We start from the raw sequence: 56,521 nt of genomic DNA on the forward strand, positions 1-56,521 counted from the left end.
GCGATCATCCCCGCGATGTTCGCCGGGGTCTACCCGGGCCTGAGCCACCTCAACATCATGGGCCTGCACAGCCCCCAGTCCGCGATCACCTCGGCCATCGTCTTCAACGCCCTGATCATCGTCGCGCTCATCCCCCTGGCCCTGCGCGGCGTGCGCTACCGGCCCTCCTCAGCCTCCGCCCTGCTGCGCCGCAACCTCGCCCTCTACGGCGCGGGCGGTCTGGTCCTGCCGTTCGTCGGCATCAAACTCATCGACCTGGTCACCCAGTTCCTCTACTAGCCGTGTCCGTCGGACACGGTCCGACGGGCGGCCGTGAAGGAGAGTACCCATGAGGACGTGGATCCGGCTCCACGCGACGGCCCTGCGCCTGCTGCTGGTCTTCACCGTGCTCTGCGGCCTGGCGTACCCGCTGCTGCTGACGGGGTTCGCGCAGCTCGCCCTCTCCCACCAGGCCAACGGCTCGAAGGTCCGGCTGAACGGGCAGGCGGTCGGCTCTGCCCTGCTCGGCCAGGCCTTCGACCTGCCGAAGCGGAACCCGAACGACCCGAAGGAGCAGCCGCAACCGGACCCCAGGTGGTTCCAGCCCCGCCCGTCGGCGGCGGGCACCGGCTACGACCCGACCGCCTCGGGCGCCTCCAACCTCGGCCCGAACAGCGGCGTCCTGCTGAAGGCCGTCGAGGACCGCCGCGCCGCCGTCGCCGCGTTCGACGGCGTCGACCCGAAGCTGGTCCCGCCGGACGCGGTCACGGCCAGTGGGTCGGGCCTCGACCCCCACATCTCCCCGGCCTACGCCGAGGAGCAGGTCAACCGTGTCGCCCGGGCCCGCGGCCTGGCGCCGGAGCTGGTCCGCCGGCTGGTGGACGAGCACCGGCAGGACCGCACCTTGGTCTTCCTGGGGCAGCAGCGGGTGAACGTCGTCACCCTCAACCTCGCCCTCGCCCGGATCGATTGACCGGCGGACCCCGGAGCGAGGCCGTGCGGTGGACCAGCGGACCACACCCGGCCCGCCGACCGGGTTCGGCCCCGGCCGCGGCCGGTTCAAGCTCCACCTGGGCGACGCGCCAGGCGCCGGCAAGACCTTCCGCATGCTGGAGGAGGGACGGCGGCGCTGACGGCGCTGTCCCGGCATGTTCAGGGCATCGGGACGGCGTGCAGGCAGGGGTGGTGGCCGACGTATTCCGCGGGCGAGGACAGCACGGTCGCCACCTCGTCTTCGATCCGCAGCCGCCACTGACCCGCGGCGTCCGTCCAGACGTGGCCCCCTCCCGGAGCGACATCGTTGCTCAGGTGTACCAGGAGCACCAGGGGGCGGCCATGCGCGCCGACCGGTCCGGGCAGGGTCACCGCGTAGCGCTGGTGAACGGGCATGGCCACCGCCTCCTCGCCTGCGCGGGCGCCCGAACACCGCCCGCGGCCCTCGGAGAGGTGCCCGGCCGTCCAGGCGCGGGCCGCGCGCCCGTTGATCACGCTCACCTCACCGGGCAGCCAGACCTGTTCGCGCCCGCACACCTCGCACGGGGAAGGCGGGGCTACGGACGCACACCGGCGCTTCTGGCCGCCCATACCCCCACCGTACGCCGCGACCGGATCCGGTCCTGGAGGAGAAGGTCCCGTGCCGACCCTCGGGGGGAGTTCAGGAGCGGCACGGGACGGTCCGGGTGCTGTCGATCAGGTCTGGATCTGCTTGCGTTCCCGGCTGTGGCCGATGGCGATCTTGCGGGGCTTGGCCTTCTGGGCGACCGGGATCTTGAGCGTCAGCACGCCGGCGTCGTAGTCGGCGGTGATCCCTTCGGGGTCGAGGGTGTCGGAGAGCATGACCTGCCGAGAGAACACGCCGAGGGGGCGCTCCGTGAGCTCCCACTTCACGCTCTCGCCCTCGTGGCGGGGGCGGCGTTCGGCCTTGACGGTCAGCATGTTCCGCTCGACGTCGATGTCGATCGCCTCCGGGTCCACCCCGGGCAGGTCGAAGCAGATCACGTACTCGTCGCCGGCGCGGTAGGCGTCCAGCGGCATCGGGGTCGGCCGCGACCAGGTGCCGGTCGTGTTGAGGAACTGCTGGGTCAGCCGGTCCAGTTCGCGGAACGGGTCAGTGCGCATCAGCATCGCGGAACACCTCCACTGGTCGATGGGTGCCAGTGCGCTTCACCTGACATTCGTTGTAGCACGTCATCCATCCAATGACAAGTGGCGAGTGTCATCCATAGAACGACGTCGTGGATGGGAAGCCCCTGGCCCGCATGCGGCCCCACCTCGAAGCCACCCGCCCCGACCTCGCCGAGCGGCTGGACGACCTCACCCGCCAGACCGGCCAACTCTGCGATGACGGCGACCAACGACGCGCCTGGCCACCACCCGCCCGGCCCTGAACCAACCCAGAAGCGGATCCCGCCCTCCAGCGGTCGCGGCGGGCCGAAGGCGGGTCCGAACGGCCGACCCGGGGTGCGGCGCCCGGCTGGCCGCCGCACCCTCGGGGCATGGCCTCGATCGTCGTCCTGGTTGTTCTCCACGAGCCGGACCCCGCGCACGGGTCCGTGGCCCTGGACCCCGCGCACGGGTCCGCGGCCCCGGACCCCGCGCACGGGTCCGTGGCCCCGGGCCCCGCGCACGGGTCCGCGGCCGACGGCGGCGACCCGGCGATCGCGGCCCTGCACGCCGCCGCGCACTGAACGGCGAACCACCCGGATGAACTCGCGACCTCACGAGCCTGCGGCCGACCGGGACCACCGGTCCTCCGCCGTCCCGGTCCGCACGCCCGCCGACGGGCGCGTACGGCGGGTCCTGCTCACCGGCTGGTTCAGCTTCCTGCACGGCGAGGCCACGGCCGGTGACATCCTGGCGCTCGACTCGGTCGCCCGGGTCCTGGACGGTGCGGGCGTGCCCCACGACACCGTCTGGTCGCCCCGGTTCCGGCCCGGCGCTCCCACGCTCGCCTCGGTCACTCCCGAGAGCTACAGCCACCTCGTGTTCGTCTGCGGTCCGGTGCACTCGCACCCGCCGGGCCCCGGCTTGGCGGCGCCGATCGCCGAACTCCACCGGCGGTTCCGGCACTGCCGGCGAATCGCCGTCGGGGTGTCCGTGCCGGACGGCGGTGACCCGGCGGTCACCGGTTTCCACCGGGTCCTGGCCCGGGACGGTGCCGGGCCACCGGTCCCCGACCTGTCATGGTTCGCCGGCCCGCAGCCACCGGTGCCCGTCGTCGGCGTGCTGCTCAGCTCCGGGCAACTGGAGTACGGCGCGGCGCGCCGGCACGAGGAACTGGCCGACTCGCTCGGCGCCTGGCTGCGCGGGCTGGACGCGGCCCGGGTCGAGCTCGACACCCGGCTGTCGAGCCAGGACTGGCGCCTGCCCGCGACCCCGGCCCAGCTCCGCGCGCAACTGAGCCGGCTCGATGTCGTCCTCACCACCCGGCTGCACGGCCTCGTCCTGGCTCTGGACGCGGGGGTTCCGGCTCTGGCGGTCGACCCGGTCCTCGGCGGTGCGAAGGTCACCGCGCAGGGGCGGGTCCTCGACTGGCCGGCGGTGCTGCCCGCTTCCGCCGCCCCGGAAGAGCTGGACCGCTGGTGGCGGTGGTGTTTGAGCCCGCAGGCCCGCGTCCTGGCCGACCGTACGGCGGCCCGGGCGCGGGCCGGCAGCACGCTGCTCGACCGGCTACTGGTCGAAGTGCTGCCGCCGACGTGACCCGGGCCGCGGGCCGCCGGATCAGGACCGGCCGCGGCCGGTGACGACGACGCGCACCCGGTCCACCGGTCCCGCCCCGAGGAAGAGCAGCTTGGTCGCGGGCGGGGTGTCGGAGCTCGACGGGTGCGGCCGGATCGGTGCGGCCTTCTTCGCCATCCGGATCCTGTCGCCCGGGTCGTCCGGCTTCTCGGCCGAGCCGGCGCCCACGAGCGTGGGGGAGCAGGCTCTGCTCCGGTCACAGGACCCGGCTGTGCTCCGCGGGCGGAGGCGGGTGCCGTGCGTGATCGACGCCCGGGGCACGCTGGACGGCGCAGCCGGGGACACCGCCGGCTGGAGCCACCGCGCCGCCTCGGGGCGCCGCGGACCTGACCGGCGGACGCTCCGCGGCCCGGCGCCGGTCTGCCGGCCGGTCTCAGCCGACGTAGCGCCGTGCCCGCGAGGCGCGCTGCGGGCCCTCCAGCAGTCGCAGCCCGTGCTCGACCCGGTCCGGCAGCAGACGGCGCTCGCGCAGCACCCAGGGCAGTCCGGCGGCGGCGTCGGCGAAGGCGCGGACCGAGACGGCGTCCCGCGGCACGGTGCACGCCAGTCGCGCGGTGCGCAGCAGCGCTCGCCCGGCCGGTCGCCGTAACCAGCTGAACCACAGCGTGTTGCGGATGCCGTGGCGCCGCCGCAGGGTTGCGTCCCGGGCCGCGGAGGGGCGGTGGTGGACGGTCAGTTCGTCCGCGTACACCAGCCACCAGCCGGCCGCGGCGAGATCGGCGGCCAGCAGCTCCTCCTCGCCGCCGAGCCACAGGCGCGGCGAGAAGCCGCCCGCCGCCCGGAAGGCGGTGGCCCGGACCACCGTCGCGCCGGCCAGGAACGAGGCGAGCACCGGCCGGTGCAGGCCGGGCGGCCCGGGAACCGGCGAGTCGCGCAGTTCCGCCACGATCGGGTCCTCGACCAGGGGCCGGCCCGGGAGGTCCACGACGATCCGCGCGGTCACCGTGGCGACCGACGGACGGCCGTCGAGCAGGTCCGCGGCCCGACCCAGCGCCCCCGGTTCCCACCAGGTGTCGTCGTCGCAGAACGCCAGGTACCGCCAGTCGGCCGTGCGGGCGGCGAGGTTGCGGCCGCAGGCCCCGAGGTTGCGGCCCGGCTGGAGCAGCCGCACCCCGGGGAACCGGTCGCGCACGGCCTCGGCGGTGCCGTCCGTCGAGCCGTTGTCGACCACGACCACCGGCGGCCGCTCCGGGAGCGCGGACAGCCGGGCCAGCGTGTGCAGCACCTCGTCGCGGCGGTTGTGGGTGATCACCACGACGCCGATCCGGGCGGCGGGCGCCGTCACCGGTCCGGCTCCGTTCGGGCCGCCCCGCCGCCCAGGAGCAGGAGGGCCTCCTCCACCTCCGGCGGCAGCGCGCGGCGCTGCAGCGCGGCCGCCGGCAGCCGGGGCAGGGCCGACAGCAGCGCGCTGGCCGCTTGGCGGTCACCCCCGGCTGCCCTGACCAGCGCATGGGTCTCCCTGACCACCTGCGGCCAGGGCCGGCGCAGCCAGCAGGTCAGCAGGTCGTTGCGGCGCATCCGGGCGTTTCGGCCCGGACGGGGGTCGCCGCCGGGCTCGTGGTGCGCCACCACCTGCGGGCAGTGTGCGACGCCCCAGCCGGCCGCGGTCAGGTCCAAGGCCAGCAGCGTCTCCTCACCGCCGAAGTGGAGTAGCCGGTGGAACCCGCCGACGCCCAGGAACGCACGGCGGCGAACCACGCTGGCGCAGGCGAGGAACCCGAGGACCGAAGGGCCCGGCAGGTCGGCCCCGGTGCCGAGCGGGGAGGCGGCCAGCAGCCGGTCGATCGGGTCGCGCTGCGCGGACGGGCCCACCTCGGTGGCCGCCGCGAGCAGGCCCAGCCGCGGATGGCGGTCGAAGAGGGACTCCGCGGCGGCCAGCGCCCCGGGGCGCCACCAGGAGTCGTCGTCGCTGAACGCGACGTAGGGGGTGTCGAGCCGGGCCACGCCGAGGTTGCGCGCCACCGCGCCCAGATTGCGGCGCAGCCGCCCGACGGTGATCCCGGGGTGCCGCCGGCGCACGGCCGCGGCCGTGCCGTCCCGGGAGGCGTTGTCCAGGACGACGATCCTCGGCCGCTCGGGCAGGGCGGTGAGCCGGTCGAGGGTGTGGAGCAGGCGGTCGCGGCGGTCACGGGTGATGACGACCAGGCCGACCCGACTTCCCGCCGCCGTCACGGCTCGCCCCGCCCGGCCGCGGTGGGCATCCGCTCCGGCAGGTGCCGCAGCGCCTCCGGCACCGAGCGGTGGCCCGGGTCCGCGATCCCGTGTTCGATCACGGTGGTCGGGGTCCGTCCGCGGTCCCGGAAGAGCCGGTCGGACCCGGTGACGCGGACGAGCGTCAGGCCGTCCCGGTCGGCCACCGGGTGCCGGGTGTCCGGCGCGTCCCCGTGCGGGCAGCTGTGTTCGAGGTACACCGCAGGCATGTCGCGGCCCGGACGGCGCCCGGTCCAGCGTGCGGCCGGCTCCTCCTCGTGCGGACGCTGCGGCACCACCGGGTCGATCGGTGCCTCGCGGAGCCGTTCGGCTGGCAGCTCCACGACGGACGCCGGCCAGTCGACGGTTCGGGCGCGGCCGAGGCCGTCCGGCCCGCGGTCGGCGGTGGCGGGTACCAGGTACGTGTGCGGCCCCTGCACGAATGCGGTGGTCCACGAGCCGTGCACGTGCCAGAGCAGGATGTTCACGGTGTCACCTTCTCCTCGGTGCCGCGGGACCGGTCCTGCACGCTGCCGGAACGGGCCCGCGGCCGGGCCGACGGTGCGCCGGCGGATTGCGGGGGCCGGCCGCCAAGGCCGACCGTAAGGTCATCCGCTGCTATCGGGGGCGGTGGAGCGGGGGGCGAACGGTACGGGCGGCGGGTCCGGCAGCGGCCCGCAGGGCGTCGCGCGGGCGCCGCCGGCGGCACTGGTCCAGGCCGGCACGTGTCGGTGGCGCAGTGAGCCGCGGGCCCAGTGCCAGACGGCGGCGGGCGGGATCAGCGCGCTGGTGGCGAGCATCGCGCGGACCTCGGCACCGGTGCGCGGGCCCGGCGCGATGCGGGCGGTGGCGAACTCCGCGGTGCCCAGCAGCCAGGCGGCGGCGAGCAGGCCGGCGGCCTTGGGACGCCGGGCGAGTCCGGCGGTGACCGCGGCGGCCGCCGCCGCGGTCACCGCCAGGTGCCGGGGCAGCCGGCCGCGGGCGGCCTCGGCCCGCTGCCACCAGTCGCGGCCGTGTAGACGGGTCATCAGCACGTCGTCGGCGTTGCCGACCTGGAGGCGCAGGGAGACCCACGGGTCGGCGGGTCGCACCGGATGGGTGGTGGTCCGCTGCCCGGTGGTGAGCCGCCAGCCCCGGTCGAGCAGCCGGAGCGCGAGGTCCGCGTCCTCCCGGAACGCCCGGCGGAACCGTTCGTCGAACCCACCGACCTCGACCAGCGCCGCCCGGCGGAGGGCCATGTCGGCGGTGATCCAGCGGGCGGTGGCCAGGCCCGCGGTGGTGCGCTCCCAGTCCGTCGGTCGTCGGCCGACCGGGGTGGGGACCACGATCCGCCCCTGCACGCCGGCCGTCCGCGGATCCGCCGCGCAGAGGTCGGCGACCAGGTCGGAGGCCCAGGTCGGGCCGGGCACGGTGTCGTCGTCCAGGAACGCGATCCACTGCTCCGGGGCGTTGCGCCACCCCGCGTTGCGCGCGGCGGCCGGGCCGTTGCCGCAGCCCGGCACGACGGCCACCCGGTCCCGGAGGGCGGCGGGCACCTCGACCGGCAGCGGCCGGCAGTCGCTGAGCGGGCGGTCGTCCACGAGCACGACGCGGGCCGGCAGCGGTCCCGTGCCGGCGGCCAGCGCGGCCAGGCAGGTGGTCAGGGACGGGCGCCCCAGGGTCGGGACGACCACCGCGTAGTCGATCCGGTTCACCGCCGCGCCCCCTTGCCGCCCGCCGCGAACAACGCCTCGCGCCGCACCGCGGAGGGCCCCGGAGCCAGGAGGTCCACGGGTGAGGACCCGAAGCCCTCCGGCGCGTCCCGGATGTCGTCGGCCATCGGGCGGCCCGCCGTGTCGGGGCTGGTGTCGACCACCACCGGCAGGCCGGTCAGCGGCTCGGACTCCTCCAGCCCCCGGGCGGAGAACGGCAGCGGCCGCTTGCCGTGATTGCGGCGGCTGAACCGCTCCTCCTCGGCCGCCGCGCCGGTGGTGCCGTCGACGATACGGGCGGCGGGGTCGTGGAAGACGGCGTTGATGCCGAGGACGCGCATGGTTCTACGCCTTTGCTCGGGAGACCGCGGTCTCTGTGCGCTGCCGGTCGGATGACAGCTGCGGCCTCTGCCACAGCTTCACGGCTCCCCCGGGGAACCGCGACCCGGGCGGGCGCCGCAGCTGTCACCGACCGTTCCGGCCGGGGGCCCCCGGCCGGCGCGACGGCACCCGTCGCTGCCGCGGGCGGCGGGCCGATGGCTCACGCCGGCGGTGTCCCGGCGCCGCTCGGAACGGCGGCGCCGACGGAAGCGACCGTTCGAGTGTGGCCGAGGCGGAGGGAGCCGGAATGGTCAGGGGCGCCCGGGGCGCGCTGGCCTCCGCCGCGCTGGGCACGGCCGCGGTGGTGGCCGCCGCGGTGCTGGTCCTGCTCCTGCGCCGGCCCGCCCGGGCCCCGTAGCTCGCCCGCTTCCCGGCATAGTGCATGGAATGCCGCTTTTCGGGCACACGGATGCGTCGGAAGGAAGGCACCGACCGCCCTGGAGGCTCCCATGGCCGAGATCAGCCCCGTCGAACTGCAGAAGGCGCTCAAGGGCGCCCACTACCCTTCCAGCCGTGACGAGCTGGTGCGCTGCGCCCAGGACAACGGCGCGGAGCAGATGATCATGGATGAGCTGGAGCACCTGCCGTCCGGCGAGTTCGACAATCCCAGCGACGTCCAGAAGGCCGTGTTCCCGACCGGCTGACCCGGCGGGACCCGAGACGACGAAGCCGTGCCGCCACCCCACCGGGTGGCGGCACGGGCGGTTCCCCCGCAGCCTCGATGCGAACCCGCACGGCCCCGGCGCCGAAGCCGCCCTCACCCGCCCGGCCACCTCCGTGCCCCGGCCACCGCGATGGCGTGGCCGTGGGGATCGGCGGACTCCGGGTGGAGGCTCAGTCGTGGCGCGTCAGGCGGGCGGCGGTCTCGAGCATGAGGGCGTGGACGAATGACTGGGGGAGGTTGCCGCGCAGCTGGCGTTGGGCGACGTCGAACTCCTCCGCGTACAGGCCCGGCGGTCCGCAGGCGGCGCGGTTGCGTTCGAACCAGCGCAGCGCCTCCTTCTCGTTGCCCTGCTGGTGGTGGGCGAGGGCGACGAGGAACCCGCACAGCAGGAACGCTCCCTCCGCGTCCCGAAGGGGCCGGCTGTCGTGCCGGAAGCGGTAGCAGTAGTGGTCCTCGCACAAGTCGGCCAGGACGGCGTCCAGAGTGGCGCGGGTGCGGGGGTCGTCGGCCGGGATCGCGCCGCGGAGCGCGGGCAGCAGCAGGGCGGCGTCCACGCCCGTCCTGGACGGCGAGCGCTGCCAGCGGCCGGTGGGGTGCAGGCAGTCGCGGTCGGCCTCGGCGACGATCCGGTCGGCCAGCGCCTCCCAGTTCGCAGCCCGGCCGCTGCCGGACGCGGGCTCGACGCCGGCGAGGGCGCGCAGTCCGGCCGCGCAGGTCAGCCGACTGTGGGTCCAGCGGTCGGAGTCCAGTTCCCAGATCCCGGCGTCCTGCTCCCGGTGGCGGTTGGTGATGGCGTCGGCGGCCACCTGGGCGGCGCGCCGGCCGTCGGTGTCGAGCCGGTCCCGGCGGGCGGCAGCCGCGAGCAACAGCAGGCTCTCGCCGAAGCCGTCGAGCTGGAACTGGCGGTTGACCCGATTGCCGACGACGTCGAACCCGCCGGGGTAGCCGGGCAGGTCCAGGGTGCGCGGGTCCGGGACGGGACCGCCGGTGACGGTGTAGGCGGGCGCGAGGCGAGGGCCGTGTTCGAGGAGGCGGGCGGTGACGAAGCGCACCGAGTCGTCCAGCAGATCGTCGGCGCCGGCGGCGGCCGCGGCCTGGCCGACGTAGGCCTGGTCGCGGATCCACACGTACCGGTAGTCGTAGTTGCGGCCCTGCTCCGCCCGCTCCGGCAGGCTCGTGGTCGCCGCGGCCACGGTCCCGCCGGCCGGCCCGGTCAGGCCGCGCAGCACCGCGTACGCGTGCCGTGTGTCCCGCCCGCCCAGCGTCCCGGTCAGGTCGGGGACGTCCTTCGTCCAGGCACCCTTGGTCGCCCGCCACAGCCGCGCGGGCTCCGGCGGTTCCTCCAGCGGCCGTTCGCAGATCTCCAGGACGAGGTCGTGCCGCTCGCCGGGCTCCAGGCGCAGCCGGGCCGTGAGGCGGGGGCACGGCCGGGAGTCCACGCTCTTCGCGTCCGGCAGCCCGGTCAGCCGCAGGTGCAGGCCTGCGGCGCGTGCTGTCCAGTACCCGTCCTCGTCGCGTCGGACCTTCCGCAGCCGGTGCTCGCCGAAGCCGGCCGCCACCTGGAGGCTCACCGTCACCTCGGCCGGGCCGTCCACGGCGGTGATCTGGCGCAGGAGGACGGCGCGGTCCGTGTGGCCGGGGTAGGCGAGGGCCTCGCGGCACTCCACGATCCCGCCGGTGGTGACCCAGCGGCTGCGCCAGATCAGGGTGCCGGCCTCGTAGTAGCCACCCCACACGAAGCTGCCGGTGGGGGTGACGCTGAACCAGCCGGGGCCGCCGATGAGGGCGGCGAGGACGGCGTCGCTGTCCCACCGGGGCGCGCACATCCACACGATGTCACCGCGCGGGCCCACCAGGGCGCCGCGGTGGCCGTCGGCGAGCAGGGCGTAGTCGCGTAGCGCGTGCGGGTCCGGTGCGCTGTTCTTGGGCACTCGGGTCTTTCCCTCCGGTTCGGGGTGAGGGGCGGTGGCGGGCGGGCCTAGGGTCGCGCCACCGCACTCGCGGTGGCGCGACCCTGGAGCATGCGCGTCGGTGGGGAGGTCGAGGACCACACGTGCAGGCCCTCGGTCGGGGTCGTCGAGGTGCTCACGACTCGCCGGCCGCGCGCTGGAGGGCCGTGCGGGCGAACTGCAGGAAGTCGGCTGCGGCCAGCGCGGACAGGGTGGCGGTGGTCAGGCGCGTGGCCTTGGGCGCGAAGAGGGTTCCGGCGGTGATGCCGGTGGCGATCCACAGGCCGGTGCAGAAGGGGCAGCTGAGCAGTTCGCCGATCGCCTTGCGGGCGCCGGTGCCGCGTACCTCCTCTTCCAGTTCAGCCGGCCCCGAGGTGCCCTCGAAGTGGGTGAACGGTACCCGAAGGGGGCTGGTGACCGGGTCTTTGGCGATCAGGCGGCCCAGCTGATGGGTCGCCAGGGCGTTCAACGCGACGTCCCACGGGCGCGGAGCGGGCAGGTCGCGGCCGGTGGCCCGAGCCGTGAGGGACAGACCCGCGACGGTGGCGGCGTAGGCGCCCATCAGGCCGGCGTAGGCGGCCAGCGGCCGGTCGGCATCCCCGGCGTAGGCGCCGGCTTCGCGGTGCATTCGATCGTGCAGCGAGGCCCAGGGGGCATGGGGTGGCTTCGGCGGCTTCACGGCGTCCTCCTCAGACGGTGGCGAGCGGTCAGCAGGCCCTTGCGGCAACGCCTGTCAGGGCGCCAGTGATGGTGGCTGTCAGGAGCCGTCCGGCCGCAGGGCGGGTCTGCGGGCGGGCGACGGCCTTCTCGGGGTGGTCGGCGGGCACCGGGCCGTGGCGGCAGTATCGCGAAGGCCCGCGCGTGGGGCGGGCAGGCATGCCCGAAGGCGCATGATCAAATTACCTGCCCGGGGCACGCGGTGGCCCGGGCCCGGCCGGGAGTGAGTTCCGCGGGAACGCCGAACCTCATGCGACAGAGCCGGTCGGCACGTCCACCACCGCGATCGGTGACCAGGCGGTCGGTGCCGTCCGCCACTCAGGGAGACCGCTTCGGCCCGGGGAGTTTCACCCGAACGACAGAACCCGGCGTGTCAGGTTGTTGACGCTCCCCGACATGCAACCACCCGCTGGCGACGCGCCCTGCGGCTGCCTCCGTCGTGTGCCGAAACAACGGGTGTCACAAGGTCAACGCGGAATGCCTCGAGGAGCCTGCCAAGAGTCGGTCGCCTTCCCGGGTTCGTCGTGGTGGATGAAGGGCGGACAGGCCGTGCATGTGCGATCCGGTGCCATGGAGCCCGACGCGGGGCGGGACGAACCGGTGGCGGTCATCGGAGCCGCCTGCCGGTTCCCCGGTGGGGCCCGTTCCCTCGACTCGCTGTGGCGGTTGTTGATGGCGCGTCGGGACACGGTGCGCGAGGTGCCCCGTGAGCGATGGGAACAGAGGGAACTCGCGGGCCTCCCCGCCCAGGTGGCGGCCCGGCTGCGCTACGGCTGCTTCCTCGACGACGACGTCTACGCCTACGAGCCGGAGTTCTTCGGCATCAACGCGCAGGAAGCGCCCTGGGTGGATCCGGAGCACCGCTTGCTGGCCGAAGTCGCCTGGGAGGCCATCGAGCACGCCGGAGTTCCGGCCCACCGGCTCTCGGGCACGCGGACGGGCCTGTTCTTCGGCGTCTACCAGAAGGACTACATGCTTCGTGTGCAGCGACCCTTGGAAGAGATCGACGCCTACGCGATGTACACCGGCTTCGACAGCATCGGACCCGGCCGCCTGGGTTTCATGCTGGACCTGAGGGGCCCCCAGGTCGTCGTCGAGAGCGCCTGTGCGTCCGGTCTGGTCGCCGTGCACTCCGCCTGCCAGAGTCTTCGCAGCGGTGAGTCGGACGTCGCCCTGGCCGGGGCCGCGATGCTCGCCCTGGGGCCCGAGGGGGCCGTCGCTCCCGCGCTGTGGGGCGTCTTCTCTCCCACCGGCCACTGCCACGCCTTCGACGCCGCCGCCGACGGCTACGTCCGTGGGGAGGGCTGCGGTGTGGTCGTGCTCAAGCGTCTGGCGAACGCGGTACGGGACGGGGACCGGGTGCTGGCGGTGCTGCGCGGTACGGCGGTCAACCAGAACGGCCGGGGAACGCGTCTGAGCGCGCCCTCGCAGCCCGCCCAGATCGATCTGTACCGCATGGCGCTGGCGCGTGCCGGTGTCGATGCCGGTGACGTCGGCATGGTGGAGGCGCACGGCCCGGGCACGGCGGTGGGCGACCCCATCGAGTTCGCGGCGGTGGCCGCGGTCTACGGCAAGGGCCGGGGCCGGTGCGCGCTGGGTTCGGTGAAGACGAACATCGGACACACCGAGCCGGTGTCGGGTGTGGCCGGCCTGCTCAAGGCGATCGCCTCGCTGCGGCACGCAGTGGTGCCCGCCAGCCTCAACTTCCGCGGCTGGAACCCGCAGATCGATCCCCGCGGCACGCGGCTGTTCGTGCCCACCGAGAGCACCGAGTGGCCGGTTCGGGGCCGGACGCCGCTGGCCGTCGTCTCCTCGTTCGGCATCAGCGGCACCAACGTCCACGTCGTGCTGGAGCGAGCACCCGAGTCCCCGCCCTCCCGGCGCGTGATCACCGCCGTTCCGGTGCGCGGGTCCCGACCGGTCCCGGGCGGCCAGGAGTTCCGCGTGTTTCCGATCTCGGCGGGCACCTCCGTGGCTCTTCGGGCCGCGGCCGGGCGCCTGGCCCAGTGGTTGAGGGGCGCAGGGGCGCGGGTACCGCTGGGGGACGTGGCGCACACGCTGGCCGTGCGCCGTTCACCGGCCCGGGAACGCGCCGCCGTCGTCGCCACCGGCAGGCCGGAACTGGTGGCGCGCCTCGAGGAACTCGCCGCCGGCACGGAGGCTCCCGTCGGGGTGGTGACGGGCAGGGCCGTGCCGGACACCGGACCGGGCGTGGTGTGGGTCTTCTCCGGGCACGGCTCGCAGTGGGCCGGAATGTGCCGGCGACTGCTGGACCACGACCCGGAGTTCACCCGCGTCATCGACGAACTCGAACCCCTGGTCGCCGAGGAGTCCGGCTTCTCCCTGCGTCGGACCCTGTGCCATCCCGAGGTGGTGACCGGGTTCGACCGGGTGCAGCCGGTGATCTTCGCCGTCCAGTTGGGGCTGGCGGCGATGTGGCGCTCCCACGGCGTCGAGCCGGCGGCCGTGATCGGCCACTCCATGGGGGAGGTCGCCGCCGCGGTGGTCGGGGGAGCGTTGACCGTCGACGACGGCGTCAGGGTCATCTGCCGGCGCTCCCGGCTGATCCTGCGGGCCGCCGGGCGGGGCTTGATGGCATCGATCGGCCTGGGCCGGGCCGAGGTGGAACGGCTGCTGGAGGAACAGGACGTGCGAGGGGTCGGCGTCGCGGTCGTCGCGTCCCCGGAGAACACCGTCGTCGGCGGGGACACCGACCGCATCCGCCGGCTCGCCGAGGACTGGGACGCCCGGGGGATCGGCATCCGGGTGGTCGAGGTCGACGTCGCCTCGCACACCGCTCACATGGATCCCGTCCTGAGCGACCTCGCCGACGCGCTCGCCGAGGTCACCGGCAGGACGCCGGACACGGCGTTCTACAGCACCGTCACCGACGACCCGCGCCAGGCCCCGGCCTTCGACGCGTCCTACTGGTCGGACAACCTCCGCCGGACGGTGCGGTTCTCCGACGCCGTGCGCGCCGCGGCCGAGGACGGCCACCGGCTGTTCGTCGAGATCGGTCCGCACCCCGTGCTGGCCCACCCGGTGCAGGCCACGCTCACCGCGTACGGCCACGGCGACGGCGTCGTGGTGCCCTCCCTGCTGCGCGACACCGACGACGCGCAGGCCTTCCACACCCACGTGGCGGCGCTGCACTGCGCCGGCCACCCGCTGGACTGGGCCGAACGCTACGGCAGCGGCACGCTGGCCGACGTCCCGCCGACCACCTGGGAACGCGTCCGGTACGTCGTCGGCCCCTCCCCGCTCCGGCAGCCGGACGGCCGCCGCCCCCACCCGCTCACCGGACCGCACACCGACGACCCCGACGGCGAGGGCCGCCACCTGTGGCAGACCCGGATCACGCCCACGACGCTGCCCTGGATGGACGCCCACCGGGTCGACGACGTCGTCGTGGTGCCCGGCGCCGCCCTGTGCGAGATGGCCGTCGCCGCCGCCACCGACCTGTACACGGCCGGTCCGGAACGCCTGCGCCTCACCGGCATCGACCTCCAGCGGCTGCTGCTGCCGACGCCCGACGGCACACCCGTCACCGCCACCGCCGAGGCGGCCGCCCAGGACACCGCCCGCTGGCGACTGGTCAGCACCGCCCCCGACGGCACCCGTGTCCAGCACGCCCAGGCGTCCCTGCACCTCGTGCCGGAGCCGGGACCCGCCCCGCACGGCTGCGATCCGCGGAACCTGGCGACGGAATTCCCGCACACCCTCGACACGGCCGACGTCTACCGGCAGATGCGCGAGGAACGCGGCGTCCACCACGGTCGGCCGTTCCTCGGCCTCCACGCCCTGTCCACGGACGGGGCGCCCGCGGACCGGCCCGGGGCCCGCCTCCTGGCCCGCCTCCGGGTACCCGACGAGGGCCGGGCCGGAGCCCCGGCCTTCCACTGCCACCCCGTCGTGCTCGACACCTGCCTCCAGGCCGTCGCGGCAGCCGTGCTGCGCACCGGGGCAGTGCCGGCCGGAGGCATCCTGCCCCGACGCATCGGAGAGCTGCGGCTGTACGGCACCCTGCCGCTCAGCGGGTACTGCCTGGTCACGCTCACCGGCACGGACGGCGACCGGTACACGGCGGACTTCCGGCTGTGGGCCGACGACGGCTCCGTGGCCGCCGACGCCACCGCGGTGGAGTTCCGTCACATACCCGCCGAGAGCCCGGAACAGCGCTTCTCCGCCCGCCTGTTCCGGGCGTCCTGGGAGCCCTGCGAGCACCCGGTTCCGCGCGCCGCGACCGGCACCTTGATCCTCCTGGCGGAAACCGGGCGCGAGTCGTACGCGGGCGCCCTTCGGGCGGCCCTGGAGGCCCGTGACGCCACCGTGCTCGTTCACACGATCTCCGCTGACGGCGAGGTTCCGCCACTGCTCGCCGACGACGGCCGGACACCACGGGCGGTGGTGTACCTCCCGGCATCCGGCACCGGACCCGATGGCGCCTCTCCCGACCGCCGGGCACGGGAGCAGGTCGCCCACCTCGCGGAAACGGCGCGCGCACTCGCCCGAAGCAGCGAGGGCGGAGCCGCGCCCCGGCTGTGGACCGTCACCTCGACCGCTCAGCAGGTCGTCCCCGAAGACCGGCCGGACCTGGCGCAGGCGGGCCTGCGCGGCCTCGTCAGGGTCCTGAGCTACGAACACCCCGAGCTGCGCCCCACCATCCTGGACGTCGACCGGCGGACGTCGGCCACGGAGGTGGCGGCAGAGCTGCTGTCCTGCCCCGACGACCAGGACGAGATCGCCCATCGGAGCGGGACACGCCACCTGGCCCGGCTGCGCAACTCCCCGCTGGACGAGCACGAGCGCCGTCACACCACCGTCCACCGCGGGCGCGACCGGGTGGCACTGCGGGTCACGCGCCCCGGCGACCTGGACTCCTTCGAGCTCGTCGGCCGACCCGGCCGTCGGCCCGGGCCGGGCGAGGTCGAGGTCCGCCTCGAAGCCACCAGCGTCAACTTCATCAACGTGCTCCAGGCCATGGGCGTCTACCAGCGCTTCGACGCGGGAGACGAACGCCCGGACGTCTGCGCGTTCGACGGCGCGGGCACCGTCACCGCCCTCGGGGACGGGGTGCGGAACGTTCGGGTCGGGGACCGCGTCGCCGCGATGTTCGTGGACGAGGCGCAGCCTGCCCTCATGGCCTCCTCCGCGACCGTCCGCTCCGACTGCCTGCTGCCGGTCCCCGACGAGGTGCGGCCGCAGGACGCCGCCGGCCTTCCGTGCGCCTACCTGACCGCCTGGTACGCCCTGTGCCACCTCGCCCGGCTCCGGCCGGGGGAGAAGGTGCTCATCCATTCCGCGAGCGGCGGCACCGGTCTGGCCGCGCTGAACCTGGCGCGAGCGCTCGGCGCGGAGGTCCTGGCCACCGCGGGCAGCGAGGCCAAGCGGGCCTACCTGCGCGGACTGGGCGTCGCACACGTCATGGACTCCCGCACCCTGGACTTCGCCGGCCAGGTGCGCGACCTCACCGACGGCCGCGGCGTCGACGTCGTCCTCAACTCGCTCACCGGCGCGGCGCAGTCCGCCGGTCTCGACCTGCTGGCGCACCGGGGCCGCTTCCTCGAACTCGGCAAACGGGACATCTACGCCAACACCCGGCTCGGGCTGCTGCCGTTCCGTCGCAACGTCACCTTCGCCGGTGTCGATGTCCTGATGATGATGCGGCAGGGAACGGACCTGCTCGCCGAGGGCTACCGCCGACTCACGGACATGCTCGCGGACGGCACCCTGCCGCTGCTGCCGGTCACCGAGCACCCCGTGGCCGAAGCGTCGTCGGTCTTCCACACCATGGCCTCCGCCCGGCACACCGGTAAGCTCGTCCTCACCTGGCCCACCGAGGGCACCGACACCCTGCCCGTGCGTCCCGAGGACGTTTCCGTGGTCCGGCCCGACGCGAGTTACCTCGTCACCGGCGGGCTCGGAGGCCTGGGGCTCCTGGTCGCCCGATGGCTCGCAGAGCGGGGCGCGGCGGCCGTGGTGCTCACCTCACGCACCGTCCCGACCTCGGCCACCCGCACGGCTCTGAACGCCGTCACCGCGGACTTCGGCACCCGCGTCGAGGTCGTCACCGGGGACCTTGCCGAGCCGGGCGTCGCCGAGACCCTGGTGCGGGCCGCCCTGGCCACCGGACACCCGCTGCGCGGCGTCGTCCATGCCGCGGCCGTCGTCGAGGACGCCACCGTCGCGAACCTCACGCCCGACCTCCTGGCGCGGGTCTGGCGCCCCAAGGCGACCGGGGCGTGGCTGCTCCACGAGGCCACCGTCGCCCAGGAGCTGGACTGGTGGGTCAACTTCTCCTCCGCCGCGTCCCTGCTGGGCAACCCCGGACAGGGCGCCTACGCGGCCGCCAACGCCTGGCTGGACGAGTTCACCTCCTGGCGCCGGGCCCAGGGCTTGCCGGCCCACTGCGTCAACTGGGGGCCCTGGGCGGAAGTCGGCCGCGGCGCGGGGATGGAGGAACGCGGCTTCGCCATGATCGCGCCGGACGAGGGCGTCGCCGCGCTCGAACGCATCCTCTCCCATGACCGCCACCGCACCGCCTACACCCCCGCCGATCTGCCGCGGTGGTTGGAGTCCTACCCCGCCACCGGCCGTACCGCCTTCTTCGCCGAGTCGGCCTCCGCGGCGATGGGCACGGATTCCGCCGACACCCGCAACGCCCTGCTGGAGTCCCTGCGGGAGACGGACAGCCCCCGGCAGCGGCAGCAGCTGCTCCGGGCCCGCGTGGTCGAACACATCGCCGCCGTCCTGCACCTGGGAACCGACCGCTTCGACGCCGACACGTCCCTGGTCACGATCGGCCTGGACTCGCTGATGGCCATCGCCCTGCGCAACCGCCTGCAACGCGAACTGGCCCTTGACATCCCCACCACGGTGATGTGGACCCACCCGACGGCCTCCGCCCTCACCCGCTACCTCCTGGCCCGCCTCCACCCCGACCAGGGGCGGAGCGACGCCACGTCAGCCGTCCACGACTGACGGCCCCACCCGCCCGACCGGCGACCGTTAGGCGGCCACCGCATGCCCCCTCCCTCCCACCCCACTGGCCCGGCCGGTACCTGGGACGTGATCGTCGTCGGAGCCGGCCCGGCCGGTGCCACCGCCGCGCGCGTCGCCGCCGAGAACGGCTGCCGCACGCTGCTCCTGGAACGGGCCGCCATCCCCCGCTACAAGACCTGCGGCGGCGGACTCATCGGAGCATCCCTGGCGGCCCTGCCTCCCGGCCTCGCCCTCAACGTCCACGACACGGCGGCGCGGTTCACCTTCAGCCTCAACGGCCGCAGGGAACGCACCCTCGTCTCCGCGTCCCCGACCATCGCCATGGTCTTCCGCAGTGAGTTCGACGCGGCCCTGACCGAGGCTGCCGCCGCGGCCGGTGCGCAGGTCCGGGACAACACCGCGCTGACGGCTCTGGAGCAGGAAGGCGGCATCATCACCGTGAAGACCGGTCGCGGCGAGACCCTCCGCGCCCGGGCCCTCGTCGGCGCCGACGGCAATGCCAGCCGGGTCGCCCGGTACGTGGGGGTGAGCTGCACCCAGGTCGACCTCGCACTGGAGGCCGAAGTGCCGGTCGACGAACGGACGGCCGACCGCTGGCGGGGCCGCCTCCTCATGGAGTGGGGTCCGCTGCCCGGCTCCTTCGGCTGGGTCTTCCCCAAAGGGGACGTCTGCACCGCCGGAGTGGTGGCCGCCCGGGGCAACCCCGCCGACCTGCGCACCTACAAGAACGACTTCCTCGGCCGCCACGGATTTCTCGGCCCCCGCCCCCTCCACGACACCGGCCACCTGACCCGGTGCCGCCGCCCCGGCTCGCCCCTGGCCCGGGGGCGCGTGCTGGTCGCCGGCGACGCCGCGGCCCTCCTCGACCACTGGTCACGCGAGGGCATCTCCTACGCCCTGCGCTCGGGGAGCCTGGCCGGCCACGCCGCCGCCCGGATCGTCGCAGCCTCCGACGAGGCGCAGACGCGCACCGCGACCGACCACTACGGACGACAGATCGATGACGTCCTCGGAGTCGAGATGCGGGCCAGCAGCACGCTGATGGACCTCTTCGCCCGCGGCCCCGGTCTCGTCCACACCGCCCTGACCAGGCTGCCTCCGGCGTGGCACCGCCTCGACGCCTACATCGCCGGCCGCACCAGCGTCGCCGGGATCATGACCACGCCGGTCGTGCGCACCGCCGTCGCCCTGGCCATCCGGCTCCCGCTCGGGGCCGGGAGGGTGCCGCACTCCGCGCCCTGACAGTGACCGGACGGGCGCTCCACCGAGGGGTGGGTCAGCGGGAGAGGTCCTGCCACCACCAGGAGAGGGTGGGCAGGCGGCGCGGGTCGACGGTGCCGGTCAACGGTGCGTCGGCCCACGGGAGGTGGTCGGGGGCCGCGATGGCGCCGGGGTGGGACGCGGCGTCGCGCAGGCTGAGATAGCGCGGGACGCGCAGGCCCCATTCGATGTTGCCGCGGATGCCGTGGCCGAGGCCGTCGAGGTAGCGCCGCAGGTCGGAGCCGGCGTGACGGGTCACCTCGGTGCGCAGGGCGAGGAACCGGTCCAGGACGGCGTCACGCAGGGCGACGGCCTCGTGGACGGCCTGCCGGGGGGAGAGGGCGTGCTGTGCCATGAGGACGGTGACGATGTTCTGATCGGTCTGGCCTCGGCCGGCCTCCTTCGCGTGGGAGTGCCGGTCGTTGTCCAGGGCGGCGACCAGCGCCGCCATCTCGCTCAGGGCGCACACGGCGGGGGAATCCATCTCGGCGGCCGGGACGTCGATGCCGTCGGCGATCTCCAGCATGGCGTAGGTGGGCTCGCCACCCGCCGAGTGCAGACGCATGCTCAGGTACGTGTCCAGGTCCGGCATGCGGCCGGTGGCGCGGTTGCCGATCTGCCACTGCACACCGGAGAGCCAGGCGCGGTGGGCACGGTGGAAGCGCCGGTTCTGCACCGGCCCGGCGCAGGCCCGGAAACGCTCGCCGATGTCGTGCAGCGCCGCCGCGTACAAGTCGTCGGTGTGCAGCGGGCCGGGCAGCTCCAGCGCTCGCTGGACGGGTCCGGCCATCGCGGCGAAACCCGCCGGGTCCGCGGCGAGGGGGCCCTCGTCGCAGCGCGCGTCGTCGAAGGCGAAGCCCCAGTAGACCCAGCAGGCGGCGACCCACAGGCGGTCGGGGTCCGAGTCGGGGGCGAAGCGGGCGAAGAACTCGGCACTGTTGGTGCCGACGGTCCAGGCGCGGGACACCTCGGTCGGGCACAGCCCCGTACGGTCGAGCCAGGCGTGGGCCCGGCGCTCGACGGCGTCGACGTCCGGGTGGATGGCGGAGGCGATGGGGCAGTAGAACGGCAGCGTGTCGAGGGCGGGGGTGTGCACTGTTCCTCCTGCGCGGCGGGGTCGGCGGCGGTGTCGCGTCACGCGGTGCGGTGGACGGCGGTCATGGCGAGGCGGCGCAGGACGGAGGAGACCTCGGCGGGGAACCCGGCCCGGTCGAGGGCGGCGAGGGCGTCGTCGTGGCGGTCGGCGATCATCCGCTCCACGGCTTCGCGGGCCCCGGTGCCGTCGAGGATCCGGCGCACCCGCGTCACGCCCGCCTCGTCGAGACCGGGGTCGCCGACCAGTCGGGCGAGCTGCGCCCTCTCGCCGTGGTCGGCCCGGCGCACGGCCAGGGCCATCAGGACGGTGGCCTTGCCGGACCGCAGGTCCTCGCAGGCGGACTTGCCGGTGAGTCGCGGATCGCCGAAGGCTCCCAGGAGGTCGTCGCGCAGCTGGAACGCCTCGCCCAGTGGTATCGCGTAGGCGGAGCAGGCGCGCAGCACGGCGTCGTCGGCCCCAGCGAGGGAGGCGCCCAGCTGGAGGGGCCGTTCGACGGTGTACTTCGCGGTCTTGTAGAGGTTGACGGCCATGGCGCACTCGATGTCGGGGGTGATGGCTCCGGTGGTCAGCAGGTCCAGGTACTGGCCGTGGACCAGTTCGGCGCGCATCGCGTCCATCAGCGGCAGGACGGCCCGGTACTCGCTCCCGGTGAGCTGTGCGGTGTGCAGCAGTTCGTCCGCGCGGACCAGGGCGAGGTCGCCGAGGAGGATGGCGGCGCCGGTGCCGAAAGCGTCCGCGTCGCGTCGGTCGGCGTGGCGGGCGGCGAAGGACCGGTGGGCGGTGGGAAGTCCGCGGCGGGTCTCGCCGGCGTCCATGATGTCGTCGTGGATCAGGGCGAAGGCGTGGAAGAGCTCCAGGCTGGCGGCCAGTCGCAGGACCCGCTCCTCCTCCCCGCCGCCGCCCGCGGCGTACCAGCCCAGCACGCACAGCACGGGCCGGATGCGTTTGGCCGGGGCGAGGACGAAGTCCCCCAGCGCCGTGGCGAGTTCGCGGGCCGAGCCGCGTTGGGTGGGCACCGTGGTGGTCGGGGCCTGCCGGAGGAACCGGGTGAGGACGGCGTCGATGCGGGCGCGCAGGCGGGGCGGGTCGAGGACGTCGGCGGTGGGGGCGTCGGGGTTCACCGGGGCTCCTTGCGGTCTCGGTGGGGGCGTGCGGGGGAGCCGCTCAGCGGGACTTCGACTGGTGGCGCCAGAGCAGGGCGGCGCCGAGCGTCAGCGCGACCTCGGCGGCACCCAGGCTCAACGCCGGGTCACGGCGCTTCGCGCGCTGCCCGTTCAGGGTCATCCGCATCGTCAGGTCGCGGTTGGACAGGTCCCGGGTGACACCACGCAGCTGCTGGGGCGCGGCGGCGCCGGCGGTGATGATCTCCAATGCGGTGCGCACGGCCTGCTGGGGGGCCAGGGACTCCTTGACGAGGTCGATCACGATGCCGGTGAGCTCCTCGGAGAACACGTCGATGATCGAGGTCTCGGGCGACAGGTGCCGGATGGAGCCCTCGATGTTGGCGAAGGACTTGCCGAGGACGGAGACCATCGGGCTGGTGCGGATGCCGCGCCTGGTGGAGTGCTGGAGGACGGCCGTGAGCGTCACGCCGAAGTTGAGGTCCTCCAGGGAGGCGGTGGCGATCTGGGGTACCAGTGCGGCCATGTCCCCGGCGAACGCGGAGGCGTTGGTCCAGGAGGTGGTACTGCCCATGTCGATCCACGCCCGCGCGGTGCCGGCGCCGTCGTTCATCGCCAGGTTGAGCAGCAGAAGCAGGACGCTGGTGCTCATCGGCCGGTCGATGCGGCCCACCATGCCCCAGTCGATCAGGGTGGCCGGCTGCCCGGGGTGCACGAAGACGTTCCCGGGGTGCGGGTCGGCGTGGAAGACCCGGTCGACGAAGAAGCCCCGGTACATGAACGCCAGGAGGTCCCGCCCGATTGCCGCGCGCTCCTGGGCGCTGAACGCGTCGCGGTCCGCCTCACGGATCGGCTTGCCCGGAGCGAGGCTCTGCACCAGGACCCGCTGGGTGGCCCGGACCACCTCGGGGACGGTGATGTACTCGAAGTCCTCCGCCGCCTTGGCGGCCTCCGCCATGTTGCGGGCCTCCATGGCGAAGTCGAGCTCGGGCCGCATCGCGTCGAACACCACGCCCAGCATCGCCTCGACGTCGATGACCTCGTTGAACCTGCGGGCGCGGCGGGCCCCGAAGCGCGCCAGTGAGCCCATCAGCTTCATGTCGTCCGTCACCGTCTCCCGTACCCCCGGCCGCTGGATCTTCACCGCGACCTCGCGACCGGAGTGCAGCTCGGCCCGGTAGACCTGCGACAGCGAGGCGGTCCCCAGCGGGTTGCCGGTGTCGATGTCACGGAAGCCGCGCCGCCACAGCGGACCGAGCTCCTCGGTCAGGACCGGTTCGAACTGCGTGAAGGGCGCCGGAGCGGCCTGATCCTGGAGCTTCTCGAACTCGTCGATCATCTCCTGGGAGACGATGTCGGGGCGGGTGGCCAGCATCTGGCCGACCTTGATGTAGAAGGGGCCCAGCTTCTCCAGCGCGGCCCGCAGGTCCCGGGCGCGCCGGACGGCCGCGGTGTCCGTTCCGTCCGAGGGCCCCCGGTGTGGTCTGACCGCGCGTGCCGCCTCCTGACCGGCCAGCTGGGCGAGGGTCCGCATCAGCAGTCGGCCCCGGCCGTCGCTCACCATGCGCGCCGCCGTGCGGCACCGGGCGGGCCGGTCGGCGACCGACGGGTGGCGGTTCGGGCCGCCCCGCGGTCAGCGGTCGTCACCGGACAGCCGGTCGATCCGGCGGGCGAGGTGCATCAACTGGTCCTTGAGGGAGCGGAGTTCATTCGTGTCGTGGTCCCGCTCCCGGTCCTCGCGGTGCGGCCGGTGGCCGTGGTGGTCGCGGTCGTCGGAGTGCGGCCGGTGGTCGTGGTCCCGGTCGTCGGGGTGCGGCCGGTGGCCGTGGTGGCAGCCGTCGTGGCCGTGGCCGTGGCCGTGGTGGTCGTAGTCCGGACCGTCGTGGAAGGCGCGGCTGATCGAGTGGCGCATTCCGCGCTCGAAGTCACCGGCTCGATCCAGGGTGTCGTCCACCAGGTCCTCCGTCGCATGAACGATTCGACGCAGGGCGTGGCTGAACGAGGAATGCTGCCGGCGGGACATGCGGGCCTCCTAGAAGGAATGACTCGGCGGCGATCCTGCTCGCTGATTTCCGCGGGGGAATTCCCGGCCGATCGGGTCGAATTGATCGGCTTGCTTCATGGTGTCCCGTCGGCGGCCCTGGAAACGTGTGCCCGGTTGTCCTCCTCAGGTTGAGGGAGCGTGTCAGGCTTCGCGCGCCCGGCGCGCGTCTGTGGGAGACGAGTAAGTGCAGGAATCAAGAATCATCAGTATCTCCGGGCTGAGGCCGGTCAGATGTCGAGGCGTCGACGGACGAGGGAGAGTCGGGATGTGGGCCGATAGTCGTACCTCGGTCGTGAATTTCGTTTCGCCGTCAATCCGAGTTCATGAATTTCAGGTTCGAACTCCCCTCCCGATGGAATAATCCGGACAGATCGTGCACGCCCACCAGGCGTCGGCGGAAAAGGAGGATCAAGGTGGCGGACATCAAGAAGATCGAGGCGCACATCCGGACGGCGGACGTCCCGCGTGCCGGCACCCACGGCTGGGTCTACCTCGGCCTCGCCGGCCGGGAGTTCCTCCTGAACGCCGTCGACACCAGTGGCGGCCTGGAGCGCGGGGACAACTGGATTTTCGTGCTCGGCGAGGACTCCAACGTGGAGCACCCCGGTCGCAACGACCCCCGCCGCCCGCAGCTGGACACGGACGACCTCGACCGCTACCCGGTCCATCTCCGCTTCGAGCCCGCCGGCCACCGCCCCGCCTGGTGCCTGGAGCGCGTCTGGGTCACCGTCAACCCCGACTCCGACTACCCCCACACCTTCGACAACCCGCGTCTCGCGGGCTTCGGAGAGCACGGGCGCCTGTGGCTGGCGCAGGAATCGGGCAAACAGCTCTATCTGAAGCGGTACACCCCCTGAAAACGCAGTGCTTTCCTCCGGGGCACGCACTGCCGGCCGGCGAGGATCGCAAGGGTGGCGGCGAGACGGGCCGGGCTTCGATCCGGCTGAAATGCGGTCATTCGTGCGGCGGAGCGTGGCGCGCGTCGGCTTGCGTGAACAGGCCGCGCCCGATTCCCTGACGCCACGTCTGCCAGTGTCCGCTGGCGGGCAGCTACTTCGGGAGCAATTGTGCTTGCACGAATCATGTCCATCGCGGCCGCAGCCGTGACTCTCGTCGCGGTCCAGCCGGGCCTCGCCGTCGCGGCGGCCGACCCCAGCACGACAGTCACGTTCACGGTCACGTCCGGCGCGTTGACGCTGTCGGTACCGGCCAGTGCCAACCTCGGCTCGGGAGCGCCCGGCACCGTCATCAGCGCGCCGATCGGGCCCTGTACCGTCACCGACGATCGCGCCCTCCTCTCGGCCTCCTGGACGGTGACCGCGGCGGAGACGGACTTCACGAACGGTGCGTCGACGCTGCCCGCCACCGACACCACCTACACGGTCGGGGCGGTGACGACGACCGGTACCATCACCGTCACTCCGACGAACGTGACGCTGAGCAACACCGCGCAGACGGTGCTCAGCGGAACCAACGGTGTCGGAGACAACACCGCGTCCTGGAACCCGACGATCTCCGTCAACGTGCCCGCCGGCGCCGTCTCCGGGACCTACACCGGAACGTTGACCCAGTCCGTTGCCTGATGGAATGAAGGGGGCGCGCCGGTGCGGGGTTCTGCTGCTGGCGCTGGCCCTCGTACAGGCGGCCGGGGCGATGCCGGCAGCGGGGCGTGCGGCACCCGGGTTGTCCTCCCCCCGGGACCCGGCCGCGGGGAAGACCATCGGCATCAAGTTGCTCGACGCTCCGGAAAGCCGCCGCGCGGATCCCAGGGCGCACGCCTACATCGTCGACCACCTCGCGCCCGGCTCGACCATCGAACGGCGGGTGGAGGTCACCAACGAGTCGTCCACGCCGATGCACGTCAACGTCTACGCCGCGGCGGCCACCATCGCGAAGGGTGAGTTCACCTTCGCGCCGGAGCGCACCCCCAACGAGCTGACCGGCTGGACGTCACTCGACACGGCGGACCTTGAGCTGGCGGCCTCCGAAACGGTGCGGGTGCGCACCACCATCCGGGTGCCCGGGGACGCCGCCGCCGGGGAGCGGTACGGCGTCATCTGGGCGCAGACGGACACCCCCACGGACCGCTCGCACAATGTGACGTTCCAGGGCCGGGTGGGCGTCCGCATGTACATCGACGTCGGTCCCGGTGGTGAGCCACCCTCGGACTTCGAGATCGAGCGGCTCCGTCCGGCCCGAGCCCGCGACGGGCGGGGGGAGGTTCACGCCCGGATCCACAACACGGGGGGCCGCGCCCTGGACATCGGCGGGGCACTCTCCGTCTTCGACGGCTCGGGCGGACTGCGCGCCGGACCGTTCCCGGCCAGGACGGGCACCACACTGGCTCCGGGTGACGCTGCGGAGGTGGTCGTCCCGTTGGGCGCACAGCTGCCGGACGGCCCGTCGACCGTGGAACTCACGCTCAGGAGCGGCCTGGTCGAGCACACCACGCGCGCCACCGTCACCTTCCCGACGACTCCCGGTAGCACTGGGGTAGTCGCCGCGTCGGCCGCCCAGCAAGGGCCCTTCCCTTCCCCTGTGGTCGCCGGGCTTTCGGCCCTCGTCGCCGCCCTGTGCCTTCTGCTCTTCAAGTTCCTCCGGCGCCGCCGGTGACCACGTCGACCGAGCCCCGCCCCCGCAACCGGCTGATCCGCTCCGTGGGTGACGCATGAGGGGTTGTCCGTCGGGTCTCGTGTGCTCGCCGCGAGCACCACCGTGTTGTATTCGCGAGCCCACTCACCGAAGTACAGAGTGATATTCAGGTCACGAACAGTAACGGCTTGTTGTCGGCGGTTTGGAAGCGGAGATGTCGGTGTTCAGGCATGGGAGAGGGCGGGCTGAAACAAGCCGCGGCCCGGGAGGTATGGGCGGCATGTTTCGACGGTGGCTGAGGGTGCGGGTCCGCAAGACGGGGGCGGTCGTGATGGCCGGGTCGGCCGTCCTGGCGATCGTCCTGGCCACAGTCTGGACCGCCACGGTCCAGCGCGCCTCCGTCGCCCGGGTCGACGGCCGCGCGGTGCCGGTGATCGACACCGCCGCCACCGGCCTCACCGAATCCAGTGGCAGCGTCCCCGCTGACCCCGGCGGTACCGACATCGCCGCCGGCACCGGCAGTACCGGCCTCACGTTCACGGTACTCGGCCCCTCCCTGACCATTGCCAAGAGTCACGCGGACGCCTTCGTCCGGGGCGAGGACGGCGTCTACACCATCACTGTGGGTAACGCCGCAGCGGCCGGCCCGACCGATGGCACCACGGTCACCGTCCACGACACCCTCCCCGCAGGTCTTCGGGCCGACCGGATCACCGGGAAGGGATGGCACTGCGTTCTGGCCACCCTCACCTGTACCCGCAGTGACGTCCTGCCTGCCGGGCACGACTACCCGCCGATCACGCTGAAGGTCGACGTCTCCTGCGACGCCTCTGCGCAGGTCACCAACACGGCTACCGTCACCGGAGGCGGTGACACCACCATCCATACCGCCAACGACACGACCACGATCAAGCACCACGAGCACGACGGGCACGATGGCGACGGGCACGACGCGGGTCATGACCACTGCGATCGCCACGACCCCTGAACTCAGCCCGCGTGGGCGTAGCGGGAGGCGTGCCGGTCCGCCGCCTCCCCGTCCTCGAACGTTCCGGGGCACACGGTGCCGACCGGCGGCGCAGCAGTGTGCACCGGCACGTTCCACCGCTCGCCGCTCGCCGCTCACCCGAGGGCCTGACGTGCCAGCGAGAGGACGGCCTGGTCCAAGTCCGGTTCCCCGGGTAGCGGCGTCACCTCGGTGTCGCAGAACACGACCGGGATGCCGCGCCGCTGGGCGTGCTCCGCGACCACGTCGACGGCGGCGGCCTTCAGCTCCACCAGGTACAGGTCCGCCTCCGTCTCCGCGAGTTCTGCCCGCAGGCGCCTGCGGTCCGCCAGGGCGCTCGTGGCGTGGACGACCCGGGCCTCGTGCCTGGTCCGCAGGTGGTCGACCATCCCGGGCACGACGTGCGGCGCGGCGGTGGTGAAGAACGCCACGCGATGCCCGGCCACGTCCGAGACCGGTCGCGGGCGCAGCGCGGTGGCGATCAGCGGTACGTCCCGGATCCGGTGGATGGCGGTGCGCACGGCGCTGGTGTCGAGGTGGGGGTCGGGCAGGGTGAGGACGACCAGGTCGGAGACGAGGATCCGGTAGGCGCCGAGGTAGCCGAGGATGCGGTCGGGATCCTGGTCGGCGCCGACGACCAGGATCCGTCGGCGTACGTCGACCGGGGGCAGGATGGTGCCGCTGCCCTCGAAGATGACGAGGTCGGGTGCGAGTTTCGCGGCCAGTTCGGCCGCCGCTTCGACGTTGGAGGCGAACGGGGTGGCGGCGAAACCGCCGCCGCAGCGTCGGGCCCCCACCGTGGGGACGTGGGCGAGGACCGCGTCCTCGATGTAGTCGGAGGCGGCGTGGTGGCCGGTGCGGGACCGGGCCAGCAGGTCGGCGAGGCCCGGTTCGGCGGTGACCACCTCGGGATCCGCGGGGCCGCCGCGGCCCATGGCGACGACCACCACGTTCCACCGCCCGGCCAGCAGGCGCGCGATGTGCCCGCTGACGGCGGTCTTGCCGATCCGTTTGCCGGTGCCGGCGATGCCGAGGGACGGCAGCGCGAACGGCGCGAGCCGCGGGGGCTCGAAGCAGAAGTCCGCCCCGACGTACGGGACGCCGCAGGCCATCGCACGCGCCGCGTACGCCATCCGCTCCGGGCCGCCGACCACCGGCTCGTCCGACAGGTCGAGGACCAGGTCGGCCCCGCACGCGGACACCGCCTGCGTCAGGCTCCCGGTCATCAGCGGCACGCCGAAGTCCGGTGCCTGCCGCAGCTTCTCCGTACCGCCGGCGAGCAGGGCACCCACCACCCGGCACGGCAACATCCGCAGGGTCTCCCGGACCACGTCGGGGTAGTGCTCCCCGTCGACCAGGGCGAGCACACGCCGTCCCGTCAGCGGCACGGGCGGTCTGCCGGTCACCGCCCGGCTCCGTATCGGACGCGGTGGGTCGTGGTCACATTCGCGATCACCGGAGACCTGTGCGCCTGGTCGAGCCGCGCCGCGGTCGCGCCAAGGAGCCTGTCGCTCATCTCGGTGGCCCGTTGGGACCGGATCTCCTCGTCCCGGACGTCGTCGGTGAACAGCAGAAGCCGGTTTTGCTGCATTTCCCTACTCCCGTCGTCAGGAATCCGGGAGGATGTGCGGATACCTGGTGGTGTGACGGCTCGGGCGAAGCTCGGCGCATCTACGGAAGCGTCCCGCCGCGCACCCTGCTTCACCATCTGCGCGCGGAGAGGGACTCGACCATGCGGGATAGCCCGTTCGGGGAGAGGGCGGGCATCAAGAAGGTCGAGGCGCCCGTACGCGGCCTGACCGTCGTCGGCGTCATCAACCCGCACTTCCAGCCGATTTCCCGGCCGACCGCCTCGAACCGGCCGACCGTACCGGCGCCTGGATCGGGTCGTGCGGCAACCGCGTGATCTACTGGTGTCACCTTCCATCCTCTCCATCCGATGGGCGAAGGGCGCGTCTCATGCGAGGGCAGGAACCGAGGCAGACCGAGCCGTCGGGCGCGGCGCCCGAGGTCGGCGACCTCGGCGGGTACGTGGTCGAGGACAGCGGACGGATCGTCGCGGTCAACGACCGTGCCCTCGGGCTGCTGCGGATGGACCGCGCGGACGTGGTCGGTCGCGACCACCACGAGCTGCTGCACCGCCAGCCGGACGGCAGCACGCTCCCGCGGGCGCAGTGCCCGCTCATGGACGCCATCCTGTCCCGCACCGCGTGCAGTGGCGCGAGCGTGTGGTTCGTGTGCGGTGACGGTGCGCTGGTGCCGGTGCGGTGGACCGCCACCCCCTACCGGACGGCCGGCGGTCCGGCGACCCTGGTGCTGTTCCATCCCCGCCCGGCCGACACGGCCTCCGACGAGCCCGGGCAGCTGTCCGAACTCGAGCGGCTCGCCCTGCTCGCCGAGACCACCACCTCGTTGACGTCGACGATGAACGAGGAGGAGATGGTCGACCGGCTGGCAGACCTGGTACTGCCGCGCCTGGCCGACTGGATGGTGATCGACCTCATCGACGACACCGGCGACATCTGGCGCGCCCGCGTGGTCGAGCACCGGGACGGCCGCCCGGCCCGGCACCCGGAGCTGGAAGGGCCGATACCCGCCGTGTCACCGCAGTCCCCGATGCCGCTGTCACGCGCCCTGCGCGGCACCGCCGCCTCCTTGGCCGGCCCGCAGGTCTACCAGGGCCGACCCGACTCCGGCATCGCCGTCGTCCAGCACGAACTGTTCGCCGCCACGGGCATGCGCTCGGCAGCCGTCGCCCCCGTCCGTGGCGCCAAGGAGGTCCTCGGCGCGCTCACGCTGGGACGCGGCGACGGCCGGGTGCGGTTCGCCACCCGCGACCTCTCGCTGCTGGAGGACATCACCCGCCGGGCCGGTGTGGCGATCTCCAACTCACGCCTGTACCAACGCCAGCGACGGGTCGCCGAGACCATGCAGCGCCACCTGCTGCCCCACCTCCCCGACCTGCCCGGAGTCGAACTGCACGCCAGCTACCTGTCCGCGCCGGACGCCTCCCAGGTCGGCGGCGACTGGTACGACGTCTTCACCCTTCCCGGCGACGCCACTGTCCTGGTCATCGGCGACGTCGTGGGCCACGACCTGGAGGCCGCCGCGGGCATGGCCCAGCTGCGCAACATGCTCCGCGCCCTCGCCTGGTCCCACCAGGGGCCGCCCAGCGGCGTGGTCGACCAGCTCGACCACGCCATGGGGCGCGTCACCGACCGGCTGATGGCCACCCTCGTCCTGGGGCGCCTGACTCCGGACCCGGAGGGCGGTTGGACCTGGACCTGGACCAACGCGGGCCACCCCCCGCCCCTGGTCGTCACCCACGACGGTCGCGCCGACTTCCTCCGGGCGCCGCACAGCCTGCTCCTGGGCACCGGTGCCACGGCCACCCGCGGCAACGCCTCCGTCCAGCTACCGCCCGGCTCCACCCTCCTGCTCTACACCGACGGCCTCATCGAGTCCCGGGCCCACGGCATCGACCCCGGCCTCGACCGGCTCCGCCGCCACGCCGCGGCGCTCGCCCACCACCGGCTCGAACCGTTCTGCGAACGGCTCCTCGAACGCGTCCGGCCCTCGGACAACGACGACGACGTCGCCGTCCTGGCCCTGCGCGTTCCCCGCCGTGACAACCGCTGATGCGGCGTCCCGGGCCGATGCCCGGGTTTCCGCCCACACCGTCGCCGCCGTCGGGTGGTGACGTCTCGCGGCTTCTTCCCGCGCCGCCTCCGGTCCGTGGCAGGGCCTGCCGTCTCTCTTGCGCGGTGCAGGCGGGGGCGGTCGGCGCGAGCCCTGCGGTGAGGGACCGCGCTCCTCGGGGCGACGGGTGAGCGGGGAGCGAGGGCCGCTGGTCACCGGAAGGACGGGCCGGCGGGCCTCACATCCGGCGGACCCGCAGCACGCTGGTGAGCATCGGGAGGGTGAACTCGCCGGCGCCGGTCTCCGGCCGGTCGGCGAGGTAGGCGTGGGTGGCGTCCAGCAGGGCCGTCCGTTCCTGCTCCGGCATGACCAGGACGCCCGCCTTCGTCGAGAGGGTGGCGACGAGGGAGTCGGCGGTCCGCCGCTGCCCGTGCGGGAACTCCGCCTGCTCGGGCGAGTCGAACCGGGCGTCCCCGCCGGACCGGGGAAGGTGCATCCGCGCCGTCTCGACGCGCCAACCGGTGGGCACGTCGCGCGGGCCGATGGCGGCGGGGCCGGTGACGCGGGCGAGGCCGGCCACCCAGTCGACCCGGTCGTCGAAGACGTTCCACAGGCCGGCCAGCACGCCGCCGGGGGCGAGGACCCTGGCGATCTCCGGCCCCGCGAGGTCCATGTCGAACCAGTGCATGGCGTTGCCGGACACCACGGCGTCGACGGAGCCGTCCGGCAGCGGGATCGCCTCCGCTCGTCCCGCCAGCGCGCGGACGGTCGGCAGTGCGGCGCGCAGTTCGGCCAGCATCGCCGGGTCGGGTTCGACCGGGACGACGTCGTGGCCCAGGGCGACCAGGGTGGCGGTGAGCTTGCCCGTCCCGGCGCCGAGGTCGAGCACCCGCGGGCCGGGCGCGGCCTCGAGGGCCCAGCGCACCGCGGCCTGCGCGTAGTCCGGGCGGTGCTCGGCGTAGGCGCCCGCCGCCCGGCCGAACGACGAGCTGTGCAGCCGCCGTTCATCCTGCGCGGACTCCTGGCCGACGGCCGCCCGGCCACGCGCGTCGTCCTGGTGCTGCCGGGTGTCGTCGTTGATTCCCGTCACTGAAGCCCCCGCTGATCGACAGTCTGATTCCGTCTCGATGTATCGGTTCGATACATCGAGACGGTAGGTACCGGAGTGCTTCCGCGCAAGGTCCACTTCTGCTGACCGACGATCACGGTCGACATTCGGAGGGGATCGGGGCATAGAATTGAACACGTTCAGAATGCTGGGCTACGCTGGGTTCCGAGGAACCGAGGCAAGAGGGGGAACCCATGAAGGTCGTCATTCCCGGTGGATCCGGTGAGCTCGGGACACTGCTCGACCGGCGCCTGACCGCCGCCGGGCACCAGGTCGTCGTGCTCAGCCGCAGGCCCGCCGGACCCCGGCAGGTCGGCTGGGACGGACGGACCCTCGGCGCCTGGGCGGCCGAGATCGACGGCGCCGACGTCGTGCTCAACCTCGCCGGGCGCAGCGTCAACTGCCGCTACACCGAGGCGAACCGGCAGGAGATGATGGACTCCCGGGTGCAGTCCACCCGGATCGTCGGCGAGGCCGTCGCAGCCGCCCGCCGCCCGCCCTCGTGCTGGCTCCAGATGAGCACCGCCACCGTCTACGCGCACCGCCACGACGCCCCCAACGACGAGCGGGACGGCCTGATCGGCGGCAGCGAGCCCGACGCCCCGGCCGCCTGGCGGTACAGCATCGACGTCGCCCAGGCCTGGGAGCGCACCCTGGCCGAGGCCGACACCCCGCACACCCGCCGGGTCGCGCTGCGCACCGCCGCCGTCCTCGGCCCCGAGCGCGGCGGCTCGCTCGACGCGCTCTCCTGGCTGGCCCGGCTCGGCGTCGGCGGGCCGGTCGCGGGCGGCGCCCAGTACGTCTCCTGGCTCCACGAGCGGGACTTCGCCCGCGCCGTCGAGTTCCTGATCGCCCGCGAGGACCTCACCGGTCCGGTCAACCTCGCCGCCCCGAACCCGCTGCCCCAGCGCGAGTTCATGCGCGAGCTGCGCACCGCCTGGGGCATGCCGCTGGCCCTGCCCGCCACCCGCTGGATGGCCGAACTGGGCGCCTTCGCGCTGCGCTCCGACACCGAGCTGCTGCTGAAGAGCCGCCGCGTCGTCCCGACCCGCCTGCTCGACGCGGGCTTCGCCTTCGACCACCCGAGCTGGCCGGAGGCCGCCCGCGACCTCGTCCGGCGGCTGCGCGGGCGGTAGCGCGCTCGACGGCCGCCGTGCGGCGGATTCGTCACGGGGCCGTCACAGCTCCCCGTCGGCGCTTGCCCGGCCCGGTGATCCCCGGGACCGTGGAGGCACACGCACGGTCGATCAGGGGGCGGGATGCGAACGGTACGGCTGTCGTTCATGCGGCAGTGGGGAGGCAACATCGGGATCGGCTGCGTCCTGGCGGTGGCGACGATGCTCGCGCTCGGCCTGTCCGGTGCGACCGGCGCCGGGACGGCCACCCTGATCGGCGTGCTGATCGGTGGCGCGGCGGCAGTCGGGGTGCCGCACACCTTCCGGCTACGGGAGGACGAGCAGGGCCTCACCCTGGTCCGGCTGCTGGTCGCGCGCCGCTACGCCTGGTCGGAGATCAGCGGCCTGGCCATGGAGTTCGGCGAGGAGATCGAGACCAGCGGCCACCACGTGACCCTGCGCCTGCGTCTGGTGGACCCGCCGGGCCGGTTCTGGGGCCCGCAGCTCGGCCGGATCGACGTCACCGAGGACGACCGGCCACGCGGCGTCGAACCGCGCGCCCTGGCGGAGCTGTTCGCGGTCTTCGGCCGGCACGGAGTACCCGTCGACCAGCCGGAGTTCGCGAACGCCGTGCTCCACGCCTACGGCCTGCCGCCGCTGCCGCCCGAGCCGGTGCGGCAGGTGCCGGACGGGCCGGTGCCCACGGCGGGGGAGGCGTACACGCACGCCCCGGGCCTCGCGTCGGAGGAGAAGGAGCTGGCCGCCCACCGGAGCACCGTCAAGAGCCCGCCCCGCAAGCGCCGCGAGTACCTGCTGCGCGCCGCCGCCCTGGCCGACCGCATCGCCCTGGCGGGCGGCGACGCCGACCCGCACCAGGTGGTGCGGGCGCGGATAGCGGCCGGGGAGCTGACCGAACACGACCGCGTCACCGCCGACGGCGACGGCGCGCGCGAGTACGTCCGCCAGCAGTACCTGGACTGGCGCCGGAGCGCCGCCGAGCCTCGGCGGGGCGGGGGGACGGCTCGCTGACGGGCCGGGTGCTCCGGGCGGCCCGTCGGACCACCCGCGCGCCGACGCCCGGCACCCCTTGGACGCCCGGCACCCCTTGGACGCCCGGCACCCCTTGAAGGTCAGCCCGGCTTGAAGGTCAGCCCGGCTCCGGCGGCCCGGACCGTGACCCGCGTGCGAGCCCTCTCGCCGCCGCACCGAGCAGTACGGCGCCGCCGACGGCGAGCAGGCCGTGGTGCTGGGAGGCCCACAGCTGGGTGCTGCGCTCCCGGGCCTCGTCGTCGAAGCGGCCGTGCGCGCCGTGGTCGTCGGAAGTGTCCGACGGTGTCCAGAGGTTGGCGAGGCGGTCCGCCTGCCGGGGGCCGTCCTCCTGCTGGGCGTCGATGCCGGTGCGGGCGAGGTAGCGGTCGAGCAGGCCGGGGGCGAGCGCGTTGGCGACCAGGGTGCCGACGGTGCTGCCGCCCACCCAGTACTCCCGCCGCCCGGGGTGCTCGGCGGCGAACCGCACGGCGCGGGCGGCGAGTTCGGGCTGGTAGACGGGTGCGACGGGGCGGGCGCGGCCGCGCAGCCGGTTGAGTACCCAGTCGAACTGCGGGGTGTTGACGGCGGGCATCTGGACCATCGTCACCCGCACCGCCGTTCCGCTGGCGAGCAGTTCGCAGCGCAGGGCCTCGTGCCAGCCCTGGATGGCGTGCTTGGCGCCGCTGTAGGCGGTCTGCAGCGGGATGCCCCGGTAGGCGATCGCCGAGCCGACCTGCACGATCGTGCCGTGGTCGCGCGGCAGCATCCGGCGCAGCGCGGCGCGGGTGGCGTTGACGTACCCGAGGTAGGTGACGTCGGTGACCCGGCGGAACTCGGCCGGGCTGATCTCGGTGAAGGGCGCGAAGACCGAGGCGAACGCGTCGTTGACCCAGACGTCGATCGGCCCGAACTCGGCCTCGGCACGGGCGGCGACGGCCTCGCAGGCCTGCGGGTCGGCCACGTCGGCCAGCACGGTGCGCACCGGCGAGCCGGCGGCCTGGGCCTCGGCCGAGGCGGCGCGCAGTCCGGCCAGGCCCCGGGCGACCAGCACCAGCCGGTCGCCCCCGGTGGCGAAGGCGCGGACGCAGGCCCGGCCGATTCCGGCGGTCGCGCCGGTGATGACGACGGTACGGGGTTCGGAGCGGCTGAGGATCCTCATGGTGGGCGTCTGGCCGGACCGTCCCCGCCGAAACCCGACGAGCGGGAGTCGGGGTCGGGATCGTCCTCCGGCGGGCCGGTGCACCGGTCGTCGTGCCGGTGCAGGTGCCGGATGGGGATCAGCAGCCAGCAGCAGACGAACCAGAACATGACCGCCGCGGTGATCCAGCCCGCCACCGCCGATCCGGTGGCCGTCCGCAGCAGGAGCAGCAGGGCGGAGCCGATGGTCAGCGCGAGCAGCAACAGGCCGATGTCCACCAGCCTGGCCGCGGCGTTCACCAGCTCGGGTTTCAGCCGGTGGCCGGCGAAGATCCGGTGGTAGGCCACCGGGGCCGCCAGCGAGCCGGTCGCCAGTGCCCCGAGGACGACGGTGACCACGTACAGTCCCCGGTCGAAGCCGCCGAGCTGGGCGAAGCGCGGCATGAAGACGACGCTCAGCAGGAACCCGAACAGCACCTGGGAGCCGGTCTGGGCGACCCGCACCTCCTGGAGCAGATCGGTCCAGCGCCGGTCCGCCCGTTCGTCGGGGGTCTCCCGCCGTCCCGCCCGGTGACGGGGTGCGCGGGTCTCGCGGTCGGTGCCCGGTGCCGTCACGGTGATCGCCTCGCCTCCTGTTCGTCGGCGCGTCTAGCCGCAGCCGGGCCGGTCAAACGCGGGTCGAGCGGGTGGCCGGACGGAGGGGCCGGCCCGACTTTTCCTCCGTGCGGCGTTTCCGGGCCCCCGCAGCGGTTAGCCGCGCTTGCGGGGGGCCGGGCCGTGAAGGAGCGAAGGAGGAACGCTGTGTCCCCGAAGGTTTCCGACCAGATCCTGGAACGACTGCGCGACTGGGACGTCGAGTACGTCTTCGGTTACCCCGGCGACGGCATCAACGGGCTGCTCGCGGCCTGGGGTCGGGCCGACAACCGTCCGGTGTTCATCCAGGCCCGGCACGAGGAGATGGCCGCTTTCGAGGCCGTCGGCTACGCCAAGTTCTCCGGGCGCACCGGTGTGTGCGCGGCGACGTCAGGGCCGGGCGCGATCCACCTGCTCAACGGGCTGTACGACGCCAAGCTGGACCACGTTCCGGTGGTCGCGGTCGTCGGGCAGACCGACCGCAGCGCGATGGGCGGCTCCTACCAGCAGGAGGTGGACCTGCTCAGCCTGTACAAGGACGTCGCCGCCGAGTACTGCCAGATGGTGACCGTCCCCGAGCAGCTGCCCAACGTGCTGGACCGGGCGATGCGCACCGCCGCCGCCCGGCGCACGGTGACCGCCGTGATCGTGCCCGCCGACGTCCAGGAGCTGGACTACAGCCCGCCCGAGCACGCGTTCAAGATGGTGCCCTCCAGCCTGGGCGATCCGCGGTGGACGGTCGTGCCGCAGGAGGAGGAACTGCACCGTGCCGCCGAGGTGCTGAACTCCGGGCGGAAGGTCGCGATGCTGGTCGGCCAGGGCGCCCGTGGCGCCCGCCGACAGGTCGAGGAGGTCGCCGAACTGCTCGGCGCGGGCGTGGCCAAGGCGCTGCTCGGCAAGGACGTGCTGCCCGACGTGCTGCCGTACGTCACCGGGTCGATCGGCCTGCTGGGCACCCGCCCCTCGTACGAACTGATGCGGGACTGCGACACCCTGCTCACCGTCGGCTCCAGCTTCCCGTACACCCAGTTCCTGCCCGAGTTCGAGCAGGCCAGGGGCGTGCAGATCGACCTCGACCCGTTCATGGTCGGTCTGCGCTACCCGTACGAGGTCAACCTCGTCGGCGACGCCGCCCGCACCCTGGACGCGCTGCTGCCGCTACTGGTCCGCAAGGAGGACCGGCACTGGCAGCGCACGGTGTGCGACAACACCGAGCGCTGGTGGGAGGTGATGGAGCGGCGGGCCGAGGTCGAAGCCGACCCGATCAACCCCGAGTACGCGGTCCACGCCCTGGACCACCTGCTGCCCGACGACGCCATGGTGGCCGCCGACTCCGGCTCCGCCGCCAACTGGTACGCCCGCCACCTGCGCTTCCGCGGCCGGATGCGCGGCTCGCTGTCCGGCACCCTGGCCACCATGGGCCCGGGCGTGCCGTACGCGATCGGCGCCAAGTTCGCCCACCCGGACCGGCCCGCGATCGCCATCGTCGGCGACGGCGCGATGCAGATGAACGGCCTCGCCGAACTGATCACCGTCGCCAAGTACTGGCAGCGGTGGGACGACCCGCGCCTGGTGGTGGCGGTGCTCAACAACCGCGACCTCAACCAGGTCACCTGGGAGATGCGGGCGATGCAGGGCGCCCCGAGCTTCCTGCCCTCGCAGCAGCTCCCGGACGTCGACTACGCCGGCTTCGCCCGCAGCCTGGGCCTCGGCGGCGAGCGCGCCGACCAGCCCGGGCAGGTGCCCGACGGCTGGCAGCGCGCCCTGGCCGCCGACCGGCCGTACGTGCTGGAGCTGGTCACCGACCCGGCCGTCCCGCCGATCCCCCCGCACGCCACCTGGGACCAGATCCAGGCCGCCGCCGAGTCCGTGCTGCGCGGCGACGCCGACCGCGCCGCGATGGTCCGCCAGGGCTTCCGGGCCAAGCTCCAGGAGCTCCTGCCCTCCTTCGGAGGCCGCCATGGGCGTCACTGACCCGGCCAGGCGCGGCATCGACCTCGCGGTGCGCAACATCCGCACCGGCCGCTTCCAGCGCTCGCTGGCCCTGGCCACCGCCGGCGGTTCGGTGATCACCGCCGCCGAGATCTACCTGGAGCACGACCGGGCCGGCTTCGGCAACCGCGTCATGTGGTGGCCGGTGTGGCTGGGCCCGGTCGGCGCGGCCGCCGGGGTGGCCGGGGCGTGCAGCCCGCGCGCGGCGCACACGCTGCTGCCGGTCGCCTCCGCCGCGATCACCGTCAACGGGCTGCAGGGCACCTGGCTGCACGTGCGGGGCATCGCCGAGAAGCCCGGCGGCTGGGCGATGGCCCGCTACAACGTGGAGATGGGCCCGCCGCTGTTCGCGCCGCTGCTGATGAGCCTGGTCGGAGGGATGGGCCTGCTCGCCGCCGTCCTGCGCCGGGAGTCCCGCGATGCCTGAACCCCGACGCGAGCCGCGCTTCCCCGGGTACGACGTGCTCGGCCAGGCCCGCCACTGGGACCGTGAAACGGCCGCCGTGGTGCTCGGCCGCACCGGCCCGCTCCCGCCGCTGCGCTTCTTCACCCCCGCGGAGGAGGCCACCGCCCGCGCCCTGCTCGACCAGCTGCTCGACCACCCGGCCGTCCCGCTGCTCGGGATGATCGACGCCCGCCTCGCCGAGCGGCAGACCGACGGCTGGCACTACGGCGACATGCCCGAGGACGACGAGGCCTGGCGGCAGACCCTGCATGCCCTGGACGAGGACGCGGACGGCTCCTTCGCCGACCTCACCGAAGTCCAGCAGCGGGCACTGATCGGCCGGGTCCAGGCGATGGGGGACGTGCGCTGGCACGGTCTGCCCGCGCCGCACGTGTGGAGCCTGTGGACCCGCTACGCCTGCACCGCCTACTACGCCACCCCCACCGCCTGGAACGAGATCGGCTTCGGCGGCCCCGCCCACCCCCGCGGCTACCTGCGCCTCGGCGTCGGCCTGCGCGAGCCCTGGGAGGTCCCCGACGCCCACTCCCGGCCGCCCCGCCCGCCCGACCGGCGCCCGCCGGGCTCGGTGCCGCCCGCCACCGACCCCGGCCGGCACTCCCGGCTGCGCGCCGCCGCCGAGACCGTACGGGCCAACGCCGCCGCCGAACGCGAGGTCCGCCGCACCAACGCCTCCGCCTGGCTGCTGCCGCCCGACGGCCACGGCTTCGACCACTCCCTGGTACGCGACATGCGCCGCTACGGCGACACGGACGAGGTCGACCTGCTGATCGTCGGCTGCGGCGCGGGCGGCGCCACCCTCGCCCAGCGGATGGCCCGCCGGGGCTGGAGCGTCGTCGTGCTGGAAGCCGGGCCGTTCTGGGACCCGCCGGCCGACTGGGTCAGCGACGAGGCCGGCTCCCAGCACCTCTACTGGACCGAGCCGCGAGTGATCACCGGCACCGACCCGGTGCCGCTGGGCTCCAACAACTCCGGCCGCGGCGTGGGCGGTTCGATGGTCCACTTCGCCGGGTACGCGCCGCGCTTCCACCCGTCCGACTTCCACACCCACGCCGTCGACGGCGTCGGCGCCGACTGGCCGATCGACTACACCGACCTGCGGGAGTCCTACCGCCGGCTGGAGTACGAGCTGCCCGTCGCCGGCCAGTACTGGCCCTGGGGCGAACCCCACCCCTACCCCCACCCGCCGCACCCCGTCGGCGGCAACGGCGAGGTCTTCCTGCGCGGCGCCGCCGCCCTCGGTATCCAGGCCCGGGTCGGCCCCGTCGCCATCACCAACGGCCGCTTCGGCCGCCGCCCGCACTGCATCTACCGGGGCTTCTGCCTCCAGGGCTGCAAGGTCAACGCCAAAGCCTCCCCGCTGATCACCCACGTCCCCGACGCCCTCGTGCACGGCGCCGAGATCCGCGCCGACTGCACGGCCGCCGCCGTCGAACTCGACCACGACGGCTTCGCCCGAGGCGTCCGCTACTTCCACCACGGCCGCGAACACCTCCAGCGGGCCCGCACCGTCGCCGTCGCCGGATACGCCATCGAGACCCCGCGCCTGCTGCTCAACTCCGCCTGCCCGCGCTTCCCCGACGGCCTGTGCAACGAGCACGACCTGGTCGGCCGCTACGTCATGGTGCAGGGCGCCCCGCAGACCTCCGGCCGCTTCGAGGAGGAGATCCGCGCCTACAAGGCCCCGCCGCCCGAGGTCTCCACCGAGCAGTACTACGAGACCGACCCGCACCAGCCGTACAAGCGCGGCTTCACCATCCAGAACATCTCCCCGCTGCCCATCACCTGGGCCGAACACGTCGTCGCCCAGGGCCACTGGGGCGCCGACCTGCGCACCTACCTCTCCGACTACGTCCACTGGGCCACCCTCGGCGCCATGGCCGAACTGCTGCCCCAGCCGGACAACCGGGTCACCCTCGCCGAGGAGACCGACCGCCGCGGACTGCCCGTCGCCGAGTTCTCCTTCTCCCAGTGCGACAACGACCGGATGCTGATCCGGGCCGCCCGCGAGGTGATGGAGTCCATCCTGCGCGCCGCCGGGGCGAGCGAGGTCATCACCATCGACCGCTACGCCCACCTGGTCGGCGGCTGCCGCATGGCCGCCGACCACCTGGGCGGGGTGGTGGACCACCGGCTGCGCACCTTCGCCGTGCCCAACCTGCTGATCACCGACGGCAGCGTGCTCCCCACCCAGGGCAGCGCCAACCCGGCGCTCACCATCATGGCCCTGGTCGACCGCGCCGCCACGCTGCTCGCGGCCGGGCAGCGCTCCGGACTGCGAGCACCGCCATGACCGAGGTCGAACGGATCGACGTCCGCGTCTACACCGTCCCCACCGACGCCCCCGAGGCGGACGGCACCATCGCCTGGGACAGCACCACCCTCGTCCTCGCCGCAGCCGCCGCCGGCCCGCACACCGGCCTCGGCTGGACGTACGGCGCCCCCGCGACCGCCGCCGTGATCGCCGGCGAACTCGCCCCGCTGATCACCGGCCGCGACCCCCACGACACCAGCGGCGCCCACGAGGCGATGAACCGCGCGGTACGCAACACCGGCCGCCCCGGCCTCGTCGCGGGCGCGATCTCGGCCGTCGACCTCGCCCTGTGGGACCTGCGCGGCCACCTGCTCGGCCTGCCGCTGGCCCGGCTGCTCGGCGGCGCCGCCCGCCCGGTGGCCGTGTACGGCAGCGGAGGCTTCACCACGTACACCGGCGAGCAGCAGGAACGCCAACTGCGGGAGTGGACCGAGGAGCAGGGCATCCCCCGGGTCAAGATCAAGATCGGCGAGTCGTGGGGCACCCGGGAACGGCGCGACCTGAAGCGGGTGCGCGCCGCCCGCGCCACCATCGGCGACCGCGCCGAGCTGTACACCGACGCCAACGGCGGCTACCGGCGCAAACAGGCCGTCCGGATCGGCGCCGCACTCGCCGACCAGGGCGTCACCTGGTTCGAGGAGCCCGTCTCCTCCGACGACCTCACCGGCCTGCGCACGGTCCGTGACGCCGTCACCCCCGACGTCACGGCCGGGGAGTACGGCTACGACCTCGCCTACTTCGCCCGGATGATCCCCACCGTGGACTGCCTCCAGGCCGACGCCACCCGCTGCGGCGGCCTCACCGGCTGGCTGCGCACCGCCGCCCTCGCCCAGGCCCACGGCCTCGACGTCTCCGCCCACTGCGCACCCCACCTGCACGCCCACGCCGCCGCGGCCGTCCCCAACTGCCGCCACCTCGAATGGTTCCACGACCACGTCCGGATCGAACGACTGCTCTTCGACGGCACCCTCGACCCCACCGGCGGCACCGTCACCCCCGGCGCCGACGGCGCCCCCGGGCACGGGCTGCGCCTGGCGGCCGCCCGGGCCGCCGAGTACCGGGCCGGCTGAACCGTCTGACCGAACCGTCTGACCGAACCGTTTGACCGAACCGGAAGGAGGAAGCCGTGACCACCACCCCGGCAGCGCTCTTCGACGTCGACGGCACCCTGCTCGACACCGCCTACTTCCACGCCCTCGCCTGGTGGGAGGCGCTGCGGCAGTACGACCGCACCGTCCCCACCGCCCGGGCACACCGGGCCGTCGGCATGGGCGCCGACCAGATCCTCGACCACCTGCTCGGCACCGACCGCGACCACGGCGACGACGAGGCGATCACCGCCGCCCACGACGCCCTGTACGCCAGCCACTGGCCGGCGATCCAGCCGCTGCCGCGCGCCGCCGAGCTGCTGCGGGCCTGCGCCGGCCGGGGCTGGCGGGTCGTCCTCGCCAGCTCCGCCTCCGAGCGGGAGCTCACGGTGCTGCGCCGAGCCCTCGACGCGGACGACGCGATCGCCGCGGCCACCTCCGCCCAGGACGTGTCCGCGACCAAACCGGCGCCCGACCTGGTCGGGGCCGCCCTGGAGCGCGCCGGCGCCGGGCCCGAACACGCGGTGTTCGTCGGAGACACCGTCTGGGACGTCACGGCGGCGAACCGGGCCGGGGTGGCGTGCGTCGCCGTGGAGAGCGGAGGCTTCGCCGCCCAGGAACTCCTCGGCGCCGGCGCCGCCGAGATCCACCGCGACACCGGTGAACTGCTGGCCGACCTCGACCGCAGCCTGCTCGCGCGGCCGGCGGGCTGAGCCGCGCCGCGGCCGTCACCCGCCGGGCGGCCCGGCCGGGCGGGCCGCGCACTCCAACAGCGCCGCGCACTCCAGCGGCATGGCGTGCCCGGCGTCCGGTCGGCGCCACCGCCGGGCGATGATCGCGGCGGCGGGGCGCACCGGCGGGCGGGCGGAGAGGTCCAGCCGAAGGTGCTCGGCGGCGGCCGCGTACGGCAGCAGGGCCTCGCCGAAGACGTCCGGCTGGAACTGTGCTCAGGCCACCTGAGGCAGAATCTGCTCGCGGTAGAAGTCGAAGAACCCCTCCTGCTCCTGGCCGATCTGGCCGACGTACACCTCGTCGAAGCCTGCGCCGACGTAGGCGCGCAACCGGTCGGCGTGCTGCCGCGGATCGTCGCCGCAGACCACCGAGCGGGCCACCATCTCCTCGGTCACCAGCGCGGTGGCCTGCTCGAAGTGGCGGGGCGTGGGCAGCACCTGGGCGAGTTCGCCGGGCAGCAGCTCCGTCGGCCAGAGCCGGTGGACGGTCTTGACCGCCCGCTCACGCTCCTGCGACCAGCACACCTTCACCCCGCCGAGCACCGGCCCGGTGCCGCCGGCCGCACGGTAGCGGCCGACCAGTTCGGTGTCCGGGCTCATGGTGACCAGGCCGTCCGCGAACTCCGCGGCCCGTTCGGCCGCCTTCGGGCCGAAGGCCGAGACGTACACCGGCAGCCGTTGTGCGGTCGGGGCGGTGTAGAGCCGGGCGTTCTCCACCGTGTAGTGCGTGCCGCGGTGGGACACCATGCCGCCGGTGAACAGCTCCCGCATCACCTCGACGGCCTCCTCCAGCATCTCCGCACGCACCGCGAACGGCGGCCAGCGGTCGCCCAGGACGTGCTCGTTGAGTGCCTCGCCGGTGCCGATGCCGAGCCGCAGCCCGCCCGCGAGCTGCACGTCCGCGGTGGCCGCGGCCTGCGCCGTCACGGCGGGGTGCAGCCGTACCGTGGGGCAGGTGACCAGGGTGGTCACCGGCAGCCGGACCACCTGTGACAGCGCGCCGATCACGCCCCAGACGAAGGGGGCGTTGCCCTGGGCGTCGTTCCACGGGTGGTAGTGGTCGGAGATCGCCAGCCGGGTGAAACCGGCCCGCTCCGCCAGCCGGGCCTGATCGACCAGCTGGGCAGGGGTGAACTCCTCGCAGGACAGGAAGTAGCCGAACGCGGTCATGGCAGCCTCGGTTCGTCGGTCGGCCTGTGCCGGAGCGGCTTTCCGGACGGGGCGCCGCGAAACCCCGGGCGTCGCGGGCGAGTGGTGGCCCCACCGGTCGGGGGCCCGGTTGGCCCCGGCCTCACGGGGTAGGCGCGCGACATGGAGGACATCGGACCCCCGCCCGAGGACGCTGCCGCCGCCGACGCGGACTCCCTCGACCTGTGCGACCAGTGCGGACGCGCCGTCGCCCGCACCGAGCTGCTCGGCGCCCTGGTGCCGGACTCCTCCGCCCTGCACTCCACCGAGCCCGAACTGGACGGCAAGCGGGTCGTCCTGGCCTGTTGCCCGGAGCACCTGAGCACCCTGATCGCGGACTACCGCCACCGCCCCTTCGTCCCGGAGGAGCAGTGGGCCGCCAAGGTCTGCCGAACCCTCGCCGAGTGCGACGAACCCGTGCCACTGAGCGTGGTCGCCCGCCTGAGCGGCCTCTCCGAGCGCCAGGCCGTGGAAGGCGTGGAGTGGCACAACGCCCGCGCCCGGGAGTGGCGGCGGCGCTACGGCGGCCAGGGCGGCGAGTGACCGGACGGCGCTTTCCGCACGCAGTCTGGACAGGCTGTGCGGGGATTCGGTCACGGGATTTCACGGAACCGTACGTGACACAGCCCGGGCGATTCATCAGAGCAGTGCCGCATCGTGACAGGAAAGCGAATGGGCCTTCCGCGCGGGGACGACAGGGCCGGGCGACGGCCCTTGTCAGCCCTGCCGGAAGGCACTCGCGCGTGCGGACGACAGGGCCCCCGCCGGTCGGTGCGATGATGGCGCGCATGACGGACTCGGACACCCAGGGTGACGGCGTGCACCTGGACGACCTGCTGCGGGACGCCACCGGTACCGGAGCACTGTGGCGGTTGACGGGCGCCGAGCGCCAGCTCGACGCCAACGTGGTGCGGCTGCGGCCGGGCGCCTCCGTGGCCGACCACGTGGAACCCGACCTGGACGTCCTGGTGCTGGGCATCGAGGGAGAGGGCACGCTGCGCTGCGAGGGCGTCGCGTACGACCTGCGCCCGGGCGACCTGCGGATGCTGCCGCACGGCGCCGCCCGGGGCGTGGCCGCCGGGCCCGCGGGCGTCGTCTACCTGACGGTGCACCGCCGGCGCCCGGGGATGACCATCCGCCCTCGGCCCTGAGGCTCGGGCACCCAGCCGAGAGGCTACGGCTCCAGCAGGTGGTCCAGCACCCGGCCGAAGACCAGTCGCCCCGCCCGGGCGAGGAAGGGGTCGAGCAGCCCGGGCAGGCCGGCGACCGTCAGCTCCTCCGTCCAGACCGCCGCACTGCCGCCGCCCACCGCCCGCACCCGCAGCTCGGCCCAGCCGCGCACCGGCCGGCCGCGCTTCACCAGCCGGCACAGCCCGTCCCGACCCGGGCCCGAGCCGGATCCGGGGCCTGAACCGGATCCGGGGTCTGAACCGGGAACGACCAGCTCGGCGATCTCCATCGGATCGTCGAAGCGCAGCGGCCCGAGCGCCGTCCGGGCCAGGACGACGTCGCCCACCTCCCGGCCGCTGCCCCGGACCACGGAGACCCGGGTGAACGGCACCCGCTCCCCGTGCCGGGGCCAGGCCGTCAGCCGCTCCCAGCACTCGGCGGGCGGCAGCGGCGTACGGCGGATCAGGACGAAGCGGGCCATGGCCGCCACCCTAGAGCTTCCTCTGGCCGGCCGCCCGAGACTTCCCCGGCCGGCCGACCAGACGCACGTCCGACGCCTTCCGGAAGTCGGCCTAGCCCACCCACTCCAGGGTGAACTGGGTGGCGCGGTAGGAGTACTGGGCCACCACGGCGTCCCGCTCCCCGGGAGCGGAGACCGCGACGAAGTTGCCCGAGTGCTTCAGTTGGAGCACCACGCGGTTGCGGTCGGCCGGGTCGCGGATGATCGAGAACTGCTGGTGGTCGGAGGGCGGGGTGCCGCAGTCGAAGGTGGTGAGCCACGAGGCGTCAAGCCGGCCGGCGTCCCCGATGCCCATGCAGAGGCGGCCGATCCTGCGGTTCACCAGGGCGAAGGAGGCCGTGCTCCCCGAGCCGATGTAACACAGGCCCCACTGCTGGTTGTCGCCAGTGTGCCATTCGTGCTGGATGATGGCTCCGACCATCGGGGTGGCCAGGCTCATGTCGAGGACGTTGTCGCTGCTGTTCGGGGTGGTGAACGGAGTCCTGATCCGGTAGTAGCCGTTCACGCAGACCCAGCCCTCCCGGTCCGCCCAATTGTGGGTCTTCGTCTCCGGATCGAAGCCGGTCACCGTGGGGGCGGAGGCCGACGCGGGGGCGGCGAGGACGGTGAGAGCGGCCGACGAGGCCAGGGCGGCGACGCCGAGGGCACGCAGGGCCCTGGCGGCCGTTCGTCGCAGCGGGTTGGTCATGGGTTCCTCCGTCGGGATGTGGGCGGGCACGGTCAGCATCCGACGAGGGTCTGGACGATCCGGCGTACCGTTCCGGCGGGTTCGGGATAGGCACAGGCGACCGAGCCGATCTCCGGAACCTCGTAGGTGGTGAACGTCCCGGGGCCGCTCGGCAGGGCGTTGACCCAGATGCCGGTGGTGGGGCCGGTCTCGGCGCAGATGAACTTGACGTATTGGCCCGTGACCATGCGGGTCGCGCGGTAGAGGCCGTACTTCCCGGGGTCGTTGAGGTTCCAGGTGTTCGTCACGGTGGTCGACCTGGTGCTGGAGGTCGTCTTCGAGACCGAGAACCCGACCTTCGCCTCGACCGTGGCGAACAGGACGCCGGCGGAGGCGGTGATCTCGGTCTTGTTGTCGACGGTGGTGGTCACCGAATCGATCTGGGTCAGGGTCTCGGTGCGCTGTCCGGTGGTGCCCGGGGCGACGTAGACGGCGCGGTAGTCGGTGACCTTGGGGGTGACCTGCGTGGCGGTGACGTCGACCCAGGTCTGGTCCGTCGCAGGGTTGCAGGTCGGTGTCGGCGGCCGGGAGTCGGCGTGGGCGGGGGCGGTGCCGAAGCCGAGCAGGCCCACGGCGAGCGCGGCGGTCGCCGTGGCGGCGAGCGTGCGCCGGCGAGCGGTGCGGGGGTCGGTCATCTGTTCTCCTCCGTGGTCCGGTCGATGGGCCGTGCGGGTGCGGGGGCGGGCGCGGTGGACGCCGCCCGGCCCGGTTGACGATCCTGCGTGAGGCCGTCACGAATTCCTCACGGTCGGCGCACGGCCGCGGCCGCCGGGCGCACAGCATGGGCCTTCCCGAGTGCCGGGGGCCGATAGTGGGGCGGTGCGCCCGAGCGGCGGTGTCGACCCGGCGAGGGCTTCCGGGCAGCAGGAAGCGGCGGGGCGGCCCCGGGAGTGGGGCCGCCCCGCCGTGTACGGGGTCGGGGGTTACCGGGTGGCTCCGTTGGAGGCTTCCGGCTGAGTCTGCCCGTTCGCGCCGTGTCCGTTGGCGCCGCGCCCGTTCGCGCCGTGCCCGTTGGCGCTCGACCCGTTGCGGTCGGCGAGTGCCGCCGCGCCCGGCAGGTGGGCCTGCTGGTCCGGCGGGTAGAACTGCCGGGCCCAGTGCCGCATCGCGCCGATCGGCCCGTCGCCCTGGGCGAGCCGGGGCGGGGAGACGTACCGCTTGGTGGACCAGATCGGGAAGTCCGCCGAGGTGAACTCCAGGTTCCGTTTGAACATCGGGCCCGCCAGCATCCCGGTGACCGCCCGGCTGACGATCCGGGCGACGGCCGGCGGCAGCCCGGACGGCTCCGACATGACGAAGCGGCCCGCCTGCCGCAGCTGCATCCGGCCGGGCGCGACCTGGGTGGCCATGACCAGCGAGCAGATCTGCAGGCCGAGCGAGGGCGTGTGGACGTCGGTGTGCAGGGCGGTGAGGCCGTACCCGTCCACCTCGACGTGGACCTCCCGCATCCCGAGCAGCGGGAAGGTCTCCCGGACCAGCATCGAGATGTGGAAGCCGGTGCCGTCGAACTCCACCGGCGCCGCCAGCTCGCCCTGCGGCCAGCCGTGCAGGGTGATGAAGTGCCCCAGGTCGAAGGAGTTCTCCATGACGTCCTGGGCGTGGCCGGGCATCTCGAAGGAGGCGTACCGCAGCGGCTGCCGCCCGTCGCCGATCCGGTGCCAGGCGGGGATCTCCCAGTCCGGCTCCCGGCCGTCGTGGTGGCGCCAGACGAAGACCGACTCGTTGACCTCGCGCACCGGCAGCTGCGCCAGCGCCGCCTTGGGTGGCTGGGTGCCGTACCCGGTGCGCACGCAGCGGCCCTCGGCGTCGAAGGCGAACTTGTGGAAGGGGCAGACCAGGTCGTTGCCCTCGACCGAGGCCAGGCCGAGGTGGGCGCCCAGGTGCGGGCAGTACGGGCGGATCGCGCGGATGCGGCCGTTGCGCAGCCGGTACAGCACGACGTCCTCGCCCGCGAGCCGGCGGGTGAGGACGGTGCCGGGCTTGAGCTCGGCGGAGAAGGCGAGTGCGGACCAGCCGTCGGGATAGGGCAGCGCCGGTGGCAGGGCGATGTCGGCCGCGGTCGGACGGCTGCTGACGGGGTGGACGTGCTTGGACACGCGCATGAAGACTCCTGTCGGTCTGCCCGGCGCCGCCCCTCCCAGGCGATTAGCGCTCGAACAGAATGGAATTCAGATGCTATCCATGGATCGGGAGAACGTGCACGGACAACCTTCCTAATCTGCAACAAGTCTGATGATCCGTTAGACATAGGTGCGTTTGAAAGTTCGATGAATTCAGGCCGATTGAACGGCCGTCCGCATCGTGCGGGCGGGCACACGAGCGGCCCCGACCATGTGCTCGCTGCCGCCGTCGGGGCCGTCGGGCCGGTCCGGTGCGCTGGGGTGTGCGCCGGTGCGCCGGGTCGGTGCGTTCGGCCAATTCACGTGGTGAGACACGGAGTTGGCGATCCGGCCGGATGTGGTGGAGCATGGGCCGGGCCCGGTCTGTTGCGGTGCGCCTGCGCCGCGGCCGAGGCGCGCACAGCTGCTGGGGGAGGAGGCGGTCCGGTGACTCCGGTGGAACGTCCGTTTCTGGTCCGGGGTAAGGCGGTACCCCTGGCCAGATACCTGGCGGAGGAGGACATCGAGGGCCTGGTGGCCTGCTCGTGCATCGGGAACGAAGTCAGCATCGAGCTCGGGGACACCAGGATCCTGGTGAGCCTGGTCGACGTCGCCGACGTGCTGAGGCTCAACTTCCACATGGTCCAGGACGGTCCGGCCAAGCCCCGCTCCTGGTCGCGCCGGCTGCCCGCCGGTACCGCTCCGCGCGAGATAGCGTCCCGGATAGCGCTGGACGTGCGGACCCTGGAGCGCGAACTGGCGCCGCTGCGCCGACGCCCGCCCCGGCCGACACCGACACCGACGGCGGCACCTGCGCCCACACCGACGTCCACACCTGCGCCCGCACCGACGTCCGCACCGACGTCCGCGTAGCACCGTCCGAACTGACCCGCCCGACGTGACACGGACCGGCCGGCCCGGGGCCGGCAGTGCCCCACTGCCGGCCCCGGGTCCTGTGCTGTTCCCGTCGGGCGGGTCAGCGGCCCTGCGGGGCACGGCAGTTGATCCACACCATCCGGAGCACCTCCTCCCACTTGTCGCGCGTAGAAACGTTCTTCCGGCGTATGCCTGGCCGTTGCCCGGTGCAGACGGTAGGGATCTGGTGGCGCTGCTACAACCGCAGCGCCCGACCTTTCTTGTCCGTGCTCACACACCGCCGGGTCGCGAGTCCGGACGGTGGTCAGGAGGAAGCCTCATGGGGAGCACCCCGAACCCCCGGATCAGCCCGAGAGCACCACGAGTCCGGCGCCGGACGCTGGCGGCGGCCTCCGCCGCGGCCGTGGTGGCGGCACTGGTGGCGCTGCCCGGCGGCGTCGCGCAGGCGGTGTCGTCCGACATCGTGATCAGCCAGGTGTACGGCGGTGGCGGCAACTCCGGCGCCCCGTACACCAACGACTTCGTCGAGCTGTACAACCGCGGCACCACGCCGGTGTCCGTCACCGGCTGGACGGTGCAGTACGCCTCGGCCACCGGCTCCGGCTGGTCGAAGACCACCCTCTCCGGCACGATCGCGCCGGGCCACTACTTCCTCGTCCAGGAGGCCGCCGGCGCCGGTACGGGCGCCGCCCTGCCGACGGCGGACGCCACCGGGACGCTCGCCATGTCCGCGACCTCCGGCAAGGTCGCCCTCGTCACCAACGGCACCGCGCTGACCTGCTCCACGGGCTGCGCGAGCCAGTCCGGGGTGAGGGACTTCGTCGGCTACGGCACCAGCGCCGGCTCCGCCGAGGGCTCGCCGACCGGCAACCTGTCGAACAGTACCGCCGCCCTGCGCGCGGGCGGCGGCGCCACCGACACCGACAACAACGCGACGGACTTCGCGATCGGTGCGCCCGTGCCGCGCAACTCCTCCTCCAACGGCGGGGGCGGCACCCCGGGCGGCACCCGGATCCACGACATCCAGGGCGCCGCCCGCGTCTCCCCGCTGGCCGGCAGCGCCGTCAGCGCGGTGCCCGGCGTGGTGACGGCCGTGGGCCCCAACGGCTTCTGGTACCAGGACCCGCAGCCCGACAACGACCCCGCCACCAGCGAGGGCATCTACGTCTACACCGCCGGCGCGCCCTCGGTCGCGGTCGGGGACTCGGTCACGGTCAGTGCCACCGTCAGCCAGTACCGACCGGGCGGCACCGGCGGCACCAACAACCTGTCGATCACCGAACTGACCGCGCCCAGCGTCAGCGTGGTCGCCCACAACGCGCCGCTGCCCGCCGCCACCCTGGTCGGCCAGGGCGGGCGGATACCCCCGTCCTCAGTCATCTCCAGCGTCACCTCCGGCGACGTCGAGACCGCCGGGAACTTCCAGCCCGCCACCGACGGCCTGGACTTCTGGGAGTCCCTGGAGGGCATGCGGGTCGAGATCGACAACGCGGCCGTGGTCGGCCCGACCAACGCCTACGGCGAGGTCCCCGTCGTCCCGCAGGGCAGCGGCACCCGCACCAACCGGGGCGGCATCCTGCTGCAGGCGAACGACGGCAACCCGGAGCGGGTCGTCCTCGGGAAGGCGCTCGCGCCGACCCCGACCGCCAACGTCGGCGACACCCTGAGCGGCGCCACCGTCGGCGTCCTCGACTACGCCTTCGGCAACTTCACCCTCCAGGTCACCGCGACCCCGGCGGTCACCCCCGGCGGCAGCGCCCCGGAGACCACCGCCGCGCCGACGGCCGGCCAGCTCGCCGTGGCCACCTTCAACGTGGAGAACCTCGCCCCGTCCGACCCGCAGAGCAAGTTCGACGGCCTCGCGGCGGGCATCGTCACCAACCTGCGCTCGCCCGACCTGGTCGCGCTGGAGGAGATCCAGGACAACAGCGGTGCCACCAGCGACGGCACGGTGAGCGCGACCCAGACCCTGGCCAAGCTCACCGCGGCCATCACCGCGGCCGGCGGCCCCTCCTACTCCTACCGCGAGATCGACCCGGTGGACGGCCAGGACGGTGGGCAGCCCGGCGGCAACATCCGTCAGGTGTTCCTGTTCCGCACCGACCGCGGCCTCTCCTTCACCGACCGCCCCGGCGCCGGTTCCACCACCTCCGACTCCGTCGTGAACGCGGGCGGCACGCCGCAGCTGGCCTACTCGCCCGGCCGGATCGACCCGACCAACGCGGCGTTCAACTCCAGCCGCAAGCCGCTGGCGGGCGAGTTCCGCTGGAACGGCAAGCCGGTCTTCGTGATCGCCAACCACTTCAACTCCAAGGGCGGCGACCAGCCCCTGTTCGGCCGTTACCAGCAGCCGGCCCACCCCTCGGAGAGCCAGCGCCACGACCAGGCGACCGTGGTGAAGAACTTCACCGACCAGATCCTGGCGGTGGACCCGAAGGCCTCGGTCGTCGTGCTCGGCGACCTCAACGACTTCGAGTTCTCCCAGACCGCCGACATCCTCACCGCCGGCGGCTCGCTCACCGACCTGCCGCGCACCCTGCCGCTGCCCGAGCGCTACACCTACGTGTACGAGGGCAACTCGCAGGTGCTGGACCACATCCTGATCTCCGGCGCGCTCGCGGCCACCTCGTACAGCTACGACATCGTGCACATCAACAGCGAGTTCAGCACCCAGCTCAGCGACCACGACCCGCAGGTGGTGCGCATCCCGCTGCCGTAACGGTTCTCCGAAGGAGCCGGAGGAGAGACCGGACATCCGTCACCGTCCGTGACACATGCCTTGAAACGGCGACGGGAGCAGGAAGTCGGCCAGGCCGACTTCCTGCTCCCGTCCTTCGGTGCGGGACCGCTCAGCCGAGCAGTCAGTGGAGCAGTCGGTGCAGCAGTCAGCCGAGCAGGAGGAACTTCGTGGAGGTGGCGCCCCGGTAGGTGCTGCAGTCGTAGTTCTGGGTGGTCGTGCTGTAGGTGAAGCCGCTGGGGACGTCACAGGCCCAGAGTCCGCTGTACGGCTTGCGGAGGTGGAAGGCGTTGGACTGGCCGCCGCCCGTGGTCATGTTGCAGGTGGTGCCCCAGACGAGGTAGTCGTAGGTGAACTCCGGAGTGCCCACGCAGGCGACCATGCCGTCGACCGGCTTGCGCAGGTGGAACTGGTTGGACTGCACGCCCGATATCTGGCTGCAGGCGCTGCCCCAGGTGACGGCGTCGTAGACGAAGCCGGGCGCACTCTTGCAGGCCGTCAGGCCGTCGTACGGGGTCCGCAGGTGGAACTGCGGCGAGTTCCAGCTGCCGCCGCCGCTACAGCTGCGGTTCATCGACACCTGGTCGTAGACGTACCCGGCGGGGACGTCGCAGGCCCAGGAGCCGTCGAGGCCGGTGGTGGAGGCGTTCGCGGAGGGCGCGGTGACCGCACCGCCCGTGAGCAGCAGGGCGAGGGCGGCCAGTGCGGCGAGTAACAGGCGGACGGGGCGGGCGTGTGCGGTGGGCATGGTTCTCCCAGGGTCGTGGCCGGACACGAGGTGCGGCGCGGGAACATCGGGACATGCGGTACCGGGCGGGCGGGCAACCGGAGTTGCGGCCCGCCGAAGGTTCTAGCACGGCTCCGTCACGGCTGCCCCACGAATCCGTCAAGTCATGTGGATTCCGTGGAAGTTCGGCCGGAGCCCCGCCGCCGACACCGTCGGGGCGGGGGGCCGGTCGGGCGCCGGCCGACCGCGGCCGTCGCCGCTGGTGCGCGGCACGCCCGGTGCTGCGACGGTGCCTAGCGCGCCACCAGCCAGGACAGGCTCGCGGTCAGCTTCGCGCGCAGTGCCGGGTCCGCGACGGCCGGGGTCGGGTCGGTGGCGACGGCGGTGAGGGCGTGCGGCCGGGAGCGCGGCCCGGTCAGCTTGAGCTCGGCCAGGTCCAGCGAGGTGCGGTCGGCGAGCCGGGGCAGCTCCCGCCCGTCCAGGTACCAGCGCAGCCGGGTGCCGGGCACCGGGAGGTCGACGGTGAGGCGGTCGGCGGCGGTGAGCCGGCTGCCGGCGGGGGTGGGGCTGGTGAGCGGGGTGGCGTGGCGGTAGAAGCCCGCGATCATCGCCTCGCGCCCGGGCAGGTTGAACTCCCGTCCGAGCGAGCGCATGATCGAGTTCTCGGTCGGCCGGTAGAGGCCGGTGGGGTAGTAGCCGCCGCCCTCGTAGGTGCCGACCGTGCCGCCGTCCGGCGAGGCCTGGCCCAGCCAGCGCGCCCACTTGGCGCCCTGCTGTCGCATCCGCTCGGCGGTCAGCGTGCTGATGTTGGCCTCGGCGGGCTCGTCGCCCTGGTACGTCCCCTGGCCCTCGTACGCGTACTCGTCGGCCAGCTTGCCCAGCGAGTGCCCGATCTCGTGCACCGCGATCTGCCCGGACCTGGCGTTGCCGCCCGCCACGGTGGCGATCCCCTCGTAGCCGACCGGGGACTTGACGTCGTTGTAGCCGGCGCCGCCGTACTTCGTGGTGTTGGCCACCACGAGCACCAGGTCCGCCTGCGGGGCCCTGGCCGCGTACGACTCGACGGCCTTCTCGTCCACGCAGAGCAGTCGCTCCACGCCGTCGCACCAGAAGTACGAGCCCAGCGCGGTGTGCCGCACCGTCGCCTGGTCGGGATCGCCGGTGACCCCGGACTCGGGTGAGACGGCCGACACCGCCCAGACGTTGAACAGCCCGCGGTAGGCCGCGTACGGTTCGACGGCGGTCAGCTCGCGCCACTTGGCGGTCGCGTCCGCGCGGAACTTCTCCTGCTCCTGCGCGGTGTAGCCGTCGCCGACCACCACGACGTCCAGTTTGGCGGCCGGCTCCCCGTTGTGGACCAGTGCCGTCACCTCGCCGTCGCCGCGGACGGGTGCGACGCCCTGGGGGCGGTCGGCGAGGTAGGGGGAGCCGGTCGGGGCCTGGGCGCGGGAGATGCCGCCGTCCTCGGCGAACACCTCCACCTGGTGGACCGGGCGTGGCTCCACCTGGTGGACCGGCTGTGGCCCGTCCGCCGGACGGCCCCAGGCGGGTGCGGCCCCGAGGGCCGTCCCGGCGAGTACGGCGGCGAGCAGGGCGGTGGTGGTCCTGGCAGCGGTCCTGCCGGCGGTCCTGGTGGTGGTGCGGTGCACGGGTGTCCTCCCGGGAAGCGGTCTGTGGCCTGCACCCTTCCCATGTCGAGAACCTGACAATCATGCGTCAGTTCGACCGGTCGGCCGAGTGGTGGCGGTGGTCGCGCCCGTGGCGCCGGCCGCGGCGCCGGCCGGGGCCGGGGCGGGGCCTCAGCGCCCCCGAGGGCCGGTCTCCACCGGCGCGCGCAGGGCGTCATCGACCAGCCTGCTCTCGGCCCGGGCCACCCGGACGACGTCCTTCTCGCTGTCGGCCTGGACGCCCGACAGCGAGAGCGCGACGCTGCGCCGGCCGTCGGCGGTGACACCGACGGAGCTGATCCAGCCGGCGTCGCCGCCCTCGTGGCCCCAGTACTCCCCGCCACCGGGCAGTCGGCGCGAGAAGAGCCCCAGTCCGGCGCGCGCACACGGCATGAACCGCTCGAACGCCGGGCTGACCGCGACGGTCTGCTTCATCTGCGCCAGCTGCGCAGGCGCCAGGAGCCGGCCGCCGAGCAGGGCGCCGAAGAACCGGTTGAGATCGGCGGTGGTGGAGACGAGCCCGGCCTCCCCGTTGGTACCCGAGCCGACCTGCTCGGTGACGTCCACGAGCGGCTCACCGGCCCGGAACCTCTGGTACGTCTCGGCGTGCGGCTGGGGCAGGGTGGGTGACGTACCGGGCCGGAAGGTGTGGTCGAGGCCGAGCGGCCGGACGATCCGCTCCCCGACCTCCTCGTACCAGGGGCGCCCGGTGACCTTCTCGATGGCCATCCCGAGCAGGACGTAACCGGTGTTGCTGTAGTTCCAGCCGGTGTCGGGCTGGAAGTCCGGACTGTGACTCATCGCCCGGGCGACGATCTGCTCGGGCGTGTACGAGTCGTTCCGGTGCTTCCGGAAGTCCTCCGCCGAGGTGTAGTCCGGATAGTCGTCGTGGATGCCGCTGGTGTGCTGGAGCAGTTGGCGGACGGTGATCACGCGACCGTCGTTGCCGTTCCCGGACACCACGCCGGGCAGCCGGCGTTCGATCGGGTCGTCCAGGGAGAGCCTGTTCTCGCCGACGAGCTGCAGGGTCACGGTGGCCACGAAGGTCTTGGTGATGCTGGCGATCCGGAAGTACCCGTCCGGGGAGACCGGCTGTCGTCCCGTCAGGTCGGCGACCCCGCTGGTGACGGTCAGGGTCGGTCCGTCGGAGGAGGCCACACGGGCCTGTACGCCCGTGGCGCCGACCGCGGTGATCGCGTCGGCGTCGTGCTGGAGCCGTTGCCGGAGCCGCAGCCGGTCATGGTCGTCGCACGGCCGGGCGGCCGTCGCGTCGGGCGTGGCCACCGCTTCGGGCGTACCGGCGGAGAAGGCCAGGGCCACGACGGCGGCCAGCGTCAGGTTCCGTCGGGCCGGTCGGCGGCGTCGCCGTGGGGCGCGGATCGGTGAACTCGTCGTGCTCGCCACGTTCGTCGTGCTCGCCATGTTCGTCATGTTCGTCATGGGCGTTGACGCTAGGTCCGGGGGAGACGGGCGGACGATACCGCTCACCGGCCGGAAAAGAGGGTGGCGGGCTGTAATGCCGGGCCCGGTTCCCATGGTCCAGACTTGTGCGAATGAACGACCAAGGGGCCGGTCGGCTCTCGGAGACGTGGCGTGGGCTGGGCTACCTGCTGGGTAGCCTGTGCACCGCCGCGCTCGCCGTGCTCGCACTGCCCGTACTCGCCGTCCCGGCAGCGGCCCGCGCCTGGGCGTCCTGGCACCGCCGCCGCGCCGACCGGCTGCTGCGCTCCGCGCGTTCCGGCGCCGTCCGCGTCGGTCCGTGGCGGGTCCTCGGATGGCTCTGCACCTGCATCGTGACCAGCGTGGCCTTCGGGCTCGTCGTGGTGCTGTGCGCGGGCAACGCGGTGACCACCGCCGTCACGGTGCCCTTGTGGTGGGCCCTGCCCGCGGGCACCCCCGCGGGCGGGTTCGCCGCCGGCGTCCCCCTGACCGGATGGGGGACGGCGCTGACCCTGGGCACGGCGCAAGCCGTCGCCTTCGCGGCGCTGACGTACTGGCTGGTCCCCCCGCTGGCACGCCTGCACGCCCGGACCTGCCTGGCCATGCTGTCCCCCTCGACCGCCGAGCGGCTGGCGCAGCGGGTGGAGACGCTGACCGAGACCCGGGCTGAGGCCATGAACGCCCACGGCGC

51 protein-coding genes and 2 pseudogenes (1 of these 53 cut by a window edge) are annotated in these 56,521 nt (G+C 73.6%); 27 read left to right on the plus strand and 26 right to left on the minus strand.

Annotation, left to right across the window (positions count from 1 at the left end):
• The 3 genes and pseudogenes from ACZ5OX_RS31770 to ACZ5OX_RS31780 all read left to right on the plus strand — a co-directional run.
• A pseudogene (locus ACZ5OX_RS31770) lies at window positions 1-279 on the plus strand (potassium-transporting ATPase subunit B); the annotation flags it as partial.
• Window positions 280-328: 49 nt separating this feature from the next.
• Window positions 329-952: a K(+)-transporting ATPase subunit C gene (gene kdpC / locus ACZ5OX_RS31775; RefSeq protein WP_465634782.1), complete on the plus strand. Its 624-nt coding sequence runs from the start codon at window positions 329-331 to the stop codon at window positions 950-952.
• A gap of 28 nt (window positions 953-980) precedes the next feature.
• Window positions 981-1,112 (plus strand): hypothetical protein, encoded by a 132-nt coding sequence (locus ACZ5OX_RS31780; RefSeq protein ID WP_465634783.1) that lies wholly within the window; start codon window positions 981-983, stop codon window positions 1,110-1,112.
• 19 nt (window positions 1,113-1,131) lie between these two features.
• Here ACZ5OX_RS31780 and ACZ5OX_RS31785 read toward each other — a convergent pair whose 3' ends face one another.
• Window positions 1,132-1,368, minus strand: coding sequence for a DUF6296 family protein (locus ACZ5OX_RS31785; RefSeq protein ID WP_465634784.1), 237 nt, complete (start codon window positions 1,366-1,368; stop codon window positions 1,132-1,134).
• Window positions 1,369-1,668: 300 nt separating this feature from the next.
• A complete protein-coding gene (locus ACZ5OX_RS31790) occupies window positions 1,669-2,103 on the minus strand; it encodes an Hsp20/alpha crystallin family protein (RefSeq protein WP_465634786.1) in 435 nt (144 codons plus the stop codon).
• Window positions 2,104-2,213: 110 nt separating this feature from the next.
• On the opposite strand from ACZ5OX_RS31790, the gene ACZ5OX_RS31795 reads away from it, so the two are divergent.
• The 3 genes from ACZ5OX_RS31795 to ACZ5OX_RS31805 all read left to right on the plus strand — a co-directional run bounded on the left by ACZ5OX_RS31795 (window position 2,214) and on the right by ACZ5OX_RS31805 (window position 3,678).
• The gene (locus ACZ5OX_RS31795; RefSeq protein WP_465634787.1) at window positions 2,214-2,366 is read left to right on the plus strand and encodes a hypothetical protein; all 153 of its coding nucleotides are present in this window, start codon (window positions 2,214-2,216) and stop codon (window positions 2,364-2,366) included.
• Between the two features lie 108 nt (window positions 2,367-2,474).
• On the plus strand, window positions 2,475-2,666 hold the full coding sequence (locus ACZ5OX_RS31800) for a hypothetical protein (protein WP_465634788.1): 192 nt from the start codon (window positions 2,475-2,477) through the stop codon (window positions 2,664-2,666).
• Between the two features lie 16 nt (window positions 2,667-2,682).
• Window positions 2,683-3,678, plus strand: a complete 996-nt coding sequence (locus ACZ5OX_RS31805) for a polysaccharide pyruvyl transferase family protein (protein ID WP_465634789.1) — start codon at window positions 2,683-2,685, stop codon at window positions 3,676-3,678.
• 21 nt (window positions 3,679-3,699) lie between these two features.
• On the opposite strand, the gene ACZ5OX_RS31810 is transcribed toward ACZ5OX_RS31805, so the two are convergent.
• From ACZ5OX_RS31810 to ACZ5OX_RS31835, 6 genes and pseudogenes are all read right to left on the minus strand, one after another.
• Window positions 3,700-3,885, minus strand: a complete 186-nt coding sequence (locus ACZ5OX_RS31810) for a hypothetical protein (RefSeq protein ID WP_465634791.1) — start codon at window positions 3,883-3,885, stop codon at window positions 3,700-3,702.
• Window positions 3,886-4,090: 205 nt separating this feature from the next.
• Window positions 4,091-5,002, minus strand: a complete 912-nt coding sequence (locus ACZ5OX_RS31815) for a glycosyltransferase family 2 protein (RefSeq protein WP_465634792.1) — start codon at window positions 5,000-5,002, stop codon at window positions 4,091-4,093.
• Window positions 4,999-5,889 (minus strand): glycosyltransferase family 2 protein, encoded by an 891-nt coding sequence (locus tag ACZ5OX_RS31820; RefSeq protein WP_465634794.1) that lies wholly within the window; start codon window positions 5,887-5,889, stop codon window positions 4,999-5,001. The genes ACZ5OX_RS31815 and ACZ5OX_RS31820 overlap by 4 nt, the downstream gene beginning before the upstream one ends.
• A gap of 65 nt (window positions 5,890-5,954) precedes the next feature.
• Window positions 5,955-6,395, minus strand: a pseudogene (locus tag ACZ5OX_RS31825) (glycosyltransferase family 1 protein); the annotation flags it as partial.
• Between the two features lie 120 nt (window positions 6,396-6,515).
• A complete protein-coding gene (locus tag ACZ5OX_RS31830; RefSeq protein WP_465634795.1) occupies window positions 6,516-7,601 on the minus strand; it encodes a glycosyltransferase family 2 protein in 1,086 nt (361 codons plus the stop codon).
• The gene (locus ACZ5OX_RS31835; protein WP_465635034.1) at window positions 7,598-7,939 is read right to left on the minus strand and encodes a hypothetical protein; all 342 of its coding nucleotides are present in this window, start codon (window positions 7,937-7,939) and stop codon (window positions 7,598-7,600) included. Before ACZ5OX_RS31835 ends, ACZ5OX_RS31830 begins: the two co-directional genes overlap by 4 nt.
• A gap of 489 nt (window positions 7,940-8,428) precedes the next feature.
• On the opposite strand from ACZ5OX_RS31835, the gene ACZ5OX_RS31840 reads away from it, so the two are divergent.
• The gene (locus ACZ5OX_RS31840; RefSeq protein ID WP_465634797.1) at window positions 8,429-8,623 is read left to right on the plus strand and encodes a DUF2795 domain-containing protein; all 195 of its coding nucleotides are present in this window, start codon (window positions 8,429-8,431) and stop codon (window positions 8,621-8,623) included.
• Between the two features lie 190 nt (window positions 8,624-8,813).
• Here ACZ5OX_RS31840 and ACZ5OX_RS31845 read toward each other — a convergent pair whose 3' ends face one another.
• Window positions 8,814-10,574, minus strand: coding sequence for a glycoside hydrolase family 15 protein (locus tag ACZ5OX_RS31845; protein WP_465634798.1), 1,761 nt, complete (start codon window positions 10,572-10,574; stop codon window positions 8,814-8,816).
• Window positions 10,575-10,728: 154 nt separating this feature from the next.
• Window positions 10,729-11,271 carry a DUF1360 domain-containing protein gene (locus ACZ5OX_RS31850; RefSeq protein ID WP_465634799.1) on the minus strand — a complete coding sequence of 181 codons (543 nt, stop codon included), beginning with the start codon at window positions 11,269-11,271 and terminating at the stop codon, window positions 10,729-10,731.
• A gap of 608 nt (window positions 11,272-11,879) precedes the next feature.
• On the opposite strand from ACZ5OX_RS31850, the gene ACZ5OX_RS31855 reads away from it, so the two are divergent.
• Window positions 11,880-18,290 carry an SDR family NAD(P)-dependent oxidoreductase gene (locus tag ACZ5OX_RS31855; RefSeq protein WP_465634801.1) on the plus strand — a complete coding sequence of 2,137 codons (6,411 nt, stop codon included), beginning with the start codon at window positions 11,880-11,882 and terminating at the stop codon, window positions 18,288-18,290.
• 42 nt (window positions 18,291-18,332) lie between these two features.
• Window positions 18,333-19,553 carry a geranylgeranyl reductase family protein gene (locus ACZ5OX_RS31860; RefSeq protein ID WP_465634803.1) on the plus strand — a complete coding sequence of 407 codons (1,221 nt, stop codon included), beginning with the start codon at window positions 18,333-18,335 and terminating at the stop codon, window positions 19,551-19,553.
• Between the two features lie 34 nt (window positions 19,554-19,587).
• On the opposite strand, the gene ACZ5OX_RS31865 is transcribed toward ACZ5OX_RS31860, so the two are convergent.
• The 4 genes from ACZ5OX_RS31865 to ACZ5OX_RS31880 form a co-directional block, all read right to left on the minus strand.
• Entirely contained in the window at window positions 19,588-20,667 is a 1,080-nt protein-coding gene (locus ACZ5OX_RS31865) for a terpene synthase family protein (RefSeq protein ID WP_465634805.1), read from the minus strand.
• 38 nt (window positions 20,668-20,705) lie between these two features.
• Window positions 20,706-21,788, minus strand: coding sequence for a polyprenyl synthetase family protein (locus tag ACZ5OX_RS31870; RefSeq protein ID WP_465634807.1), 1,083 nt, complete (start codon window positions 21,786-21,788; stop codon window positions 20,706-20,708).
• A gap of 43 nt (window positions 21,789-21,831) precedes the next feature.
• Entirely contained in the window at window positions 21,832-23,352 is a 1,521-nt protein-coding gene (locus ACZ5OX_RS31875; protein ID WP_465634809.1) for an ABC1 kinase family protein, read from the minus strand.
• Between the two features lie 69 nt (window positions 23,353-23,421).
• Complete coding sequence (locus tag ACZ5OX_RS31880) at window positions 23,422-23,811, minus strand: hypothetical protein (RefSeq protein ID WP_465634811.1); 390 nt, start codon at window positions 23,809-23,811, stop codon at window positions 23,422-23,424.
• A 434-nt stretch (window positions 23,812-24,245) separates the two neighbouring features.
• On the opposite strand from ACZ5OX_RS31880, the gene ACZ5OX_RS31885 reads away from it, so the two are divergent.
• The 4 genes from ACZ5OX_RS31885 to ACZ5OX_RS31900 all read left to right on the plus strand — a co-directional run bounded on the left by ACZ5OX_RS31885 (window position 24,246) and on the right by ACZ5OX_RS31900 (window position 27,412).
• On the plus strand, window positions 24,246-24,689 hold the full coding sequence (locus ACZ5OX_RS31885; RefSeq protein WP_465634812.1) for a hypothetical protein: 444 nt from the start codon (window positions 24,246-24,248) through the stop codon (window positions 24,687-24,689).
• A 225-nt stretch (window positions 24,690-24,914) separates the two neighbouring features.
• Window positions 24,915-25,415 carry a hypothetical protein gene (locus ACZ5OX_RS31890; protein WP_465634813.1) on the plus strand — a complete coding sequence of 167 codons (501 nt, stop codon included), beginning with the start codon at window positions 24,915-24,917 and terminating at the stop codon, window positions 25,413-25,415.
• Window positions 25,416-25,419: 4 nt separating this feature from the next.
• Window positions 25,420-26,445 (plus strand): COG1470 family protein, encoded by a 1,026-nt coding sequence (locus ACZ5OX_RS31895; RefSeq protein WP_465634815.1) that lies wholly within the window; start codon window positions 25,420-25,422, stop codon window positions 26,443-26,445.
• A gap of 193 nt (window positions 26,446-26,638) precedes the next feature.
• Window positions 26,639-27,412 (plus strand): hypothetical protein, encoded by a 774-nt coding sequence (locus ACZ5OX_RS31900; protein WP_465634816.1) that lies wholly within the window; start codon window positions 26,639-26,641, stop codon window positions 27,410-27,412.
• 134 nt (window positions 27,413-27,546) lie between these two features.
• Here the strand turns inward: ACZ5OX_RS31900 and ACZ5OX_RS31905 are convergent, their stop codons facing one another.
• Window positions 27,547-28,836 (minus strand): hypothetical protein, encoded by a 1,290-nt coding sequence (locus ACZ5OX_RS31905; protein ID WP_465634818.1) that lies wholly within the window; start codon window positions 28,834-28,836, stop codon window positions 27,547-27,549.
• A 59-nt stretch (window positions 28,837-28,895) separates the two neighbouring features.
• On the opposite strand from ACZ5OX_RS31905, the gene ACZ5OX_RS31910 reads away from it, so the two are divergent.
• Entirely contained in the window at window positions 28,896-29,336 is a 441-nt protein-coding gene (locus tag ACZ5OX_RS31910; protein WP_465634820.1) for a hypothetical protein, read from the plus strand.
• Between the two features lie 53 nt (window positions 29,337-29,389).
• A complete protein-coding gene (locus ACZ5OX_RS31915; protein ID WP_465634821.1) occupies window positions 29,390-31,069 on the plus strand; it encodes a PP2C family protein-serine/threonine phosphatase in 1,680 nt (559 codons plus the stop codon).
• 238 nt (window positions 31,070-31,307) lie between these two features.
• Here the strand turns inward: ACZ5OX_RS31915 and ACZ5OX_RS31920 are convergent, their stop codons facing one another.
• On the minus strand, window positions 31,308-32,159 hold the full coding sequence (locus ACZ5OX_RS31920) for a class I SAM-dependent methyltransferase (RefSeq protein WP_465634823.1): 852 nt from the start codon (window positions 32,157-32,159) through the stop codon (window positions 31,308-31,310).
• 212 nt (window positions 32,160-32,371) lie between these two features.
• Between ACZ5OX_RS31920 and ACZ5OX_RS31925 the strand changes: the two genes are divergently transcribed.
• The gene (locus ACZ5OX_RS31925; RefSeq protein ID WP_465634825.1) at window positions 32,372-33,313 is read left to right on the plus strand and encodes a TIGR01777 family oxidoreductase; all 942 of its coding nucleotides are present in this window, start codon (window positions 32,372-32,374) and stop codon (window positions 33,311-33,313) included.
• Window positions 33,314-33,436: 123 nt separating this feature from the next.
• Window positions 33,437-34,321, plus strand: coding sequence for a hypothetical protein (locus ACZ5OX_RS31930; protein WP_465634826.1), 885 nt, complete (start codon window positions 33,437-33,439; stop codon window positions 34,319-34,321).
• 118 nt (window positions 34,322-34,439) lie between these two features.
• Here the strand turns inward: ACZ5OX_RS31930 and ACZ5OX_RS31935 are convergent, their stop codons facing one another.
• Both ACZ5OX_RS31935 and ACZ5OX_RS31940 read right to left on the minus strand, forming a co-directional pair.
• Window positions 34,440-35,480 (minus strand): SDR family oxidoreductase, encoded by a 1,041-nt coding sequence (locus ACZ5OX_RS31935; protein ID WP_465634828.1) that lies wholly within the window; start codon window positions 35,478-35,480, stop codon window positions 34,440-34,442.
• Window positions 35,477-36,073 carry a DUF6328 family protein gene (locus ACZ5OX_RS31940; protein ID WP_465634830.1) on the minus strand — a complete coding sequence of 199 codons (597 nt, stop codon included), beginning with the start codon at window positions 36,071-36,073 and terminating at the stop codon, window positions 35,477-35,479. The genes ACZ5OX_RS31935 and ACZ5OX_RS31940 overlap by 4 nt, the downstream gene beginning before the upstream one ends.
• A 186-nt stretch (window positions 36,074-36,259) precedes the next feature.
• Here ACZ5OX_RS31940 and ACZ5OX_RS31945 point away from each other — a divergent pair, with 186 nt between their 5' ends.
• From ACZ5OX_RS31945 to ACZ5OX_RS31965, 5 genes are read left to right on the plus strand one after another with little or no spacing between them, the layout of a single operon-like run.
• Window positions 36,260-38,065, plus strand: coding sequence for a thiamine pyrophosphate-requiring protein (locus ACZ5OX_RS31945; protein ID WP_465634832.1), 1,806 nt, complete (start codon window positions 36,260-36,262; stop codon window positions 38,063-38,065).
• Window positions 38,052-38,510, plus strand: coding sequence for a hypothetical protein (locus ACZ5OX_RS31950; protein ID WP_465634834.1), 459 nt, complete (start codon window positions 38,052-38,054; stop codon window positions 38,508-38,510). The genes ACZ5OX_RS31945 and ACZ5OX_RS31950 overlap by 14 nt, the downstream gene beginning before the upstream one ends.
• Complete coding sequence (locus ACZ5OX_RS31955; protein ID WP_465634836.1) at window positions 38,503-40,839, plus strand: GMC family oxidoreductase; 2,337 nt, start codon at window positions 38,503-38,505, stop codon at window positions 40,837-40,839. The genes ACZ5OX_RS31950 and ACZ5OX_RS31955 overlap by 8 nt, the downstream gene beginning before the upstream one ends.
• Complete coding sequence (locus tag ACZ5OX_RS31960) at window positions 40,836-41,930, plus strand: enolase C-terminal domain-like protein (RefSeq protein ID WP_465634838.1); 1,095 nt, start codon at window positions 40,836-40,838, stop codon at window positions 41,928-41,930. Before ACZ5OX_RS31955 ends, ACZ5OX_RS31960 begins: the two co-directional genes overlap by 4 nt.
• 56 nt (window positions 41,931-41,986) lie before the next feature.
• Entirely contained in the window at window positions 41,987-42,661 is a 675-nt protein-coding gene (locus tag ACZ5OX_RS31965) for an HAD family hydrolase (RefSeq protein WP_465634840.1), read from the plus strand.
• Window positions 42,662-42,895: 234 nt separating this feature from the next.
• Here ACZ5OX_RS31965 and ACZ5OX_RS31970 read toward each other — a convergent pair whose 3' ends face one another.
• Entirely contained in the window at window positions 42,896-43,849 is a 954-nt protein-coding gene (locus tag ACZ5OX_RS31970) for a TIGR03557 family F420-dependent LLM class oxidoreductase (protein WP_465634842.1), read from the minus strand.
• 141 nt (window positions 43,850-43,990) lie between these two features.
• Between ACZ5OX_RS31970 and ACZ5OX_RS31975 the strand changes: the two genes are divergently transcribed.
• The gene (locus ACZ5OX_RS31975) at window positions 43,991-44,410 is read left to right on the plus strand and encodes a hypothetical protein (RefSeq protein ID WP_465634844.1); all 420 of its coding nucleotides are present in this window, start codon (window positions 43,991-43,993) and stop codon (window positions 44,408-44,410) included.
• Between the two features lie 245 nt (window positions 44,411-44,655).
• Window positions 44,656-45,018, plus strand: coding sequence for a cupin domain-containing protein (locus ACZ5OX_RS31980; RefSeq protein ID WP_392877003.1), 363 nt, complete (start codon window positions 44,656-44,658; stop codon window positions 45,016-45,018).
• 23 nt (window positions 45,019-45,041) lie between these two features.
• On the opposite strand, the gene ACZ5OX_RS31985 is transcribed toward ACZ5OX_RS31980, so the two are convergent.
• The 4 genes from ACZ5OX_RS31985 to ACZ5OX_RS32000 all read right to left on the minus strand — a co-directional run bounded on the left by ACZ5OX_RS31985 (window position 45,042) and on the right by ACZ5OX_RS32000 (window position 48,386).
• Window positions 45,042-45,518 carry an SRPBCC family protein gene (locus tag ACZ5OX_RS31985; protein WP_465634846.1) on the minus strand — a complete coding sequence of 159 codons (477 nt, stop codon included), beginning with the start codon at window positions 45,516-45,518 and terminating at the stop codon, window positions 45,042-45,044.
• A gap of 91 nt (window positions 45,519-45,609) precedes the next feature.
• Entirely contained in the window at window positions 45,610-46,284 is a 675-nt protein-coding gene (locus ACZ5OX_RS31990) for an RICIN domain-containing protein (protein WP_465634848.1), read from the minus strand.
• Window positions 46,278-46,919, minus strand: coding sequence for a hypothetical protein (locus ACZ5OX_RS31995; protein WP_465634850.1), 642 nt, complete (start codon window positions 46,917-46,919; stop codon window positions 46,278-46,280). The genes ACZ5OX_RS31990 and ACZ5OX_RS31995 overlap by 7 nt, the downstream gene beginning before the upstream one ends.
• Before the next feature lie 288 nt (window positions 46,920-47,207).
• Window positions 47,208-48,386 carry a Rieske 2Fe-2S domain-containing protein gene (locus ACZ5OX_RS32000; RefSeq protein WP_465634852.1) on the minus strand — a complete coding sequence of 393 codons (1,179 nt, stop codon included), beginning with the start codon at window positions 48,384-48,386 and terminating at the stop codon, window positions 47,208-47,210.
• Window positions 48,387-48,839: 453 nt separating this feature from the next.
• Here ACZ5OX_RS32000 and ACZ5OX_RS32005 point away from each other — a divergent pair, with 453 nt between their 5' ends.
• Entirely contained in the window at window positions 48,840-49,256 is a 417-nt protein-coding gene (locus tag ACZ5OX_RS32005) for a hypothetical protein (protein WP_465634854.1), read from the plus strand.
• 322 nt (window positions 49,257-49,578) lie between these two features.
• Window positions 49,579-51,978 carry a lamin tail domain-containing protein gene (locus ACZ5OX_RS32010; RefSeq protein WP_465634856.1) on the plus strand — a complete coding sequence of 800 codons (2,400 nt, stop codon included), beginning with the start codon at window positions 49,579-49,581 and terminating at the stop codon, window positions 51,976-51,978.
• A gap of 166 nt (window positions 51,979-52,144) precedes the next feature.
• Here ACZ5OX_RS32010 and ACZ5OX_RS32015 read toward each other — a convergent pair whose 3' ends face one another.
• The 3 genes from ACZ5OX_RS32015 to ACZ5OX_RS32025 form a co-directional block, all read right to left on the minus strand.
• Window positions 52,145-52,744: a hypothetical protein gene (locus ACZ5OX_RS32015; protein WP_449810119.1), complete on the minus strand. Its 600-nt coding sequence runs from the start codon at window positions 52,742-52,744 to the stop codon at window positions 52,145-52,147.
• Between the two features lie 272 nt (window positions 52,745-53,016).
• Window positions 53,017-54,372 (minus strand): M64 family metallopeptidase, encoded by a 1,356-nt coding sequence (locus tag ACZ5OX_RS32020; protein WP_465634858.1) that lies wholly within the window; start codon window positions 54,370-54,372, stop codon window positions 53,017-53,019.
• Window positions 54,373-54,522: 150 nt separating this feature from the next.
• Window positions 54,523-55,830: a serine hydrolase domain-containing protein gene (locus tag ACZ5OX_RS32025; RefSeq protein WP_465634860.1), complete on the minus strand. Its 1,308-nt coding sequence runs from the start codon at window positions 55,828-55,830 to the stop codon at window positions 54,523-54,525.
• Window positions 55,831-55,943: 113 nt separating this feature from the next.
• On the opposite strand from ACZ5OX_RS32025, the gene ACZ5OX_RS32030 reads away from it, so the two are divergent.
• Window positions 55,944-56,521: the start of a sensor histidine kinase gene (locus ACZ5OX_RS32030; RefSeq protein ID WP_465634862.1), read on the plus strand. Its footprint extends 634 nt past the window's final position; only the first 578 of its 1,212 coding nucleotides appear in the window; it begins with the start codon at window positions 55,944-55,946; its stop codon lies off the right edge, out of view.

Source organism: Kitasatospora sp. NPDC032121 (assembly GCF_055580145.1).

Bases quoted from the DNA above. Each gene is read 5' to 3' on its own strand.
- kdpC (WP_465634782.1), top strand. From the start codon at position 329: ATGAGGACGTGGATCCGGCTCCACGCGACGGCCCTGCGCCTGCTGCTG.
- ACZ5OX_RS31785 (WP_465634784.1), bottom strand. From the start codon at position 1,368: ATGCCCGTTCACCAGCGCTACGCGGTGACCCTGCCCGGACCGGTCGGC.
- ACZ5OX_RS31790 (WP_465634786.1), bottom strand. From the start codon at position 2,103: ATGCTGATGCGCACTGACCCGTTCCGCGAACTGGACCGGCTGACCCAG.
- ACZ5OX_RS31800 (WP_465634788.1), top strand. From the start codon at position 2,475: ATGGCCTCGATCGTCGTCCTGGTTGTTCTCCACGAGCCGGACCCCGCG.
- ACZ5OX_RS31805 (WP_465634789.1), top strand. From the start codon at position 2,683: ATGAACTCGCGACCTCACGAGCCTGCGGCCGACCGGGACCACCGGTCC.
- ACZ5OX_RS31835 (WP_465635034.1), bottom strand. From the start codon at position 7,939: ATGCGCGTCCTCGGCATCAACGCCGTCTTCCACGACCCCGCCGCCCGT.
- ACZ5OX_RS31840 (WP_465634797.1), top strand. From the start codon at position 8,429: ATGGCCGAGATCAGCCCCGTCGAACTGCAGAAGGCGCTCAAGGGCGCC.
- ACZ5OX_RS31855 (WP_465634801.1), top strand. From the start codon at position 11,880: ATGGAGCCCGACGCGGGGCGGGACGAACCGGTGGCGGTCATCGGAGCC.
- ACZ5OX_RS31860 (WP_465634803.1), top strand. From the start codon at position 18,333: ATGCCCCCTCCCTCCCACCCCACTGGCCCGGCCGGTACCTGGGACGTG.
- ACZ5OX_RS31875 (WP_465634809.1), bottom strand. From the start codon at position 23,352: ATGGTGAGCGACGGCCGGGGCCGACTGCTGATGCGGACCCTCGCCCAG.
- ACZ5OX_RS31880 (WP_465634811.1), bottom strand. From the start codon at position 23,811: ATGTCCCGCCGGCAGCATTCCTCGTTCAGCCACGCCCTGCGTCGAATC.
- ACZ5OX_RS31890 (WP_465634813.1), top strand. From the start codon at position 24,915: ATGTCCATCGCGGCCGCAGCCGTGACTCTCGTCGCGGTCCAGCCGGGC.
- ACZ5OX_RS31895 (WP_465634815.1), top strand. From the start codon at position 25,420: ATGAAGGGGGCGCGCCGGTGCGGGGTTCTGCTGCTGGCGCTGGCCCTC.
- ACZ5OX_RS31900 (WP_465634816.1), top strand. From the start codon at position 26,639: ATGTCGGTGTTCAGGCATGGGAGAGGGCGGGCTGAAACAAGCCGCGGC.
- ACZ5OX_RS31915 (WP_465634821.1), top strand. From the start codon at position 29,390: ATGCGAGGGCAGGAACCGAGGCAGACCGAGCCGTCGGGCGCGGCGCCC.
- ACZ5OX_RS31925 (WP_465634825.1), top strand. From the start codon at position 32,372: ATGAAGGTCGTCATTCCCGGTGGATCCGGTGAGCTCGGGACACTGCTC.
- ACZ5OX_RS31930 (WP_465634826.1), top strand. From the start codon at position 33,437: ATGCGAACGGTACGGCTGTCGTTCATGCGGCAGTGGGGAGGCAACATC.
- ACZ5OX_RS31935 (WP_465634828.1), bottom strand. From the start codon at position 35,480: ATGAGGATCCTCAGCCGCTCCGAACCCCGTACCGTCGTCATCACCGGC.
- ACZ5OX_RS31950 (WP_465634834.1), top strand. From the start codon at position 38,052: ATGGGCGTCACTGACCCGGCCAGGCGCGGCATCGACCTCGCGGTGCGC.
- ACZ5OX_RS31955 (WP_465634836.1), top strand. From the start codon at position 38,503: ATGCCTGAACCCCGACGCGAGCCGCGCTTCCCCGGGTACGACGTGCTC.
- ACZ5OX_RS31960 (WP_465634838.1), top strand. From the start codon at position 40,836: ATGACCGAGGTCGAACGGATCGACGTCCGCGTCTACACCGTCCCCACC.
- ACZ5OX_RS31970 (WP_465634842.1), bottom strand. From the start codon at position 43,849: ATGACCGCGTTCGGCTACTTCCTGTCCTGCGAGGAGTTCACCCCTGCC.
- ACZ5OX_RS31975 (WP_465634844.1), top strand. From the start codon at position 43,991: ATGGAGGACATCGGACCCCCGCCCGAGGACGCTGCCGCCGCCGACGCG.
- ACZ5OX_RS31980 (WP_392877003.1), top strand. From the start codon at position 44,656: ATGACGGACTCGGACACCCAGGGTGACGGCGTGCACCTGGACGACCTG.
- ACZ5OX_RS31985 (WP_465634846.1), bottom strand. From the start codon at position 45,518: ATGGCCCGCTTCGTCCTGATCCGCCGTACGCCGCTGCCGCCCGCCGAG.
- ACZ5OX_RS31990 (WP_465634848.1), bottom strand. From the start codon at position 46,284: ATGCTGACCGTGCCCGCCCACATCCCGACGGAGGAACCCATGACCAAC.
- ACZ5OX_RS31995 (WP_465634850.1), bottom strand. From the start codon at position 46,919: ATGACCGACCCCCGCACCGCTCGCCGGCGCACGCTCGCCGCCACGGCG.
- ACZ5OX_RS32000 (WP_465634852.1), bottom strand. From the start codon at position 48,386: ATGCGCGTGTCCAAGCACGTCCACCCCGTCAGCAGCCGTCCGACCGCG.
- ACZ5OX_RS32010 (WP_465634856.1), top strand. From the start codon at position 49,579: ATGGGGAGCACCCCGAACCCCCGGATCAGCCCGAGAGCACCACGAGTC.
- ACZ5OX_RS32015 (WP_449810119.1), bottom strand. From the start codon at position 52,744: ATGCCCACCGCACACGCCCGCCCCGTCCGCCTGTTACTCGCCGCACTG.
- ACZ5OX_RS32025 (WP_465634860.1), bottom strand. From the start codon at position 55,830: ATGACGAACATGACGAACATGGCGAGCACGACGAACGTGGCGAGCACG.